Origin of the sequence: Rhizobium vallis (assembly GCF_003985155.1) — a bacterium.
GTDB classification, from domain to species: Bacteria; Pseudomonadota; Alphaproteobacteria; order Rhizobiales; family Rhizobiaceae; genus Rhizobium; species Rhizobium vallis.
Window position 1 is genome coordinate 566227 of sequence record NZ_ML133687.1, and the last position, 53932, is coordinate 620158.

Consider the following 53932-nt stretch of genomic DNA (forward strand, 5'->3'; position numbering starts at 1 on the left):
CCCGCGGTCTGTCCTGCCCCCTGCCGCTGCCACGCCGGGATGGTGCGCTGCTCGGGTCGCTGTCCGGCCGTCCGGCCGCATTGATCTCCTTCCTGGAAGGCATGTGGCTGAGAAAGCCTGAGGCCAAGCATTGCCGCGAAGTCGGCCGGGCGCTGGCCGAGATGCACGTGGCCGGCGAAGGCTTCGAGCTGAAGCGTCCGAATGCGCTTTCGATCGACGGCTGGCGGGCGCTCTGGGAGAAATCCGAGGCGCGCGCCGGCGAGGTCGAGCCCGGCCTGCAGGACGAGATCCGAAGCGAACTCGACTTCCTCTCGGCCGCCTGGCCGGCAAGCCTGCCTGCCGGCGTCATCCATGCCGACCTCTTTCCCGACAACGTCTTCTTCCTCGGCGATGATCTCTCGGGCCTGATCGATTTCTATTTCGCCTGCAACGACCTGCTCGCTTATGACGTCTCGATCTGCCTGAATGCCTGGTGCTTCGAAAAGGATGGAGCCTACAACATCACCAAGGGCACGGCGATGCTCGCGGGTTACCAGAGTGTCCGGCCACTGAGCGATGCCGAGATCGCTGCCCTGCCGGTGCTGTCTCGCGGCTCAGCCCTGCGTTTCTTCCTGACCAGGCTCTATGACTGGCTGACGACGCCGGAAGGCGCCATGGTCACCAAGAAGGACCCGCTCGAATATCTTCGCAAGCTGCGTTTCCACCGCCAGATCAACTCGCCGGCTGAATACGGATTGAGCCTATGAAACACGTCGATATCTTCACCGACGGCGCATGCTCCGGCAATCCCGGCCCCGGCGGCTGGGGGGCGGTGCTGCGCTATGGCGACGTCGAAAAAGAGCTTTGCGGCGGCGAGGCGGATACGACAAACAATCGCATGGAGCTGCTGGCGGCGATATCAGCCCTGTCGGCCTTGAAGACCCCCTGCGAGGTCGATCTCTACACCGACAGCGCCTACGTCAAGGACGGCATCTCCAAGTGGATTTTCGGCTGGAAGAAAAACGGCTGGAAGACCGCTGACAAGAAACCGGTGAAGAATGCCGAGCTTTGGCAGGCGCTGGAGGCCGCCCGCGACCGCCATAAGGTGACGCTGCACTGGGTCAAGGGCCACGCCGGCCACCCGGAAAACGAACGCGCCGACGAACTCGCCCGCAAGGGGATGGAGCCGTTCAAGAAGGGCAAGGCGGTTTCGTTTTAGAATGCGTAGTGCCTATCATTGCCGCGCCGCCCCCTGGACCAGCCGGTGCATATATTCGAGCTTTGCCACGACAGGCGAGGACAGCACGAAGGGGTAGGAGTCCGGCTGTCCCATACTGCGCTGGATGGCGTTGATCGCGAGGCTGAGCGGCACCCAGGCGCTGACCAGTTGTTCGGCGCTTCTTGCCCTGTAAGGAATGAAATCCACCTCGCCTGATATTTCCTCATGGCCGCGCGGATCGATCGCGATACCGAAGGCGCGCGCCGTTTCGAGCGTATCGACGATATGGAGGTAATGCGCGAAGCACTCGGCGAAATCTTCCCACGGGTGCGATGCGGCATAGGCGCTGATGAAATTGTCTTGCCATCCCAATGGCGCGCCGGCGGCATAGTGTTTTTCCAGAGCTGCCGCATAATCCTGCCGCTCGTCTCCGAAGACGGCGCGGAAATCGGCGAGGCCGTCGCGATCGCGCACCAGCTTGTTCCAGATGAAGTGGCCGGTCTCATGGCGGAAATGGCCGAGCAGCGTGCGATAGGGTTCGTTCATCGAGCTGCGGGCCTGTTCGCGCGTCGCATCGTCGGCCTCGGCGGCGCGGATGGTGATCAGGCCTTCTTCGTGGCCGGTCATGGCAGGCACGATATAGCCGTTGCTCTCGACCGAATCCTCGAGGAAATCGAAGACCAAGCCGCCCTGGGGATCTTGCACCCGATCCGGATGCGGCAGCCTCCAGCGCAAGAGCGAATAAAACAGATGACGTTGCGCCTGGCTGATACGCCGCCAGCGATCGATGCCGTTTTGAGTATCGGTATTTGGAACCAGCCGGTTGTGGCGGCAGGCAACGCAGAATTCGCTGTTGTCGTCGCCGTCGACCAGCCAGTTGCAGATATCGAGGCCGGCATTGGCGCAGAAGCGGACTTCGCGGCCGGGATCGGAAACCAGCTGCCAGAGTGTCTCATCGCGCGGCTCCAGCGCGTGCATGGCGAGATCGCCGGGCAGGAAGCCGAGGCGATGGTTGCAGCGCACGCATTGCCGGTTGTCGAAGTGAACGACCTGATCGCAATTGTCGCAGGCGAAAAGCTTCATCGTATATCTCTGCAAAGCACGGGGATGGTGGATTAAAAATGCCTGCCGCGCAGGGGGCGCAGCAGGCATGGTTCATGACGGATGAGCGTCTGCCTCAGAGCCGGTCGACGGCGCCCTTGAGCTTGTCCTTGACCTTGCCGGTTGCGACCTGTCCCTTGCCCTTGGCTTCCTGGATGGCGCCCTTGGCTTGCATTTCGCGATTGTCCGTGGCCTTGCCGACGGCCTGCCTGGTCTTGCCGGCAATTTCGTTTGCCTTGCCGGAAATCTTGTCGCTGGTGCTACCCATAGGTGATGTCTCCTTCGTCAGCATGGGCTTCTTGTCCATACTTGCCGAAATGAAACGTCAGCCGGAGCAATTCGTTCCAGCCATCTCGGGCCAGCCGCGCTTGAGGCCAACTGCTTCAGGCATGCCCGGCTTCGGCCGAAAGCATGGCGGCGGTAACGCCCATGCTGGCGAGCGCGCGCTCGTATTTGTCGTCGAGGCTGCGGTCGAAGATCAGTTCCTCATTGGCCGGGCAGGTGAGCCAGCCATTGTTGACCACCTCGTTTTCCAGCTGGCCGGCCGACCAGGAGGAATAGCCAAGCAGCATCGTCGCCCGCGTCGGGCCATCGCCCTTGGAAATGGCGCGCACGATGTCGAGCGTCGCCGTCAGGCAGATGTCGTCGCTGACGGGAATGCTGGAGTCGCTGGAATAATCGTCCGAATGCAGCACGAAGCCGCGGCCGCTTTCCACCGGGCCGCCGGTCTGGATCGGGAAATCGCGCGCACGCTTGGGCAGCACGATGGAATCTTCCTGTTTGATCATGTCGAGATGCAGCAGCACGTCGGTGAAGGTAAGGCTCTGCGGGCGGTTGATGACGAAGCCCATGGCACCGGCATCCGAATGCGCGCAGATATAAATCACCGTGCGCGAAAAGTTGCGGTCTTCGATGCCCGGCATGGCGATTAGGAACTGGCCATCGAAGAAGCCACGTTCCCGTCTGTTCTTCAGCGTCGATAAGGACATCGTTCCTCCTGCTGCCAACCGCACCGAGGCCTTGACGAGAGAAGCATGGGCCAATGTCACACATCAATCAACCGAAAATGAAGAATTAAATCGCCGCAGCTTCTGGCGGCCAAACACCACTTTCGGTAAACCGTTGTTCCATGATGATTATTTCCTCAGTCTCGCGTAGGCTTTTCATCGCGGTCTTTTCGGTGGCTGCAGCCTTTGTCCCCCTTTGTTCCGCCCATGCGGAAATGAGCGCGTGGGCGGAGAATGAGGGCGGCCGTATGCGCCTTGTGGCCCTGCCGGCCGATGCCGGCGGCAAAATCCGCGCCGCTCTGCAGATTGAGCAGAAACCCGGCTGGATCACCTATTGGCGAGAGCCCGGCAACAGCGGGATTCCGCCTGAGGTCATGATCGCGCCGGAGAGCGGGGTCACGCTGGAGGCTATGGCCTATCCCGTTCCGAAGCACTTTTTCAACGGCTCGATCGAGGATATCGCCTACGACGCGCCGGTGACGTTGCCGCTTTCGCTGAGGGCGGCGGGCAAAGGCCCGGTCGAGATCGACGCAACCGCCTTCATCGGTATCTGCAGGGATATCTGCATTCCCTTCCAGGCAAATTTCTCTCTGAAGCTTGGCCCTGCCATACAGTCGCGCCCGGAGGAGGAGGCGATCCTTCAGGCGGCCGATGCGACGTTGCCGAAACCGCCGTCGGCGGATTTCGGCGTCACGGCGCATGCGATGTCGCCTGACATGAAGATGCTATCGCTGACGCTGGTTTTGCCGGGCGAGGGGACTGATGCTCCCGATATCATTGTCACCGGCCCGAGCGGCCATGCCTTCACCAAGCAGATCGGCGGCAAACGCGACGGCACCACCTTGAAGGTGGATGTTGCCATCGGCAAGCTGCCGGAGAATTACAATATATCAGGCAAGCGCTGGGGCGTGCTGGTGATCGACGGCGCGCGGGCGATGGAGACCACTCTTGTCTTTGAATGACCGGCTCTTATAGTCGCCTTCGATCCTTTGCGGCGCCTGCCGCCAAGCCAGAACCCCAAAAGCCAGAACTCAAGGAGAAGACCATGACTATCGCGATCGGCGACAAGCTTCCTGCCGCCACCTTCAAGGAAAAGACGGCTGACGGCCCGGTTGAAATCACCACCGATCAACTCTTCGCCGGCAAGCGCGTCGTGCTCTTTGCCGTGCCGGGCGCGTTTACGCCCACCTGCTCGCTGAACCACCTGCCGGGTTATCTCGAAAACCGCGACACCATCCTCGGCAAGGGCGTCGACGACATCGCCGTTATCGCGGTCAACGACTGGCACGTCATGGGCGCCTGGGCACAATCGTCAGGCGGGCTCGGCAAGATCCATTTCCTCGCCGATTGGGATGCCGGCTTCACCAAGGCGGTTGGCCTCGATGCCGACCTCTCCGCCGGCGGCCTTGGCCTCCGCTCCAAGCGCTATTCGATGCTGGTAGAAGACGGCGTCGTGAAGTCCCTCAACGTCGAGGAAAGCCCTGGCCAGGCAACGGTCTCGGGTGCTGCCGCGATGCTGGAACAGCTCTGATCTTCAGCTTCCCCCGGACGAAGGGCGGCCGTTGGGCCGCCCTTTCATTTGTGTGAGCACCATGCCGAACCGATGGGGTTGAACACCATCATCGGTTTCCGCCAACCGTTAGAAACCGGAATGCACCGACGGCGGTCATCACGAGATGCCGGGCGCGTTCAGGCAGTACCCGCCGAGGCAAATGCAAACCCCGACTGAACTGCACCGCAGAAGACTATACCAATGATCGCGCCCTGCAGGCCAAACGCGCCACCGATGCCTGCTCCAGCGGATGCACCAGCGAAGTCCTCGAGGATGACTGTTCGAACTGTAGGCCAATCGACGTTGGCAAGAAGCTCAGCCGCAGTTCTGATGCTGCTACGGTAGATTTCGACGATATAGGCGGTCACTTCCGTCAACAGCCCTTGAGCCGCACCGATCGCCTCTTCGACACGCTTCTGCAACTCTGCTGTCGATTCCGCGGAGAATGCCAAATCAATGAGCTGAACAAGAAGTTTGCGCTGGTCTTGATTGATCACGCCTCTTTCCACCAGCTGATCTACGAGGCGGGTGAGATTGTCCTTGTTGAAAGGCTGCCGATCGGGCGTGGCTTGCCGCCGCTCCGCGACATATCGGCTATGTAAGACGCCAGCTTGTTCCGGCGTCAGCTGGATCGCCGCTTGTATTTGCCCCTCCTGTGCCTGCGTCTGACGAGCAAGAAGCAGCATTGCCGCGCTGATGCCGCCCACCTGCAGCATCTCTCTCTTGGTGATCACTCCGTCCATCGCGTCCCCCTCAGTGACGGTTGTAAAAAATAACGAAGAAAATCATAACGGGCATCTGTATATTAGCAATAGCTAGTATTGGCTAAGCGGGGCTGCATCCTTTCAGGTGATTACGCATCAGCTGCGAAGCAAGGGTCACCTTCGGCCTCGGCGCGCCATGCCTTGCTGCGGGCGACAAGTTTGACCGTGACGAATTCCAGCCTCCGTCATCTCATGACGTGACGAGCTTGAGATGCTGGACCCGCCGCCGATGGCGGACGGCGTAGATGCTGGTGCCACTATTCTGTTGCCATTCAATTATCTGATCGCGCCCCAATCTTGCCGCATTTGTTATAACATAACCGTAATGTTATTACATTGTAGGATCAGCTATGCCCCAGGACCCCGACCGCCCCTCCGTCAGCCTGCTGGGACAGTCGGCTTTATCTAGGGTCATCGGCATCACACTGATCCTTGCCGTCCTCTGGCTGGCGATCCATTGGGCGGTCCTGTTGCCATGACGCCATTGATCCGTCTCGTTAATCTGACGGTCGCCTATCAGAGGCACCCCGCCATCCATCATGTCTCCGGCGTCTTTGCCAAAGGTAGCCTAACAGCGATCGCGGGACCGAACGGAGCGGGCAAGTCGACGCTGCTGAAGGCGATCATGGGCGAGCTTCGTCCTGCTGACGGCAGGGTCGCGCACCGGCTTGAGCGGGCGGAATTCGGTTATCTCCCGCAGGCGGCCGAGATCGACCGCCGCTTTCCGATCTCGGTCATCGACACAGTCATGCTCGGCGCCTGGAAGAAAACAGGCGCCTTCGGCCGTATCCCGCGGGCCGAGGTGAGAAGGGCGGGCGAGGCGCTCGCCGCTGTCGGCCTCGAAGGTTTCGGCCGGCGCCATGTCGGGTCGCTCTCCGCCGGCCAGTTTCAGCGCGTGCTTTTTGCCCGCCTGCTGTTGCAGGATGCCGGCATCATCCTGCTCGACGAGCCGTTTACGGCAATCGATGCCCGCACGACCAAGGATCTCATCGATATCGTCATCCGCTGGCATGGCGAGGGGCGCACGGTAATCGCCGTGCTGCACGATTTCGAGCTCGTCCGTGCGCACTTCCCGCAAACCTTGCTGCTTGCCCGCGAGCTTATCGGCTGGGGTCCGACCGCCGAGGTCATGTCCTCGGCCAATCTCCTGAAGGCCCGCGCCATGGCCGAGCGCTGGGATGAGGATGCCGTTGCCTGCGCGCCTGAACAGGTGCCGGCGGCATGACGGCCTACGATCTCTTCCTCGCGCCCTTTGCCGATTTCGGTTTCATGCGCCGCGCCCTTGTCGCCTGCCTTTGCCTCGGGCTCGGCTCGGGACCGATCGGCGTCTTCCTGATGCTGCGGCGCATGAGCCTGATGGGCGACGCCATGAGCCATGCCGTGCTGCCGGGCGCTGCCATCGGTTATCTCGTCGCCGGCTCGCTGTCGCTGACGGCGATGGGCCTCGGCGGTCTGATCGCCGGCCTGTCGGTGGCGCTGCTTTCCGGCGCCGTCAGCCGGATGACCGTGCTGCAGGAGGATGCGAGCTTTGCCAGCTTCTATCTCGCGTCACTGGCGCTCGGCGTCCTGATCGTCTCGCTGCGCGGCTCGAATATCGACCTGCTGCATGTGCTCTTCGGCACCATCCTGGCGATCGATGCGCCTGCCCTTTACCTGATCGGCGCGATCACTTCGCTGACGCTCGTCATCCTCGCCTTCATCTACCGGCCGCTGGTGGCGGAATGTTTCGATCCGGGGTTTCTGCGCGCCGTCGGCGGGCGCGGACCGGTCTATCATGTGCTCTTCCTGCTGCTCGTGGTGTTGAACCTCGTCGCCAGCTTCCAGGCGCTCGGCACGCTGATGGCGGTCGGCCTGATGATGCTGCCGGCGGCCGTCGCCCAGCTCTGGTCGCGCAGCTTGGCCGCGATGATGGCGATATCAGCCGCAAGTGCTGCCACATCCGGCTATCTCGGCCTGATCGCCTCCTACCATCTCGAACTCGCATCCGGCCCGACGATCATCATGACGGCGGCTGTGATTTACGCCTTTTCTATTCTTTTCGCGCCCTCCGGCCTAGCCCGGCGCTTCTTTCCCCGCCCGCATTTGAAGGGCTGATCCCAAGGAGACTTCGATGACTTCGCGCACACTGCTTATCTCCGCAGCTATCCCCGCTTTGATGGCGTTCTCCACTATACCCGCCTCGGCCGAAACGCTGAAGGTTGTGGCGTCCTTCACAGTGCTTGCCGATGTCGTCAGGGAGGTCGGCGGCGATCATGTCAAGGTGACGAGCCTCGTTGGGCCGAACGGCGACCCCCACGAATTTGAACCGTCCCCGGCCGACGCCAAGAATTTGAACGCGGCCCAAGTCACCTTCGTCAGCGGCGAGGGGCTCGAAGGCTGGATGGACCGGCTGATCACTGCCTCGGGTTACAAGGGCAAGCCGGTCACCGTCTCCGAAGGTATCAACACCCGCACTATGGAAGAGGACGGCGAGACGATTACCGATCCGCATGTCTGGAACAGCCCCGTCAACGTCAAGGTCTGGGTCGCCAATATCGAAAAGGCGCTTTCCCTAGCCGATCCCGCCGATGCAGCCGCCTTCAAGACCAATGCCGAGAACTACACCAAGAAGCTTGACGAACTGAACGCCTACGCCCATGCGAAATTCGACAAGGTTGCCGACGACCGCCGCAAGGTGCTGACCAGCCATGATGCCTTCGGTTATTTTGGTCGCGAATATAATGTCAGCTTTCTCGCGCCTCTTGGCCTGTCGACCGAAACGGAAGCATCGGCAGCCGATGTCGCCAAGCTGATCAAGCAGATCAAGAGCGAGCACGTGAAGGCCTATTTCTTCGAAAATTCCAACGATCCGCGCCTCGTCAAACAGGTCGCCAAGGCAACCGGTGCAGAGCCCGGCGGCGAGCTCTATGTCGAATCCCTTTCCGATGCCAAGGGCCCGGCGCCGACCTATGAGAAGATGTTCCGGTACAATGTCGACCAACTCGCCGCCGCCATGGCCAAATCGAGCTGACGATCGAGGGCTGCGGGGTTTGCCCCGCGGCCCTTACAGATGGAGGTCGAAGACCAGGATGCCGGCCAGGCCTCCGTCCGTCGACGAGACGATGCGCTCGCCAACGCTCACATGCTCGGGATGGATGAGATAAGCGTCGCGGGCCTCGGGGCTTTCAAAGGTCACGGCAAAACCGTCGACGAAGCCGCCGTGCAGGCCCTCGGGCGAAACGTTCGGCCCATGTTTGATATCCAATATGCCGGGAATGACCTGCTTCAGGGCGGCAATCGCATCGAACAGCGACTGCTTGTCGTCGATCGTCATCGCGGTCTTCAACCGCAGGAACACGCAGTGCAGGATCATCATGGTCCTCCCGATTTCTTTGGGAGGAGAATAGCGACGAAAGCCGCAAGGGCAATGAGATTGTTTCTCGCAAACGTTGCGTCGCGCCGGGAGCCGGCGGGATCGCCAGATTACATCTGGTCGGTTTTGACCAGCGGGCGCTTATAGATCTTCTGGACGAGATCGCTCGCTAGCGCGCGAGCTTCGTCCTTCTGGCTTGCCGTCATCGGCCGGCAGGTGTTCCTGGTGTTGGAGCGGTCGAGCACTGTCGTAGAACCGGAATTGGCGATGACGAGATGCCAGCTGCATGATGCGACCCGGTCAATAGTCACAGCCCCATGGCAGCCTGTGGACAGGCAGAAAGCGACGGTCGTCTGCGCACCGTGGTCGCCTTTATGCGCCAGCTCAACAGCAGCCTTGAAATCCTTGACCCAACGCTCGCAATTCGCCTGCTTTTCCCCCGACGGGCAGCTTTTGGTGACGGAACGGATGTCACCGGCCTGAAGCGGCGCCACGCAGAAAACGCCGATCGCGACGGCGAGCAGAAACTTGAGCATCAAATTCTCCTTATGCAATGGAGAACAGGCGCACATCGCGGACCATCGGTCAATGGCCTTCGACAGAAAGGAGGTGGCGCGCCGCCGCGGCGCGCTGAAAGCGACAGGATCGGCCGCGTCCCTCAGGCTCGTTTGGTCAGCGGAAACCGGTCCCGAAGCAGGCGCAGGATCGATTCGGAGGGCATTGGCGGCCCGAAGTGATAGCTCTGCCCGTAGTTGCAGCCCATCTTGGCGAGTTCGATCGCATCCTCGTTGGATTCGATCCCTTCTGCCACCACCTTCATCTCTAGCTCGCGCGCCATTGATATCACCGATTTCAATACGGTGGCCTTCTTGTCGCTGCTGCCGCGCACCAGCGCCTTATCGAGTTTGATCGTATCGAAGGGGAAGCGCGTGAGATAGGCAAGCGACGAATATCCGGTGCCGAAATCGTCGAGCGCGAGCCCGATGCCGGCTTCCTTCAATTTCTGCAGCACGAGGCGGGCCTGTTCCGGATTTTCCATCACCATGGATTCCGTCAGTTCGAGCTTGAGGCGCGAGGGCTCGCAATGCGTCTTGGCGAGAACCGAACGCACGTCGTCATAGAGTTCGTTGTTGAGCAGTTGCACGCTCGACAGATTGATCGAGACGAAGATCGGCAATTCGCCCGTCTGGTTCTGCCAGCCCATCAAATCGTTGGTCGCCTGTTCCAGCGCGAACATGCCGAGCGGGCCGATGAGATCGGAGGCTTCGGCAATCGGAATGAATTCGGAGGGCGGGATATTGCCGCGTTTGGGATGTTCCCAGCGCATCAGCGCCTCGAAACCGGCGATCTCGACATCCTCCAGCCGCGCGATCGGCTGATAGACCATCGACAGTTCCTTGCGCTCGATGGCGCGGCGCAGATCGGTTTCGAGTTGCAGCCGGTCGGTGCCGAAATCGCGGAAGGCCGGTTGGAATGGCTCGACGCGGTTGCCGCCGGCTCGTTTTGCCCGGTACATCGCAAGCTCGGCGTCGCTGAGCAGGCCGCTGGCGCTCTCCTGCCGGTCCACCCAGGAAGCGAGGCCGACCGAGGCCGTCAGAATGATCTCGCGATTGGCGAAGTTGATCGGCACCATGATCGCCTTGCTGATCGCATCGGCAAAATCGGCGACCTTGGTCGGATTGTGCTCGGAAACGAGGATGAGGCCGAACTGGTCGCCGGAAAGCCGCGCCAGCGTATCCTGCGGCTTCAAGAGCCGGCGCAGACGTCGCGTCAGGGCGATGAGAATATTGTCGCCGGCAGCGACCCCGAGTGAATCGTTGACCAGCTTGTAGCGGTCGATATCGATCACCATCACGGTCGGCCTGAGTGTTTCTCCCCCCGGCGCCAGCGCCAGCACCGCCTGCAGGCGGTCGAGGAAGACCTGCCGGTTCGGAAGCCCCGTCAGATTGTCATGCAGCGCATCGTGCAGCAGCCGCTCGACGGAATTCTTCTGCTCGGTCACATCGACGATCGTGCCGACGCAGCGGATGATCTCGCCGTTCGAGCCGAGCACCGGCCGGGCGCGGATCAAGAGCCAGTGGAAATGCCCGTCCTCGGCGCGGATGCGGAACTCGTGGTTCAGCCGCCCGCGCCTGTGTTCGAGCAGCACGTCGAGGGTGGCGCGGAAGCGGTCGCGGTCGTCGGGATGCAGCCGCGGCAGCCAGTTGCGCGCCGCCCCATGCATGGTGCCCGGCGATAGGCCGAGTTTGGTCGAGACGTCGGGAATGGTGACCACGCGGTCACGCGCCACGTCCCAGTCCCACACCATGTCGCCGGAGCCGGTGAGTGCCAGCGACTGTCGTTCGAGATCGGAAAACAGTCCCTGCTGGAAGGCGCCGCCGGCAAAAGCGTGCTGCATGACGGTAAACCCGATCAAAAGCACGATGAGCACGAGACCGCCGCCGAGCGCAGGCTGGATGATGTCGTTGTCGAGCCGGCCGGTGACCGTCAGCCACGCGCCGAACAGCCAGACGAGCGTCAGCGCCCATGCGGGCACGAGCAGAATGGCGCGGTCATAGCGGTTGAAGCCGAGATATATGATCAGCAGCAGGCCGGTCGCCGCCGTCAGCGCGAAGGAAAGCCTGGCGATGCCGGCTGCGATTGAGGGGTCGTAGATCGCCACGCCGAAGAGCAGGGCAAGGCCGAGCACCCAGGCAAGCGTGGCGTAACCGAGATGCGCATGCCAGCGGTTGAGGTTGAGATAGGTGAAGAGGAAAATGACGAAACTGGAGGCGAGCGCTACCTCCGCGCAGGCGCGCCATATTCGCTGGTCCGCCGAAGCGACGCTGATGAGCTTGCCGAGAAAGCCGAAGTCGACGCAGATATAGCCGAGCACTGCCCAGGCAAGCGCTGCGGTCGCCGGCAGCATCGAGGTGCCCTTGACGACGAAAAGAATGGTGAGGAACACGGCGAGCAGGCCGGCAATGCCGAGCACGATGCCGCGATAGAGCGTGAAGGCGTTGATCGTGTCCTTGTAGGCGTCCGGCTCCCAGAGATAGATCTGCGGCAGCTCCGGCGTCGACAGTTCGGCGACGAAGGTGATGACGGCGCCGGGGTTCAGCGTGATGCGGAAGACGTCGGCCTCGTCGCTCGGCTGCCGATCGAGCGCGAAGCCTTCGCTCGGCGTAATCGCGCTGATGCGCTGCGAGCCGAGATCCGGCCAGAAGAGCTTGGAATTGACCAGACGGAAATGCGGCGCGACGATCACGCGCTCGAGCTGTTCTTCCGAGACGTTGGCGAGCGCGAAGACCGCCCAGTCGCCCTGATGGTTTTCCGAGCTTGCCCTGACTTCGATGCGGCGGCGGATGCCGTCGGCGCCGGCCGCCGTCGAAACCTGGAAGGCCTCGCCCTGGTTGGCATAGATTTCGGTCGTCGCAGTCAGGTCGAGCGCGGTATCGTCACGGGAAATCTTCACCGGTTCGGCCGCCTGGGCAACGCCCGCCACGAAGGCGAAGGCTGCCAGGAAAAAGGCTGCGATCACCGCGATCACTCGTCCGGACGGTGACTTGGGCAGCATGCGGTCTCTGGTCATCGGCTGTCGGTTTTCCTGCCTTTATCCGTATCGGTGGCGAGACGTGAAAACATCACATGGTCGTGCCACTGACCGTTGATCTTTAAATATCCGCGCAGATAGCCTTCCCGCTGAAACCCGGCTTTTTCAAGCAGACGGATGCTGCGCGCGTTATCTGGAATACAGGCTGCTTCGATACGGTGCAACTCAAGCCCGGAGAAGATGTAAGGAATAACCATTTGCAGGGCTGCGAACATATGCCCCTGACCGGCATGGCGTTCGCCCATCCAGTAGCCGATCATGCAGCTTTGCGCCGCACCCCTTCTGATGTAGCCGATTGTGATGCCGCCGACGAGCGTCATGTCGTCCTTGAGGAAAATGAACAGGGGAACCGCCTGGCCCGAGGCATATTCCTGCTTTCCGCGGATCACGCGGGCACGATAAGCGCCTTCCGTCAGCTCGTCGCGCCGCCAGGTCGGCTCCCAGGGTTCCAGGAACTTGCGGCTTTCGGCGCGCAGCCGGTGCCACTGGTTGAAGTCCTGGTAGCGCGGCAGGCGCAGCAGATACCGGTCATTCTCCAGCTCCACCGCTTCCGGCTGCCGCGACAGGAACCGAAAAACCGATTTTGGCATCGATCACTCCCGGCAGAACGGACGGCGGCTCAGAGGCTTGCCTGCATCGTTTTCGGCGCCGGGGCCGAAAGCGAGGCTTTGATGTCTTCCATCGGCGCAAGCTGCTCAAGCGGCCCGATCGCTGAAAGCGTCGGCACCGTGTCGTAGAACAACCGGCCGGCGAGATCGGTCAGCCGTTCGATGGTGATGCCTTCCAGCCGTTCCATCATTTCGGGATTAGAGATCGGGCGGCCGTAAAGCATCATCTGCCGGGCGATCTGGCCGGCGCGGGCCGCCGGGCTTTCCTGGCCCATTAGCAGCTGGGCGCGGATCTGGGCGCGGGCGCGCTCGATTTCCTTCTGGTGGATCGCATCGGCGGATTTGTGCAGTTCGTCGATGATGACAGGCACCAGCTCCGGCAGATTTTCGCCGCCGGTCGCGGCATGGATGCCGAAGATGCCGGTGTCGGAAAAGCCCCAATGGAAGGCATAAACGGAATAACAGAGGCCGCGGAACTCGCGCACTTCCTGGAAGAGCCGCGAGGACATGCCGCCACCGAGGATATTGGCCAGAATCTGGGAGCAGTAAAAATCGCGGGCATGGTAAGGCTTGCCCTCGAAGCCGAGCAGGATCTGCGCGTCCATCAGGTCGCGCGGTTCGCGCACGCTGCCGCCGATGTAACGGGCCGCTTCCATGACCGGCGTGGCGGAAGGCTGGGTCGGCAGGCTCGCGAAGCGATCCTCGACCATGCGGACGAATTCCTCGTGCTCGACGGCGCCGGTCGCCACCACGAACATGCGGTCGGTCGTGTAGTTGCGGCCGAGATAGCCCCGGATCTGCTGCGGCGTGAAGGAGACGACGGTTTCCGGCGTGCCGAGGATCGGCCGTCCGAGCGTCTGGTCGCGATAGGCAGCCTCCGAGAATCGGTCGAACACCACGTCGTCGGGCGTATCGTTGGCGGCGTTGATCTCCTGCAGGATCACCTGCTTCTCGCGCTCCAGCTCCTCCTCCTCGAAGGCCGATTCCGTCAGGATATCGGCGAGGATGTCGACGGCGAGCGGTACGTGATCCTTGAGGACACGGGCATAATAGGACGTCGTCTCGGTCGAGGTCGCGGCATTGACCTCGCCGCCCACATCCTCGATCTCCTCGGCGATCTGGCGGGCCGTGCGGCGCGCCGTGCCCTTGAAGGCCATGTGTTCGAGCAGGTGGGCGATGCCGTGCTCGTCTTCCGTCTCGTTACGCGATCCTGATTTGATCCAGACTCCAAGCGCGACGCTTTCAAGGTGCGGCATGGTCTCGGTGACTACTGTCAGCCCGGATTTGAGCCGGGTGCACTCAACTGTCATTGGCTATCTTTCTGCGCCTGCCGTCGTCTCGCCGCGGGCGTGTTTGCCGATAAAGGTTTCCACGGCCTTAAGCTCCGGTTTGATGATCTGGAAGCGCTCCTCCCTGTGCATCAGATCAGCAAGCCACGTCGGAAGCGCCGGGTCAATACCGGAGGCGGATTTTACGGCGGCGGGGAATTTCGCCGGATGTGCGGTCGAAAGCGTCACCATCGGCGTATTCGGCTTCTCCTTCTTGGCGGCGACGAAGACGCCGATCGCCGAGTGCGGATCAAGGAGATAGCCGGTCTCGGCATGGGTCTTGCGGATCGTTTCGGCCACCTGCTTTTCGCTGGCGCGCCCGGCGCGGAAGTCGCGGCGGATCGCCTTCAGCGCTGCCGGCGCGATCTCGAAACCGCCCGATTGCTTGAGGCTGTCCATCGCAGCGCGCACCTTGGAGGCGTCGCGATCATAGGCTTCGAAAAGCAGCCGTTCGAAATTCGACGAGATCTGAATGTCCATCGAAGGTGAAGTCGTCGCCTTCACCGCCTTCATGTCGTAGCGCCCGGTCTTCAGCGTCCGCGTCAGGATGTCGTTCTCGTTGGTGGCGATCACCAGCCGGTCGATCGGCAAGCCCATCCGCTTGGCGCAGTAGCCGGCGAAGATGTCACCGAAGTTGCCCGTGGGCACGGTGAACGAGATTTTCCGGTCCGGTCCGCCGAGCGCGACCGACGCCGTGAAATAGTAGACGATCTGGGCCATGATGCGCGCCCAGTTGATCGAGTTGACGCCGGATAGGCGAACCTTGTCGCGAAACGCAACGTCGTTGAACATCGCCTTCACCAAGTTCTGGCAATCGTCGAAATTGCCCTCGACGGCAAGCGCATGCACATTCGACGAAGACGAGGTGGTCATCTGCCGCTGCTGCACCGGCGAGACCTTGCCATGCGGGAAAAGGATGAAGATGTCGGTGCGCTCGCGCCCGGCGAATGCGTCGATCGCCGCCCCGCCGGTGTCGCCCGAAGTGGCGCCGACGATCGTCGCCCGCTCGCCGCGTTTTTCCAGCGCATAATCCATCAGCCGTGCGAGCAGTTGCATCGCCACATCCTTGAAGGCGAGCGTCGTGCCGTGGAAAAGTTCCATGACGAAGCTGTTCGGCCCGGTCTGGACGAGCGGCGCGATCGCCGGGTGGCGGAACGTGCCGTAGGCCTCGTCGATCATCGCCCGGAAAGTGTCCTCGGGGATCTCGCCGTTGGTAAAGGGCGACAGGATGATGAAGGCAATCTCCTGATAGGTCTTGCCCCGCAGGCTGCGGATCTCCTTCTTGGAAAAGCTCGGCCATTTCCTCGGAACGTAGAGCCCGCCGTCGCGTGCAAGCCCCGTCAGCAGGGCGTCGCAAAAGCCGAGGGAAGGGGCCTCGCCGCGGGTCGAGATGTAGTCCACGTTGGTCATCCTTGATCTATCGCTGAAGGAAATTCGGGTCGGCGTGAGCGCAACAGCGGTCTGCCGGAAATCGGAAAGGGGTCGGCTTGGAGGCGAGCATCGCAGGTATCCTGTTGAAGTTGCCTGCGTCCGGCTTCGAAAAGTGCATCAAAACGGTGCTTACCCAATCGATTTTTCTTTGCGCCGCTGATATAGACCATCGCAAACCGTCATGAAAGGCCCTGCGAAAAAGACATGGGGCCTCCAAGAAACGCTTGTACAAGGGATGGAATATGGTGCTCGGCAAGGTCTCGCGTCTCATCGTCTCCGCATCTTTTCTTGCCCTGCTCTCTAGTTGCAATTCACTCGGTATCGGCGGCGACAGCAAGTCGGCGGCGCCGGCGCAGCCGAACGGCACGGCCCAGATCATGCCGCTCGCACCCGCCAACCCGTCCTCGAACAATCCTTCGATCGGCACGGCCACGACCGCGCAGGGCACCGTTGCCCCCGTCGTCCAGGGCGCTTGCCCGCAAATCTTCATGCGCGACCAGGATGCGATCTTCCGCACCTACGCCAAGGGCAAGAAGGACGATCCCCAGCAGATCGTCTTCCAGGCCTCCTTCGGCGATTACACCCGCCAGTGCACGCTGAATGACACGAACCTGACGATGACGGTCGTTGCCCAGTTGCGTCTCGTCGCCGGCCCGGCCGGGGCGCCAGGTTCTGTCACCCTGCCGATCCGCATCTCCGTCGTCGACGGCGACACCGTGCTTTATTCCGAAGTCACCAAATTCCCGACCGAGATCCCGCCGGGTGCGCCGGGCACGCAAGTCATCTTCCGTAAGGACGGCATTAAGATGCCCGTCGGCTCCGGCTCATTGGTGCGCGTCAATATTGGCTTCGACACCCAGCCGGCAAAATCCAAGAAAAGCAGCTAGAGCAAAGCCGACAATCACAGCGGTTCGATCGCATCGGGCAAGTTCATGACCGGGGCCGCAGCTATGTGATGTTGAAGGCCCCCGACGATCTTTCAAGACAGTTGCCGCAGGAGAATGTAACGGTGAAGCTCCAGTTGATCCGAAATGCGACCTTGAAGCTCGACTACGCCGGTCGCACGGTGCTGGTCGATCCTTATTTCGCTCCGAAGCACAGCCAGCCTTCTTTTGCCGGCCGCTCGCCGAACCCATTGGTCGAGCTTCCGCTTGGCGTCGATGAAATCCTCGCCGGCGTCGAACTGGTGATCGTTTCGCACCTGCACGAGGATCATTTCGACGAGGTGGCGATGGAGCTTGTGCCGAAGCACCTGCCGATTATCTGCCAGCCCGGCGACGAAGCGGAAATTCGCAAGGCAGGGTTCACCCAGGTCTCGCCATTGACCGACATCATCAGATGGCAAGGTCTAACGTTCACGCGCCGCGAAGGCAGCCATGGGCTTGGTCCTGTTCTCGAAGACATGGGCGCGGTCATGGGTTTCAGCCTCGAGGCAGCGGGCGAACCTTCGATCTACTGGGCTGGCGACACCGTGCTCTATCCGCCGGTCGCCGATCTCATCCGCGCGACGAGTCCTGATATCATCGTCACCCATTCCTGCGCCGCGTTTTGGAATGGCGACCTCATTGTCATGGATGCCGAGGAAACGATCGCGGTTTGCGAAATCGCCGCATCGAGCCTCGTCATTGCCACCCACATGGAGGCGCTCGATCACGCAACGATTGGCCGTGAGGATTTGCGCCGCGCGGCAGAGTCGCGCGGCATTCCTGCTTCCAGGTTGCTGATACCCGCCGACGGGGAAGTGCTGGCGCTGGGTGCGGCTGATTTCCGCGGACCAAGCGCATAACTTAAGGGGTCAAGACAGGCTCAGCGCTCTTCAGAGAACGTTGTCCCATGCCGCCAGTGCAGCGACCACGCCCGGCAGATCGTTCATGCGAGAGATCGCCGTTTCGGCGCCGGCATCGGTCAATTTGTCGGCATGGGCGGGATAGCTGTGCGAGGCACCGGTAAAGCCGATGACGCGCATGCCGGCGGCGCGCGCCGCATGCACCCCGTGCACGGAATCCTCGACCACGACAACCTTATCAGGCGAAACACCCATCTGGCTTGCGCCGTGCAGGAAGATGTCGGGCTTCGGTTTGGCGCGGTCGGCGCCGAGATCCTTGGCGGAGAAGATGTTTGGCGCAAACAGCGGCTTCAGGCCCACTTTGCCCAGCATCATGTCGAGCCGCTTGGTGCTCGAATTCGAGCAAATGCAGCGCTTCATCGGCAGTCGGGAGACTGCGAATTCGACGCCGGGAATGGCCTTGACGTCGCTTGCCAACCTGGCGTCGAGCAGCGTTTCCGACTTATCCAGCAACGAGGCCGAAAACGGGATGCTTGCCTCGCGCTCGATCTGCAACAGGATGTTGCGCCATGTCATGCCGGCGAAACGCTCGCCCATTTCCTCGACGCCGATCGGATATCCGGCCTCTGTCAGCAGCGCGGATTCGACTTCCGCCGCGATGATTTCCGAATCGACCAGAACGCCGTCGCAGTCGAAGATGATGAGGTCGAAGCCGTCCATATGTTCACGCCTTGCTGAAAGTTCGGGCTGGGAGTCTGGGTCTTGTCCGGGAATGCAGCGGCTTTACACGATGCCCGGCCAAAGCTCAACCTGATCTCAAGCATGGCTGCGATGCGGCATGCGACGGGCTCCGCGACCCCCTGCTTCACCCGGGCGACCCGACGTTCGTTCAGGCCGTTCCGAGCTGCCCCGCCACCTCGTAGCGAGCCCGGTTCAGGCTGACCATGCTTGCGATAGCCGCGCAGCCGCCTGATACGACGACCGCAAAGTTGAGTGCTGTCGACAACGGCAATGTTGCGAAAATGATCGACATCGAGATCCCACCTAGCGTTTGGCCGAGAAGCCGCGCGGTGCCTTGCATGGCGCCAGCCGCACCGCTTCTGGCCTTCGGTGCCGAGAGAAGGAGAATGCGGTTGTTCGGCGTCTGGAACAGCCCGAAACCGAGGCCGGCGATCACCGTGCCGACGAGAAATGCGATACCGCTCGGGTCGGGTGGGGTGAGGCCGGCCACCAGAAGGCCAAACGCCATCAGCGCTCCGCCGATGGCGCAAAGCCATGCCGTCTTGATGCGGTTTGCCAGACGTCCTGAAACCGGCGCAATGATCGCGGTCGCAGCCGGCCAGGCCATCATGTAGAGCCCGGCCAGAACCGGCGTCATGTGCAATGTATGTTGCAGGTAGAAGGGAAGCGCGATGGTGCTCAGCGTCTGGCCGCAGAAGCAGGCGATCGAGGCGATCACCGCCACGCGGAATGCCGGTGTCGCCAGCAGGTCCGTCGGGACGAGCGGGACGTCACTCTTCCGTTCGAGGCGCAACAGGCCGAAAAGGCAGGCGAGCGACGCCGCGATGAGGGCCGCGCCGCTGACCGGCGCGGTCGCTATCCGGTCGGCGCCTGAGAAGAACAGGATGAACATCGCCGTATTGGCCAGCAGCGACTTCGCATTCAGCTTCCGCTTCGCGCCCTCGACATGCCCGAGCAGGCCGCCGCCGAAGAGAACGACGATGCCAAGCGGTATATTGACCGCAAACAGCCAGGGCCAGCTCGTGACCGAAAGGATGGCGCCGGCAATGCCAGGGCCGGCAGCCGAAGAAATGGCAATGACCATGGCATTGATGCCGATGATCGGCCCCAGCATGTGCTGCGGCAAGGCCTGGCGCAGGTTCATCATCGCCAGCGCCATGATCGCGCCGGCGCCGAGGCCCTGGGCGAAACGAGCAAGGATCAGCAAGGGCAGATCACCCGCCAGAGCGCAGGCCGCGGAAGCCGCGGTGAACAGTGCGACGCCGATCAGGAAGACCCGCCGCGCGCCGTAGATTTCACCGAGCGCCCCACAGGGAAGAATGGCGACGAGCACGGCCAGCTGATAGGCCGAGACGACCCAGACGGTATTATCGGCTTGCGCGTGCAGCGAAAGCGCGATCGAGGGCAAGGCGACGTTGGCGATTGCGCCGTCGAGAACGACGAGAACAATGGCCAGAAGTAAGAGAGCAACAGCCAGATAGCGTCGAGGCGACGCCAGGCCGTCTTGAGCGATCGATGCGTTGTAGGTGAGGGACATGGGAACTCCTCGGTGCTTGTGCGATGACCGATCAATTAGGCTTTGTTGATCTCCTGCGCCAGACGCAACGAAATCAACAGACAGTTGCGCATGGCGCCATGCCTGATTAGACTTGCGCCATGTCCGATCTCGATTTCAATCTCCTGGTGGCGCTGGATGCGTTGCTGCGCGAGCAGAGCGTATCGGCCGCCGGCCGCCGGCTTGGCCTCAGCACATCAGCCATGAGCCGGACGCTGTCCCGCTTGAGGACGGCGCTCGGCGATCCGATCCTCGTGCCGGCCGGGCGCGGCATGGTTGCGACGCCCCATGCCCTGGCGATTGCCGAAGATGTGCATGTGTTGAAAGACGCTGTGAAAACGGTGCTGAGCCCGCCATCGACCGTGGAAATCCGGGAGATGCGGCGCCACTTCACGATCCGCGCCAACGAGGCCTTCGTGCTTCTCTACGCAGCCGACCTTAGCGCCGCCGTGACCAACGCTGCGCCGGGAATAAGGCTTCGCTTTGCGCCGAGAGCGGACAAGGATGTTCAGGCTTTGCGGGACGCGGCGGTCGATCTCGATATCGGCGTCCTGCCGCGCGACAGCGACGAGCTGCGTTGCCAGAGCCTTTTCGAGGATCGGTTCGTCGGTGTCGCCCGGGTAGGGCATCCGATCTTCGATGCAGGGATAACGGCTGAACGTTACGCCGCATTGGGCCATGTGGTCTTCTCGCCGCAAACAGACTACGTCGGTCCCGTCGACCGGGCGCTCGCCGAACTCGGCCATGAGCGGGATGTCAGACTGATCGTGCCGAGCTTTCCGGCGGTGATCGCCGTTGCGGCGGCATCCGATCTGATCGGCTCAATTCCAAAATCCTATTGCAAGTCAGCGGCGACAAGAGAGATCAGGATCTTTGACCTGCCGGTCGCTGTGCCGGGTTTCAACATCGTCCAGGCCTGGCACCCCCGCATGGATGCAGATCGCGCCCATCGCTGGCTGAGGGCGCTGATTTTCGAGACGTTCCACGCGATGAGCTGAGCGAGCGCCCGGCCAATATAAGCGCTTGCGCCCGTTTTGCCGGAATGCCCGTTTCGCTGGAGTGAGTGACCGATCGTCTTCAGGGCACAGCGTGTTTTTCAGTGAAGCCGTCAGGCCGCGAGCTGGCCACTTCGTCTGCCGTGTGCAGTTTGCGTCGAAGCTGTCGCACGAAGCTTGAACCGGGAAACGAGTTCACGCAGCTTGGCAGCTTCCTGCGCCAGCTGACCGGATGCGGCAGTCGATTGTTCGACCATCGCGGCGTTCTGCTGGGTCACCTGATCCATCGAATTGACGGCGGTATTGACTTCGGCAAGGCCGGTCGACTGCTCCCTCGCCGAGACGGCGATGGCATCCATATGCTGGTTGATGCGGGCAATCTGTTCGCTGATCGCGCTCAGAACCTGGCTGGTGTCGAGAACGAGTTTGACGCCGCTTTCCACCTCCACCGACGATTTCTGGATGTGGCCTTTGATTTCCTTTGCCGCCTGAGCCGATCTCTGGGCGAGCTCGCGGACTTCCTGGGCCACCACCGCAAAACCCTTGCCCGCCTCTCCGGCGCGGGCAGCTTCGACGCCGGCATTCAGCGCCAGCAGATTGGTCTGGAAGGCGATCTCGTCGATCACGCCGATAATGCTGGTGATCTGCTGGGATGAAGTCTCGATGCGGCGCATGGCTTCCTCGGCGTGAGACACGACCTCGGAAGATTTGGCGGCATTGCGGTTTGCATCGGTCGCTTCAGTGCGCGCCTCGTCGGTGCGCTTGCTCGAGTTCGAGACATTGGCGGTAATCTGATCGAGCGCTGCAGCGGTTTCTTCGAGGGATGCCGCCTGCTGTTCGGTTCGTTTCGACAGATCGCCGGCCCCGGATGCGATTTCCCTGGTGCCTTCGTCGATCGCGGCAATGGCCGTGGCGATGGCGCTAAGCGTCTGATCGAGCTGCCTGATCGACATGTTGAAATCATGCCGGAGGCCCTCGAAATCGGGCGCGAAGGGTTCTTCGATCTGGAATGCGAGATCGCCCGATGCAAGCCGCTTGAGGCCCGCCGCGAGGCCTGATGTCGCCGCCCGCAACCGTTCGGCGGCATCGTCGTCGGCTTGCTTGCGGGCCGTGACCCGCTCGGTTTCGCCCTGCAATCGGGCTGCCTCGGCGTCCTGCTCAAGCTGTTTGTTGGCAATCGCCGCCTGGCGAAAGACTTCGACGGCCGATGCCATCGTTCCGATTTCATCGGTGCGGCCAATGCCGGTGCAGGCAATCGCTGTGTCACCGCCGGCAAGCCGCTGCATGTCGTTGGAAAGCACGAGAATTGGCTTGGTCACCGTCTTGCGGGTCAGGAAATAAAGGCCGATGGCGAAGATCGCGGCCAAGGCCAGAAGTGCTTTCAGAGTGATATCGACCGAAGCTTTGATTTCGGCGCTATGTTTGGAAATATCGTCCGACGCAGCTGTGATCTGATCCCCGGCCTGTTCCATAGCCGTTTCCAAGACGGAGAACTGATGCATGAATTCGGGCAACGCCTTCAACGCCGCCGACGGGTCCTTGCTGGCGAGATCGACAATCTTCGTGGCGCTTTCAATATAGACAATGAGCGGACGTTCGACGTTGGCAAGGATCGCCTTGGTCTTTTCGTCTGTGGCCAGGGCCTTGTTGGCGTCGATCATCTCCCGGAACGATGCCTCGTGCTCCACCAGATCTGCCTTCACCGTTGCAGCTTCTATACCTGCGGCCGGATTGGATGACAGCATTGAAGCGAGCACGTCGGCGCGCAGCGCGTCATGCATCATGTCTGCCTGCATATGGTTGCGCAGAATTTGCGCTGACTGGGCGACGTCGGCGCTGTTTGCGGAGAGGGCGGACGCGGACCAGATGCCGACGCCCGTGGCGCCGCCGGCCAAGCCGAAAATCGCGATGCTTGCAAAGATGATTTTATGCTGGATCGACGCCATAGCGGGACTCTCACGTTAATTTAGAACTTGAGAGTATCGAAACATGCTTAATTATTTCTCAGCGCCATGTCGCTTAGTGACGCAAAAACAAAAGGTTGCAGAGGATGTTTCATTTTCGATGAAAGGTTGAGCTCTTTGTGGCCCGCGCGGATGCCGGTGCGACGATTTAGTCCCTGACATCGATGCCGATAGAGTGATCGACTTGCGCGACGAGTGCCGCGTCGTCGAGGCCAATTGCTGCTTCGCGGTCTCGGGCGTAGCATTCATGTGCACAAGGAGAGGGACCATGGGGCTTTCAGCTTTTGTCCGGCCGGCGGCAGCCGTAGTGCTTTTGTTTGCCTTCACATCCACCGACGTCATCGCCAAGGGCAACCACCGAAGCTGTGCGCAGCTGCAGGCGATGATGGATCATGGGCTGACCGGCGGAAAGCATGCCGGGGATGGGCCCGACAAGAGAGCCAAGATCGAAAAGAAGATGAGGAAGAAAGGCTGCGAGAGCCGACAGCTCGCGAGCGCCGATGGAACGTGGTCTGGCAGCAGGTGAGCCTGTTGCCGAGACGGAGAAATGCGCCTTCGTCCCACGACGACGCGACATCCCCGCAATAACCTACGCGTCGATCGGAAAAAGCCTCAAAAACTGCCGATCGCCTTCCGGAGAGAAGAGGATGGAGCGGCTTTCCGCCGTTCGCCGCGCCCAGCCTTTGTCGAGGAAGCTTAAGAGCAGGGCCTTGCCGAGGCTGCCGGCAAGATGCGCCCGTCTTTCGCTCCAGTCGAGACAGGAGCGGCAGAGTGGGCGGCGTGAGGATCCGAGGTCGCCGACATCGATGCCGATGCATTTGAGGTCGCTTTCGCCCTTTTCCGTCAGCGCCAGGCCTTCGCCGACCGCCTCGATCGAGCCGGAGGCAATCAGGCTGTCGAGCATGCGCACACCGTAATCGCCGGCAAGGTGATCGTAGCAGATGCGCGCCTTGCGCAGCGCCGGCTCCTTTGGCCCCGGCCGGTGGCGCAGATGCCCGCGTCCAGCGGCAAAGCCCATCATGCTTTCGATCAGCCGGGCGACGGCCTCGTCGGCGAGTGTGAAATAGCGGTGGCGCCCTTGCTTGCGCTGGGTCAACAGCCCGCCGACTTCGAGCTTGGCCAGATGGGTGCTCGCCGTCTGCACGGTGATACCGCCGACGCCGGCAAGCTCGGTCGCCGTCAGCGCCCTGCCGCCGGTCAGCGCCGCCAGCATGTTGGCCCGCGCCGGATCGCCGATGAGCGCGCCGATCTGCGCAATGTCGGGTCCTTCCTTCATAGTTCGATCGTAACCGAAGCATCGCCGTCGGGCAATGTGCGAAAACGGAGGGCAAGCAAAGGAGAAAACCAATGATCACCTGCTTCATCCGTTATGAGATCGACCCTTTCAAGAAGGAGGCGTTTGCCGAATATGCCCGCAACTGGGGTCAGGCGATCCCGCAGAACGGAGCCGACCTGATCGGCTATTACGGCCCGCATGAGGGATCGGCAACGACGGCTTACGGCGTCTACAACATCGAGAGCCTCGCCGCCTACGAGACCTATCGCGCCAGGCTTGCGGCCGATCCGCTCGGCCGGGAGAATTACGAATTCGCCAGACGCGAGCGTTTCATCCTGAAGGAGGACCGCATCTTTCTCAAAAATGTCTCCGCCCCTCATGCAAAGCTGGTGCTGCCATGATCGCCGTCATCTTCGAAGTTGTTCCCTATATGGGCGAACGTCACAAATATCTGGATCTCGCCGGCGAATTGCGCACCGAGCTCGAAAAGATCGACGGCTTCATCTCGATCGAGCGTTTCGAGAGCCTGACGAACCGCGGCAAGCTGCTGTCGCTTTCCTTCTTCCGCGACGAGGCGGCGGTGAAGCAATGGCGCAATGTGGAGGCGCACCGGGAAGCGCAGCAGGCCGGACGCGGCGGCATCTTTGCCGATTACCGCCTTCGGATTGCCAGCGTCGTCCGCGATTACGGTATGTTCGAACGCGACGAGGCGCCATCGGACAGCCGCAGAGTGCACGACGCCGCCTGAGCATGGACGATGTGCCGTTCTGGCAGCGGTGGCCGAATAAATTCCCGAAATCGGCCGCCGCTTCAGGCTTTGGTAACTAAGTTGCGTAACCATAACGGAGAGTTAAGCGTAGAGCGTATGAGTGAGTATCAGAATGGCATCAGTTTTTCCGCTTGCCGACCTCAAGGCTTCCGTCAAGTCGGATTCCCGGCAGGATTCCAAGCCAGGGTCTTGGGTTGACACGATCATCAAGGGCGATTGCGTCAGCGCCCTTGAAGCTTTGCCCAGCCACTCCGTCGATGTCATCTTTGCCGATCCGCCGTATAATCTCCAGCTCGGCGGAACGCTGCATCGTCCCGACCAGTCGCTGGTCGATGCCGTCGACGACGAATGGGACCAGTTCGCCTCCTTCGAGGCCTATGACGCCTTCACCCGCGCATGGTTGCTCGCCTGCCGGCGTGTGTTGAAGCCGACCGGTTCGATCTGGGTGATCGGCTCCTACCACAATATCTTCCGCGTCGGCGCCACGCTGCAGGATCTGAATTTCTGGATCCTCAACGACATCATCTGGCGCAAGACCAATCCGATGCCGAACTTCAAGGGCCGCCGCTTCCAGAACGCCCACGAGACGATGATCTGGGCAAGCCCCAACGCCAAGGCCAAGGGCTATACGTTCAACTACGATGCGATGAAGGCCGCCAATGACGACGTGCAGATGCGCTCAGACTGGCTGTTCCCGATCTGCAACGGCGGCGAGCGGCTGAAGGGCGACGACGGCAAGAAGGTGCATCCGACGCAGAAGCCGGAAGCGCTGCTGGCCCGCGTCATCATGGCGTCGACGAAGCCTGGCGATATCGTGCTCGATCCCTTCTTCGGCTCGGGAACGACGGGTGCGGTCGCCAAGCGTCTCGGCCGTCACTTCGTCGGCATCGAGCGCGAGCAGGATTACATCGATGCGGCCTCGGCCCGCATCGCCGCCGTCGAGCCGCTCGGCAAGGCGGAACTGACCGTCATGACCGGCAAGAAGGCCGAAGTCCGTGTCGCCTTCAACGTGCTTGTCGAAAGCGGCCTCATCAAGCCGGGTCAGGTTCTGACCGACGCCAAGCGCCGCTACAGCGCGATCGTGCGCGCCGACGGCACCGTGGCCTCCGGCGGCGAGGCCGGCTCCATTCATCGTCTCGGCGCCAAGGTGCAAGGTCTCGATGCATGCAACGGATGGACCTTCTGGCACTTCGAAGACGGGCAGTCCCTGCGCCCGATCGACGATCTCAGGTCCGTCATCCGCAGTGATCTGGCAAAGGTGGAGTGAGCAGCACCTCTGGCGGATCGAAATACCTTCTTCCGGTTTCCCTCCAGTTACGGAAGAAGGCCAAGGCGCCCGGAGTTCAAGCTCCGGGCGTCTTCTATTTATAAGTCGTGATAACCGGTGGCGTCTCAGAAGGCCTGATAGTCGGTGACGTCGACCCGCGTGATCTGCCCTTCCGCGTTGAAGGTGATCGTCTCCTCGCCCGTGCGGACCAGCGGCTTGCCGGTCTGGCTGTGGGTGGCGCGAAGCGACCAGACCGCACGGCCGGAGAGGGCCGTCAGCCTTTCCACCAGCGAATTTTCCGCCGTCTGATCGGGATAATCGTCGAAGTAGCGACGGAAGGCGGCCATGATCTCCGTGCGGCCGGCAAGGCTGCCGACGCCATTCGAGACATAGGTCGCGTCCTCGGCGAAATAGCCCTCGATCGTAGGAAAATCGAGGGCGTTGATCGCCGCGTGAAAGCGTTCGATTTCCTCTGCCGGGTCGAAAGCCATGGGTCTCAGACCTTCAATCCGTAACTGGCGAGATCGCTGCGCAGCTTCTCCGCACCGGTAAAGAGCACCGCATTCCAGCCGAAAGCCCTGGCGCCTTCGACATTGGCCGGCGCGTCGTCGATGAAGATCGTTGCTGCGGGATCGAGGCCGAAGCTTTTCGTATGCGTCTCGTAGATGGCGATATCCGGTTTGATCAGACCGACATCGCCGGAAACGGTAACGCCGCGCGGCTTGGTGAGGAAGGGAAAACGCTGCTGTGCCTCGCGGAAAGTATCGGAGGCGAAGTTGGTGAGCATCGTCACGTCGCGCCCTTCGGCGATCAATCCTTCCATGATCGCGACGCTGTCCTCATAGGCGTGCGGCACCATCTCGTGCCAATATTTGCGGAAGGCGCGGATATGCTCCTCACGGGCTGGGTGCGCTTCGATCAATAGCGTTTCGGCCTCCGCCCAGGTGCGGCCGCGATCCTGCTCGATGTTCCAGTCGTGGGTGCAGATATTGGCGAAAAACCAGTTGCGCTCCGTCTCGTCGGGAATGAGGCGGCTGAAGGGAAGATGCGGATCGTAGTGAACGAGGACTTTGCCGATATCGAAAACAATATGCTTTATGCCGGTGGTCATGGTCATCCTTTGGATGTTTTGAACGCGAGAGGGATAGCTGTTGCGATCGCTTTTTTCATGACGGTCGGCAAGGCCTGCGCTTCAAGATTTGTAACCGGCTCCCACCATCCGTCATTCGTGCTGATCTTGGCGGCGATCGCCGCACGCCAGATCGAAAGCCGGAGCTCGAAATGAGTGAAGACGTGGATGACGGTGCCGCAGGCCTGCCATGCCGCATCGAAGGGCGCGGCCGCAGTCGAGACCTCGCCGTCAATGCGCGCCGTCCAGGCGCTCGTCGGCACCTCGGTCATGCCGCCGAGCAGGCCGCTGTCGATGCGCCGCCGCAACAGGATTTCGCCATCGCCGGTCACGGCGATGAAGGCCGCGCCATATCGCACCGGCTTCTCCTTCTTTGCCGCCTTGACGGGAAACAGCTCGGGCTCAGAGAGCTTGAGCGCCTGACAGGCATCATCCCGGAACGGACAGAGCGAACAGGCCGGCCGTTTCGGCGTGCAGATCGTGGCACCCAGATCCATCATCGCCTGGGCGAAATCCCCGGGCCGGGCGGCGGGCGTCAGCAGTGCCACCTTTTCCTTCATCAGCGGCTTTGCGGCCGGAAGCGGCGTTGCGATCGCATAAAGCCTGGAAATTACCCGCTCGACATTGCCGTCCATGACAGCCGCCTGCCGGTTGAAGGCGATGGCGGCGACGGCCGCTGCAGTATAATCGCCGATGCCGGGCAGGGATTTGAGACCTTCTTCGGTGTTGGGAAAGACGCCGCCATGCTCTCTCGCCACCGCCTCGGCGCATTTCTTCAGGTTGCGGGCTCGCGCATAATAGCCGAGCCCCGCCCAGGCGGCCATGACCGCGTCGTTGTCAGCATCCGCAAGATCGGTGACGTGAGGCCAGCGCTCAAGAAAACGCGCGAAATAGGGTTTGACCGCCTGGACCGTCGTCTGCTGCAACATCACTTCAGAAAGCCAGACGTGATAGGGATCGGCCTTGACGCCGCGGGCCGCCATGTCGGGCGAGACCCGCCACGGCAGGTCGCGGTGGTGGCGGTCGTACCAGTCGAGGAGGGGCTTTGCCGAGGGTTTGTCGAGTGTCGTGATCGTCATGATTTGCCGCGATGCGGGGAAGTGCCTATACTTGGCGAAGCAATGCCGCGCGATCAAGTCGGCCCCGCCAATTCCCTGTGCGATTGGCAGGGGCACCCAAGGTTTTCGATGAGTTATCCACGCAAAGGTGCAAAGCAGATTTCCGAGCTGGCGAACGGGCTGATCGATCCCGTTCTTGCGCGCCGCGCCGGCATCAATACGGCTTTGCTCGGCTCGTGGAGCGAAATCGCCGGCGAGGATTTCGCCGATTGTACCCGGCCGGAAAAGATCGCCTGGGCCCGCGGCGGCAATGAGGCCGGCGGCTTCCGTCCCGGTGTGCTGACGATCGCCTGCGAAGGCGCGCGCGCGCTGTTCCTCACCCATGCCCAGGGCGAACTCATCCAGCGCATCAACAGCTTCTTCGGCTTTGCCGCCGTCCACCAGATCCGCATCGTCCAGAAGCCGGTCTATCAAGCTTCCCGCCGCTCCCGTACCCCGGCGCCGCTAAAAGGCGAAGCCGCCCGCAAGCTCGAAGGCATGATGGAAGGGATAGAGGGCGACAAGCTGCGCCAGGCGATCCAGCGTTTAGGGACCGCGGTGATGGGCAAGCGGGGGAAGCAACGCTGATGAGCAAAACGCCCAACTTGAGCGGCAACACGCTGGGGTGCCACGGCCCCACCATCTCCATATGCTTAGTTTTTTGATCCCGCTTCAACAAGCTCGCGGGTGACAGCGAATTCCGTCCTGCCGGAGATCGAGCTATAAGGTTCACACTGGGTGATCGCGTCAGCGATCAGCGGGGCTGCAGTTTTTTCCCATTCGGATGGCGGTGTGCGGAAGTTGATAGATAAAAAATCGGCAGATCCATCCTTGATTACTGCCACAACCATGAAGCTATACGCGCTCGGCGCGTCCGCAGGTAGCTTTAAACATTTAAGCATCTGATTGAAAATAATATTCCCGCTGTCTTCTGAGGCGAGCGCGGTCGTGACATTCATGGCCAAAACGACAGAGGCAATAAACACACTATAGTGAAAAGTCTTCGTCAAAGAATGCATGCAAATTACCCCTCTGAATAGGCGCAAAAAAATGGAAAACTCCATCCTTACTGCGTGAAGCCAAATGGATCACAGGAAAAAGCGTATAGCAATTCAAGGTGTGCAGTGTTCCACATATCTGAAAAAATCGCGGCTGAAGGGTAATTCCAGGGCCGTCGCTAAACGACGCCCTTCTTCAAGATGAAGTTGCCATAGGGCCGTATTTCCCCCGTCTGAACCACCGCAAAACAGGCTTCTGCAATCGGATAGTAGGCGAAACGCTCGACGGGCTTGCTCCTGATGCTGCGCTTTTCGGCCGTCGAGCAAAGCAATTCCACGTCCGCATGCACCGGCAGCAATATCCCGGCCTGATCCGGATCCTCCATGTGCATGAGCGGCTGCTCGACGAAGTGATCGAGCGGCATGACTGCCAGGATCGCTTCTATGGTCTCTGTGGCGCTGGCCGCGTTCATCGATACGAGTTTGCCGCTGACGGTCTTTTTCGACACGCGGCAGGCCGAGAAATTCTTGTCGACGATGGCGATCTCGTCGCCATGCCCCATCGCGCTCAATATCCACAAAAGATCCGGGCAAAGAATCCCGGGAATATTTTTCAATGCCATGTTCGTTCCTCCCTTTGGACTCGTATATCACCATAAATCGATGAAGAAAACGCTTGCGCAAACGTTTCGATGGCCATACGCTGATTATCACTGTTTCATTGGAGGATGAAATGGACGGCAAGCGACCCACGGGCAGCGGCTTGTTTGGGATCGGTTGAATATTCCGATTTTGTTTGGGGAGGACGCCGGGGCGACAGTCTGAGGCTGTGTGTCAGGCGTGATGGGGAGGTCTGCAATCATGGCGACAATCACGGACGTCGCACGCGCCGCGGGCGTGTCGGTCTCTACCGTTTCGCACGTCGTCAACGGCACGCGGCATGTGAACGAGGCGACGGCGGCGCTCGTCAAAGAGGCGATCAAAAATCTTGGATTCGTGCCGAACGCTGTGGCCCGGTCACTGGTGCGATCCTCGACCGATGCCGTGGGTATCGCGATTTCGATCAGCACCAACTACTATTTCAACGATATCGTCTCCTCTATCGAACGAGCTTGCGCCGCCATCGGGCAGCTCGTCTTTCTCTGCGACACGCAGAACGATCCGGCGACCGAGCTGAAGCTGGTCCGCGAACTGGTCCAGCGGCGGGTGGATGGGGTGATTCTAGCTCCATCAAGTGATCCGGAAAACCGCGCTATCAACTATCTCAAATCGTCTCGCATGCCCTTCGTGCTCGTCGATCGTCTGACGGTCGAGGATGCGGACGGGGTCTGCCTGGACAACGAGGCAGCGATGGAAACGCTGATCGACCACCTTGCGAGCCACGGTCATCGCCGCATCGGCCTCATCGCCGGTGAGCCGGGGCTGCGTTCCACGATCGAACGCGTGCGCGGATATGTCGGCGCCATGCGCAAGCACGGGCTCGAGATCGATCGCAGTTTGATGAGCGAAGGCAATGCGAACAGCGCGGATGCCCGCCAATCGGCGCTTGAGATCCTAAGCAGGGCGGACCGGCCGACGGCGATCGCCTCGGGCAACAACCTGGCCACAATCGGCGTCATGCGCGCGGTGCGCGACCTTGGATTGCGCATCTCCGAGGATCTGGCGCTGATCGGCTTTGACGACTTTGACTGGGCCGACTGTTTCGAGCCGCGGCTGACCGTCATGGCGCAGCCAAGCGAGATGATCGGCATGCAGGCTGCGGAAATGCTGTCCAGGCGGATCAAATCGAGCACGGAGAATGTGCGGCAGGTCCGCCTGCCGGCAAAATTGGTAATTCGCCGCTCCTGCGGCTGCGGAGGACATTGAAATGACGTCGGCACTGGCTCTCGCTGGGATCACCAAATCCTTTCCGGGCGTGCGCGCGCTGAAGGGCGTGTCGTTTTCTCTGCAGCCCGGAGAAATCAGGGCGTTGGTGGGGGAGAACGGAGCCGGAAAATCGACGCTGATGAAGATCCTTTCAGGCGCCTATTCGGCCGACGAGGGGCGCATCGAGCTTTTTGGCGAACAGGTTCTCGATCCGACGCCGGCCGGGATGATCGCGCGCGGCGTCGCGGTCATCTATCAGGAACTTGCGCAGGCGCCGCACCTGACGGTCGCTGAAAACGTTCTGATGGGGCGATTGCCACGCAAGGGTGCCCTGATCGACTGGGGCGAAGCAAAGCGTCGGACCATCGAGGTTGTCGACCGGCTCGGTTTCGATGTCGATCCAACCGCTCGGATCGGAACGCTCTCGGTTGCCAAGCGCCAGATGGTGGAGATTGCCAAGGCGCTGGCGCGCGATGCGAAAATCATCGTTCTCGACGAGCCGTCGGCCGTGTTGGCGCAGGCGGAGATCGACCAGCTGTTCCGGGTCGTCCGGCAGCTGGCTCGTGATAGCGGCGTTGCCTTCGTCTATATCTCGCATCGCCTGCGTGAAGTTTTCGAACTGAGCGACACGGTCACCATTCTGCGCGACGGCACGGTCATCCACAACGGACCCTCCAATGGCCTGACGACGAACGACCTGATTCGCAGCATGGTGGGAAGGGAAGTGGGCGACGTCTTTCCCAAGCGCGCACCCCGGATCGGCGAGGAAGCCCTGTCCGCCAAGGGCATCTCGACGCCAGCGCTGCTCAAAAACGTCAGCATTCATGTTCGAAAAGGCGAGATCGTCGGTCTTTTCGGGCTGGCGGGCGCCGGCCGCACGGAGCTTCTGCGCGCCATTTACGGCGCTGACCCGCGTGGTGCCGGCGAGGTCAGCATCAACGGCGCGATGGCGAGCATCGGTTCGCCGCGCGCCGGTATCTCCAAGGGGCTCGGTCTCGTGCCGGAAGACCGCAAGACAGAGGGCCTCTTCCTGATTCAGAGCGTCGGCTTCAACATCATGTCGGCCAGCCTCGCGCAGATCGTCCGTTTCGGGCTTCTGTCTCTTCGCCGCGAACGCAAGATAGTGAGCGGTCTGATCGAGCGCCTGCGGATCAGGACGCCGAACGCCGCAGCGGCGACGCAGAACCTTTCGGGCGGCAATCAGCAGAAATGTGTGCTGGCGAGGCTCGTCAGCGCCGGGTGCGAGATCCTGCTGGCCGACGAGCCCACACGCGGTGTCGATGTGGGGGCCAAGCGCGAGATTTACGACCTGCTGGTCGAACTGGCGGAAGCCCGCGGACTGGCGATCGTCATCGCCTCTTCCGAATTGCCGGAAATCCTCGGCCTGTGCGACCGGCTCTACGTTTTGAGAGAGGGCGAAGTTACGGCTGAACTCGACGCGCGCACTGCAACCGAAGAACAAGTCATGCACTTCGCGGCACTACATTAATGAGGGGACTACCATGAAAAATCTTCCGCGAGGAACGGGTCTTGCCGGTGCACTGATCGTACTGATCATCGCCGCCTCGCTGATCTCTCCTCATTTTCTCAATCCCATCAATGTCCTGAACGTCCTGAGGCAGGTCGCGCTCTATGGGATCCTCGGCATCGGCATGACATTCGTGATCCTGACCAAAGGGATCGATCTTTCGGTGGGCTCGATCGTCGCGCTGGTCGGCGTCACCGGCGCGGTCCTGATGGAACAGGGCGTGCCCATCCCCCTGATGGTGTTGATCTGTCTCTCCATTGGCGCCCTCGTCGGCTGCGTCAACGGCTTCGGCGTTTCCTATTTTCGTATTCCGGCCTTCATCATGACGCTCGGCTGCATGGTGATGGTGCGCGGCTTCGCGCTGATGATCGCCGATGGTGGGACCGTCAATCCCGGCAAGCTCGCCGAAAGCTTCTTCTTGCTCGGCGGCGGTTACATGCTGGGTGTGCCGACACCGATCTACGTCTTCGCGATCGTCTGCATCATCGCGGCCGTCGTGCTCAGCTTTACGCCGTTCGGCCGCGCCATCTATGCGGTCGGCAGCAATGAGGAGGCGGCGAGGCTATCCGGTATCAATGTGCCGCTCGTCATCTTCAGCGTCTACATCATTTGTGGCGTGCTGGCAGCACTTTCCGGCCTGATTTTCCTGTCGCGCCTTTCCGTCGGCGACCCGAATTCCGGCCTCGGGCTCGAACTGGAAGCGATCACGATCGCGGTCATCGGCGGCACGTCGCTGTTCGGCGGCGAAGGCACGGTTCTCGGCACGATGGGGGGTGCCATGGTCCTGGCCATCATCGCAAACATTCTCAATCTCGCAGGCGTTTCACCATTCTCTCAACAGGTGGTGAAGGGTGGGATCATCGTTCTTGCCGTGCTGCTCGAAGCCGGAAGAAAACCACGCAAATAGCGTGTTCAACAGAGGGAGGACTTAAAATGCTCAACATGACCAGACGCATGCTCATTATCTCCGCCGGGCTCGCCACCGTCCTGACGGCGGCTCCCGCCTTCAGCGCGGACAAGATCGTCATCGGCTTCTCGCAGGCGAGTTCGAACTCGGCCCATCGCAACACGATGACCAAACGCAACCAGGCCTATGCCGCGGAGCACTTCAAGGATGTCGATCTGATCGTCACCAACGCGGAAGGCAAGTCAGCAAAGCAGATTTCGGATGTCGAAAGCCTGATGGTACAAGGCATGAAAGTTCTGATGATCTCGGCTCAGGATGGCGCCGCGATCGCACCGACCGTCAAGCAGGTGCTGGCCGCCGGCATTCCGGTCATCACGCTCGAGCGCAGTCTCGATATTCCCGTTACGCTGCATGTCGGCCCGCACAACAAGCCCATCGGCACGCTGGCCGGCAAGTACATTGCTGAAGCGCTGAAAGGCAAGGGCAATGTCGTGGAGATCAAGGGCGACCCGGCTGTCGCGCCCGCGGTCGAGCGCCACGAAGGTTTTGCCGAAGCCATCGCCGGCACCGATATCAAGGTGATCGCCGAAACCCACGCCGACTGGGATCAGGAAAAGGCGCTGAAGTTCATGGAAGACACGCTCCAGCGTTTCCCGGCCGGGCAAATCCAGGCCGTTTACGCCCATAACGACAATATGGCGTTTGGTGCGCTGCGGGCGATTCAGGCTGCCGGCCGTGACAAGGAAGGCATCCTCATCATCGGCATCGACGGCGAGAATGCCGCCATCCGCGCCGTTGCCAAGGGCGACCTGACCGCGACCTTCACCTATTCCACCGTCGCGCCTGAAGGCGTCATCGCCGCGCACGCGCTTGCCACCAACGACACGGCAGCGCTTGAAAAGCTTGGAACCTTGACGAAGAAGGACGACGGCTCGATGGAAATCGAGATCGCATCGAAAATGATCACCAAGGAAAATGCCGCCGAGTTCTTCTGCAAGGGGTTCGGCGACGACCCTGAATGCAAGTGATCCGATAGACGTCGACGTCCGGCGCGACGAATGCGCGCCGGACTTTCGTTTGAGATCCGAGAAACAAGCCGCCCGGTCGGCGGCTGGTCGAGCAGCCCAACGTCAGCTACTTGGACATGAAGCCTGTCTTGAACTCCATCGCAAGTGTATTACACTGTAATCACCGGATAGGAGTTAACAGGAATGCGCAGCAGCAAACCCATTACGGTGACGCTCGGCAGCCAGCAGAAAAGCTTGGAAGCGCGACTGGAATCTGGCGCCTATAATTCGGCGAGCGAGGTTATCCGCGCCGCGTTGCGCGCGCTCGACCGGGAAGAGGATGCGATCGACGAAATCATGCGTCGGAAAATCCGCGAGGCGATTGAAGATCCGGGTCCGGATATCGACGCCGATGTGGTCTTCGAGCGACTCGAACGTCTGCACACCGATCGAATGAAGACCCAGGGCGGTGATGCCTAAGGTGGTATTTCGCCCTAGGGCGGAGAAGGATCTGTTCGCTATTTACGAATTCATCGCTGCAGACAATTCAATGGCGGCAATAGAGCTCATCCGCCGGCTGAGACAGTTTTGTCATGGCTTGGAAGACATGCCGGAAAGGGGGCTCCGCGAGAGGATTTTGCCCCAGGTGTTCGCATTCTGGTTTTCGAGCGGCGCGTGACCATTGCTTATCGGGTCATGAAGGAACAGGTGCAGATACTGAGGCTGTTTTATGCTGGCCGGAATACGCCTTCGGCCTTCCGTGGAAACTGAGAATCATTGATTTCGGACGCAACGTCTGCTTTCGGTCCCATCACGGTCACAATTCTTTGAAGAAAGTTGGCGAACCGTGCCTTGTGAGCGACCTCAAGCCGTTATATCGCACAGTCATGCCGTCAATCTCAGTAGTTATGGGGAACCCATGCAGATGTCCGAAATGCAACTGACGAAACGCCGCCTTCTCGGTGGTATCGCCATCGCCGCAGCTGCCGCAGCGCTTGTCGCCTGCAACGACAGCAAGGACGCTGCCGATGCTTCGTCCTCCGGCAAGACCATGGCTGACGGCACCAATGTCGACACCATCCAGACGGCTGCCACATCGGCGACCGAAATGCCGCAGTCGGACGGCGATGTCGACATGGCGAAGGTGCTGACACCTGGCGCGCTGCCGGAAATGGCGCTCGGCAAGGCCGACGCCCCGGTCAAGATCGTCGAATATATGTCGATGACCTGCCCGCATTGCGCCCATTTCCACAACACCACCTTCGACGCCATCAAGCAGAAATACGTCGACAGCGGCAAGGTGCAGTTCATCATCCGCGAATTCCCCTTCGACCCGCGCGCCGCCGCAGCCTTCATGCTTGCCCGCTGCAGCGCCTCCAATCCGGAGCAGCTGAGCACGCCGGAACAGTATTTCCCGATGGTCTCGATGCTCTTCAAACAGCAGCAGGTCTGGGCCGCCGCCGATGATGGCCGCGCCGCGCTGCTACAGATGTCGAAGCTTGCCGGATTTACTGAGGATAGCTTCACGAAATGCTTGACGAACCAGAAGCTTCTGGATGAAGTGAACGCCACGCGGGAAAGAGGTTCCAAGGATTTCGGCGTCAACGCCACGCCGACTTTCCTTATCAATGGCAAGCGCTATTCTGGAGACATGCCGGTTGAAACCATGTCGGCGCTCATCGACAGCCTGCTCTGAACCGGACCGTTTTGAAATGACGGGCGACGGTGAGAGCCGTGCGCCCGTTTTTTTGTGGCTGCGTGGGGGTGCCCGGCTCACCCTGCGCTGCGGACGTGTTTCCCGCTCTGAACTACGCCCCGGAGCGGCTGCATGAAGTTCAACAAGCTGCGCCTGGTCGGCTTCAAATCCTTCGTCGAGCCGACGGAATTCATCATTGAGCGGGGGCTGACCGGCGTCGTCGGGCCGAATGGATGCGGCAAGTCGAACCTCGTCGAGGCCCTGCGCTGGGTGATGGGCGAGAATTCCTACAAGAACATGCGCGCCTCCGGCATGGACGACGTGATCTTTTCCGGTTCGGGAAACCGCCCGGCGCGCAATACCGCCGAAGTCGCGCTCTATCTCGACAATGGCGAGCGCACCGCGCCTGCCGCCTTCAACGACAGCGACGAGATCCAGGTCACCCGCCGCATCGAGCGCGAACAGGGCTCACTTTATCGCATCAACGGCAAGGAAAGCCGCGCCAAGGACGTGCAACTGCTGTTTGCCGACGCCTCCACCGGCGCGCGTTCGCCCTCGATGGTCGGCCAAGGCCGCATCGGCGAGCTGATCCAGGCAAAGCCGCAGGCCCGCCGCCAGCTGCTCGAAGAGGCGGCCGGCATTTCAGGCCTGCATTCCCGCCGCCACGAGGCAGAACTGCGGCTGCGAGCCGCCGAGGGCAATCTCGAGCGTCTCGACGACGTTACCTCGCAGCTCGAAAGCCAGATCGAGAGCCTCAAGCGCCAGGCCCGCCAGGCCAACCGCTTCAAGACGCTGTCTGCCGATATCCGCGCCCGCGAGGCGATGCTGCTGCATATCCGCTGGGTGCAGGCTAAGGAGGCCGAAGCCGAGGCCGACAGTGCGCTGAACCAGGCGACATCAGTCGTCGCCGAAAAAGCGCAGCTGCAGATGGAGGCGGCGAAGAACCAGGGCATCGCCAGCCTAAAGCTGCCGGAACTGCGCGATGGCGAGGCCCGCGCGGCGGCCGCCCTGCAGCGCCTGCAGATCGCCAGGAGCCAGCTGGAGGAGGATGCCGGCCGCATCCTGCGCCGCCGCGACGAACTCACCCGCCGCCTCGCCCAGCTTGCCGAGGATATCCGCCGCGAGGAGCGGCTGGTGGCCGACAACGCCGTCATTCTTGCTAAGCTCGATGCCGAAGAGGCGGAGATTGCAGAAATCCTCGCCAATTCCGGCCGTTATGCCGAGGAAACCCGCGAGGCCTTCGAGGGGGCGGCGGCCAAACTTGCCGACAGCGAGCGGATTTTCACCGTGCTGACGGCCGAGCGTGCGGAGGCTGCTGCCGGCCGCAACCAGCTGGAACGCGCCATACGCGATCTCACTGACCGCCGGATGCGGCTCGAACGCCAGATGGACGAGGCAAACCACGAACTCTCAGCCATCGGCGAGAAGATATCAGGCCTGCCTGATCCAGACGAAAAACGCGCCATTGTTGAGGCTGGCGAGATCGCCCTTGCCGATGCCGAAGCCGCCGTCCAGGCGGTCGAGCAGGCGCTGACATCAGCCCGCCAGACCGAGGCGCTGTCGCGTGCGCCGGTCGATCAGGCCCGTTCGGCGCTGAATGCGCTGGAAACCGAGGCCCGGACCATTTCCCGCATGCTTGCCGCTGGCGCTGCGGCCGGCAAATTTCCGCCTGTTGCCGATGAGCTGAAGGTCGATCGCGGCTTTGAAACGGCGCTGGGTGCTGCGCTCGGCGACGATCTGGAATCGCCGCTCGATGCCGAGGCGCCGGCCCATTGGTCGGACAATGGCGATGGCGCCACCGATCCGGCATTGCCATCAGGTGTTGCACCGCTACTCCAAAATGTCCGCGCGCCCGCCGCACTGACCCGCCGCCTGCGCCAGATCGGTCTGGTTGCGGAAGGGGAGGCGCAGTCTCTGATGGCGGCACTGAAGCCAGGCCAGCGGCTGGTGACGAAAGCGGGCGCCGTTTATCGTTGGGATGGCCATGTCACTGGCGCGGACGCCCCCAGTGCTGCGGCACTCCGCCTTGCCCAGAAGAACCGCTTGACCGAGCTCGAAGGCGAAGCCGCCCTTGCCCGCGACGTGCTTGCCGAAGCCGAGGAGCGGCAGGCGGCTGCCGCCGAAGCGATCCGTGCCGAGGAGCGCCGGCTGGCCGAGGCGCGTGACATGAGCCGCCTGTCGGCGCGCCATCTCACTGAGGCCCGCGATGCGCTTGCGGCCGCCGAGCGTGCCTCCGGCGACCTCATCCGCCGCCGCGATGTCGTCAGCGAGGCCGCCAGCCAGCTGCGCGCGCAGCTGGAGGAGATCGCCATCCAGGAAGAAAACGCTCGCATCGAGCTGGAAGACGCGCCGGATCTCACCGCGATCGACGAGCGCCTTCGGTTCCAGCAGGCGGATGTGGCGACCGATCGCGGCGCGCTCGCCGAAAGCCGCGCCCGCCATGAAAGCCTCGCCCGGGAAAACGAAGCCCGACAGCGCCGCATCGTGGCGATCGGCCAGGAGCGCGACACCTGGCGCCAGCGCGCGGCAAGTGCGGAAGACCATGTCGCGACGTTGCGCGAACGTGAGGAAGAGGCGCGTGAAGAGGCAGCCGAGCTCGAACTGGCACCGGATGAGTTCGACGACAAGCGCCGCGCCCTGCTCAGCGAATTGCAGAAGGCGGAAGAGGCGCGCCGACAGGCCAGCGATCTTCTGGCCGAAGCCGAACGCATCCAGCGCGAAGCCGACCACAAGGCGACGACGGCACTGTCCGAACTTGCCGAATGCCGTGAACGCCGTGGCCGCGCCGAGGAGCGCCTGGTCTCCGCCCGCGAGAAGCGGCAGGAAAGCGAAAGCCGCATCCGCGAGGTCCTGAACGTCGCCCCGCACGAGGCGCTGCAGCTGACCGGGCGCCCGTCCATGCAGGCTCTACCCGATCCGCGCGAAGTCGAGCGTGAGCTGGAGCGACTGAGGATCGAGCGTGAGCGGCTCGGCGCCGTCAACCTGCGCGCCGATGAGGAGCAGAAGGAGCTGAGCGAGAAGCTCGAAGCGCTGATCAAGGAGCGCGACGACGTCATCGACGCGATCCGCAAGCTGCGCGGCGCCATCCAGAGCCTGAACCGCGAGGGCCGCGAACGGCTGATCGCCGCCTTCGACATCGTCAACGCTCAGTTCCAGCGGCTGTTCACCCATCTTTTTGGCGGCGGCACCGCCGAGCTGCAACTGATCGAATCCGACGATCCGCTCGAAGCCGGCCTCGAAATCCTCGCCCGCCCGCCCGGCAAGAAGCCGCAGACCATGACGCTGCTGTCAGGCGGAGAACAGGCGCTGACGGCGATGGCGCTGATCTTCGCCGTCTTCCTCACCAATCCGGCGCCGATCTGCGTGCTCGACGAAGTGGACGCGCCGCTCGATGACCACAATGTCGAGCGCTATTGCAATCTGATGGACGAAATGGCGGCCTCCACCGAAACCCGTTTCGTCATCATCACCCACAATCCGATCACCATGGCCCGCATGAACCGCCTCTTCGGCGTCACCATGGCCGAGCAGGGCGTCTCCCAACTCGTCTCCGTCGACCTGCAAACAGCTGAGCGCCTGCGCGAGATTGCTTAAGGCATTCCCGAAAAAGTGCGCAGCAGTCTGCGCCCAAGGATTGCGCAAGCGCTGGAGTGCAATCCTGCCGCGGCTTTACGGGAATTGCGTGCGATCAAAGGATGGCGCAATTCCAGCAAAGCTACTGGACGGTTTTGCGTCCTGAAATTGCGGAAAGCCAAAAGACCGGCAATAAACACCAAAAAAGGTCGGCTCTCTCGCGCCCTGTACCCCATTTGGGTGATGCTCTTTGCGATGACTTGCATTAGAAGTTGTTTCAACGCAACCTGATTTTTTTGCTGAAAAGCGGCTGACCAAGTTGCGCATATAGAATTCGCGATGCGGTGTTCCGGTAGAGGGCAAGCGCTGGAATGCTGAGGTGTTGAGGGACCCCCCGTCCGGTTTTCCTGGCCGGACGGAAACAAGGCTTTGCGGGACATTGTTGCAGTCCCGCAAAGCTTTTTTTATGCTTACTCATCTCTCCCAATGTTTCAATCGTTTCGACCGGCGGCCATGCCGAGATTTATTGTGCGGCGCAACATTTTGCCGCATTTGTCGATTTTCATTTCAACACCAAGGGATTAAGCTGATCCCCGATTTGGTGTTGGGGGGAAGATGACCAAGTGGGTCTATACGTTCGGCGACGGGCAGGCTGAGGGCCGGGCGCGTGACCAGGAGATTCTCGGCGGCAAGGGCGCCAATCTCGCGGAAATGTGCAGCCTGGGACTTCCCGTTCCGCCGGGGCTGACGATCGTCAGCGATGCCTGCAACACCTATTACAAGAACGGCGGCCATATTGAGGACGGACTGAAGGCGCAGGTGCGCGCAGGTATCACTGATATAGAGGCGATCACCGGCCGCCACTTCGGTTCCGTCAGCCAGCCGCTGCTGCTCTCGGTGCGCTCCGGCGCCCGCGTTTCCATGCCCGGGATGATGGATACGGTGCTCAATCTCGGCCTCAACGACGAGACCGTGCAGGCGCTGGGCCATGATGCGGGTGATGCGCGTTTTGCCTGGGACAGCTACCGCCGCTTCATCCAGATGTATGCCGATGTCGTCATGGGTCTCGGCAACGACGCCTTCGAGGAGATACTGGAAGACGAGAAGGCCAAGCTCGGCCACGAATTCGATACCGAACTCAGCGCCTCGGAATGGCAGCATATCGTCTTCCTCTACAAGAAGCTGATCGAGGAAGAGCTGGGGCAGGAATTTCCGCAGGACCCCGAAGTCCAGCTCTGGGGCGCAGTCGGCGCTGTCTTTTCCAGCTGGATGAGCGCGCGCGCCGTCACTTACCGCCAGCTCCACAATATTCCGGAAGGCTGGGGCACGGCGGTCAACATCCAGGCGATGGTCTTCGGCAATCTCGGCAATAGCTCCGCCACTGGCGTCGCCTTCACCCGCAATCCCTCGACCGGCGAGAGGGCGCTCTACGGCGAATTCCTCGTCAATGCCCAGGGCGAGGATGTCGTGGCCGGCATCCGCACGCCGCAAAGCATTACGGAGGAGGGGCGGATTTCCTCCGGTTCCGAGAAGCCTTCGATGGAAAAGCTGATGCCGGAGGCCTTCCGCGAACTTCTCCGCATCTGCACCGAGCTCGAAATCCATTACCGCGACATGCAGGATATCGAATTCACCATCGAGCGCGGCAAGCTGTGGATGCTGCAGACCCGCTCGGGCAAGCGTTCGACCCGGGCAGCGATGAAGATCGCCGTCGATATGGTCGATGAGAAAGTGATCACCGAGGAGGAGGCGGTGCTGCGCATCGAACCATCAAGCCTCGATCAGCTGCTGCATCCCACAATCGATCCGCGCGTCACCCGCCAGGTGATCGGCACCGGACTGCCGGCTTCGCCCGGCGCCGCCACTGGCGCCATCGTCTTCACTGCCGAGGAGGCCGTCGAGGCGGAGGCCGAAGGCCGCAAGGTCATCCTGCTCAGGGTCGAGACCAGCCCCGAGGATATTCACGGCATGCATGCCGCTGAAGGCATCCTGACCACCCGCGGCGGCATGACCAGCCATGCCGCGGTCGTTGCCCGCGGCATGGGCATCCCCTGCGTCGTCGGCGCCGGCACCATGCGCATCGATCAACGCAACGAGCGGCTGCTCGGCGTCGGCGTGACGCTGAAGAAGGGCGATATCATCACCATCGACGGTTCGGCCGGCCAGGTGCTGAAGGGCGAGGTGCCTATGATCCAGCCGGAGCTGTCGGGCGATTTCGGCCGTATCATGGGTTGGGCCGACCGCGCCCGGCGCATGACGGTGCGCACCAATGCCGATACGCCGGCCGATGCGCGCGCCGCCCGCTCCTTCGGTGCCGAAGGCATCGGCCTTTGCCGCACCGAACACATGTTCTTCGAAGGCGAGCGCATTCATGTCATGCGTGAGATGATCCTGGCCGAGGATGAGAAGGGCAGGCGGCTGGCGCTCGACAAGCTGCTGCCGATGCAGCGTTCCGATTTCACCGGCCTCTTCACCGTCATGCACGGCCTGCCGGTGACGATCCGCCTGCTCGATCCGCCGCTGCACGAATTCCTGCCGAAGACCGACGACGAGGTCGCCGAAGTCGCCTTCGCCATGGGCATGGAACCATCAGCCCTTCGCCAGCGCGTGGATGCGCTGCACGAGTTCAATCCGATGCTCGGCCATCGCGGTTGCCGGCTGGCGATCTCCTATCCCGAGATCGTCGAGATGCAGGCCCGCGCCATCTTTGAGGCAGCAGTTGCCGCAGCGCAGGAGACCGGGGCCGCCGTCGTGCCGGAGATCATGGTGCCGCTCGTCGGCCTGCGTTCCGAACTCGACTACGTCAAGGCGCGCATCGATGCCGTTGCCGGCGAGGTGACGACAGAGACAGGCATGAAGATCGATTATCTCGTCGGCACGATGATCGAGTTGCCGCGCGCGGCCTTGCGCGCCCATGTCATCGCCGAGGCCGCCGAGTTCTTCTCCTTCGGCACCAACGACCTGACGCAGACCACCTTTGGCATTTCGCGCGACGATGCGTCGGCCTTCATCCCCACCTATCAGCGCAAGGGCATCATCGAACACGATCCCTTCATCTCGCTCGATTTCGATGGCGTCGGCGAATTGATCAGCATCGCCGCCGAACGCGGCCGCCGCACCCGCAACGACATGAAACTCGGCATCTGCGGCGAACATGGCGGTGACCCTGCCTCGATCCGCTTCTGCGAAACGATCGGCCTCGATTACGTCTCCTGCTCGCCGTTCCGCGTGCCGATCGCCAGGCTGGCGGCGGCGCAGGCGGTTATCTCAGGCGACCTTTAGACGCCGGGTGAGGTCTGCGACCGGGGCTAAGACGCCTGCGTTATTCAGTGATGATATCGCCAGTGATCGCGGTAGATATACGGCCCGTTCAGATCCCAGGCCATGCTGTTCATCAGCTCGGCACTCTGCGCCCGCGATTCGGCGCGCCGGTCGAGATCGATGCGCTGCAGGCAGGTGGCAAAACCATCCGTGCCGCGCCGGAAACCATAGCTGAGACACCGCTGCTCATCCGCCGCCCGCCGCTCCTCTGGCGTCATCGTCTGACAGGCGGAAAGCCCGGCGATGATGATAGTAATGACGGTGAGGAGAAGGGGATAGCGCATTGGTTTATTCCTTGAGCATGCTCGCTGAGGAAAGGCTATTCGGCTGACGCCGTCAAGCCGCCGTCGACTTGGGAGATTGCCGTCAACAGTCCGTCATCCGGCTGCCGCCACCTTCTTCCCGCTCGCGGGGCGAAGGGACCATGCCACGACCTTCGGTTCCTCGCCGACCTCTCGCAGGGAGGTTGAGGATGATGCTCTGACCAGACTCACGCCGCCCCGGCTGGATCCCCAATCGGCAGCAGCGCCGGATCGAGCGGCGGATCCTGCGGGTTCTTCGTATCGGCCGGGTCCTGCACCGGCGTCAGCGGCGGCTTTTGCTGGATAGGGTCCGGAATACCGGGTGTCGGCGTCGGGCCACGCGGTGTATCGGCATTGGGTGTCGGCAATGGGTCTCTGTTCGGCATGATCGCCTCCTTTGAAAATGGAACGGCATCACCAGCATATGGTTCCACTTTCGCCGGCCAACCTTCCTATGCATGAGGGGCATTCGTCTGTATGAGGAAAGCTTGCAAAAACTGGAACGAGCATGGCCATCCGCGATCGATTTTCGAAAAAACTGAGCTGTCCGCAATGCGGCAATGAGGGCTTTGCCGAGGCCTCTGAGATCGATGATCCCAAGCGCAAGCACCCGGATTTCAACGTCGATCATCTGCCGCGCGGTTTTGGCGTGCAGCGGCCTTCGAACCACCAGGAAAATTTCATGATCAAGTGCGAATGCGGGCGCAAGTTTCCCTTCCGCAGTGTCGCGGAAGCTGCGGCGGAGCGCCGCTGACATAAGGTTCTGATCTCAGATCCGCTCCAGCAGTTCGATAAAGGCATCGGCGAAGCGCACCAGCGGCGCGGTTTCTTCATCGGGCGCCTGCATGCGGATCTCCGTGCCGGCATAATCGAGCAGCGCCAGCACGACGCGCATTTCCTGGCCGTCACCTGGAATGCGCAGCACGGCGATGCGGCGGCAATCCTGGACGAGGCCGGCGGCCGGCAGATCGAACAGCAGTTCGCCGCCGGAGCGTTCCGCCGCGCGGCGCACCGCCTCGCAGAAACCGGCATCGCCGCCGGCATAGCCTTCGAGCGAAAGTTCGAGCTCAAGCAGCTCCAGCGGCAGCATCGGCTCGGACTGGTCGATCCCGCCAAGCGCAGACGCCTGCGGCCTTGCTGCTATCTCAGGTGAAATCATCCGTCTCTCCTGTGCTCACCATAAGCAGATGAAACCGCGCCAGAATGGCCCTTTTTTGGCATATCAGCAAGGGCTCATGAAGTGGCGCTCCTCTTCGTCGTGGATTCCAACGCATTGCTTCAGACAAGAGTTTCAATTTAGCCGAATCTTGCACTAAACAGAGTGATGGCGATTTGCGTGGTTGAGGACGCGGGCGCTGATGAGCAACCGGTAAGTTTGATGGCCATCCGCTTCGACCGTCCCGTTTCCAGCGCCGCCCGCTTTTCGCGGCTGCTCGGGGCGTTTTCCCTGGTATTGGCGCTGGCGGTGATGATCGCCCATCGCTTCGGCGGGCTGGCCACACCCTATCTGGTGCTGCTTCTGATCGTCGCTGCCGGCTGCGCGCTTCTGGCCGCCATGCTCGCCGCAGTCGGGCTGCGCAGCCTCTGGATGACGGGGGCCGAAGGCGGGCTGGCGGCGCTGGCGGCGCTGATTTATGCCGCGTTTCCGCTTGCTATCGGCGCTTTTGCCGCCGAGCAATATCTGACCCTGCCTGATATCTACGACGTTTCCACCGATCCGATCTCCGCCCCGGACTGGCTTTCGCCGCCGAAATCCGACCAGATCTGGCTGAAGCGCAACCCTGATGTGACGCCGGAGGATCGCGAAAAGCAGCTCACCGCCTATCCTGAACTCACAGGCCGGCGTTATGAGGGCGCACTCGACCGCGTGCTGGAAGCGGTGCGCAAGGTTGCCAAGCAGAGCGGCATTACCATCACCAGGAGCAGCGGCGACACCGAGCCCGGCCGCGACCCCGAGGACAAGCCGGTCAAGCCGCCGCAGGCGAGCGACGATGCGGTGGCCGACGCGCCCGATATCATCCCGGTGCCGACGCCGCGCCCCTATGACGACGATGTCGCCAAGCTGATCCGCGGCGCCAACGGCGTGACGCTGCAGGGCACCACCCGCACGCTGATCCTCGGCCTGCGCTTCGATATCATCATCCGGTTGCGCGAAGAGGCCGAAACCACTTTCGTCGACATCCGCGTCGCCTCCCGCTACGGCCAACACGACCTCGGCTTCAGCGCCGCAATCGCCGGCGATTATCTGAAGGCGCTGGATGCCGAGCTGCTTGGGATTGCGGGTGGGTGAGCAACGGCGGCGCAAAGCGCCAGCAATCGATCCGGCGAATCGATTGCAGTTGCGAACGCCCTGAGCCAAAAGCGAAGGGCCGGGATAGGGTGCGGCAACTCAACGACCTTATACCGAAACAAAAGAGCAGAGGGCTGTTATGGGAAGCAGGTCCCCGGCTGCGGTCTCGACCCCGGTAAGGTTAGGACGAGGGGCAGCTATCCGCGCGAATCGACAGGCATCACCGCGGCCACCACTCAATCTTCCACCACCAACCACCCCGTATACCGCACCACCAACCCCGTCAGCCGCCCGCCGATCTCCACGTGGAAGCAGAACCGCCCATCGCGCTCCTCCTCATAGGTATCGCCACCCGGCGCCAGAAACAGCGGCATTGGAATCCCGCAAAACCGCCAGCCCCGCACCACAAGCCGTAGCCTCTGCCCATCCGGCACCAACGCAATCAGCACCCGGAACGGCCCGAAGACCTCGGCGAGCAGATGCCGGTCGCGGCCCTTGCCTTCGACCTGCCAGCTGTGGAAGCTTTTCCCGCCGAAATCCCGCGTCCAGATCTCCTTGTCTCCATCGCTCACGAAACGCACCGTGACCGGCACATCCTCTGCCGCTGCGGGAAAACCGATCACCCCAGCGACGATCCTGGCCAGCAGCCCACCGCCGCGCTCGATCCGCGCCCGGCCGGAGGCGACGCGGGCGCCGCCCGCATGCCCACCCGCATGTATTGCGGCGAGGGCGGGCGGCAGCCGCTCCCAGGCGCTGCCGAGAATCTCACGGTAGAGCGGCAGCCGGGCCTCCTCGCATTCCATCCTGATCCCCGTCGTGATCTGAAAACGCCGGAAGGCCGCTTCGAAATCCGCAAGCCGCAATTCCCCCGCCGCCGGCCGGGCACCATTTTCCGGCCGCATACCGGTCAGCAGCCGGCGCACCAGCGCTTCCACGCCGATGATGGGGATGAGCGGCCCGTCATCACCTTCGGCAATCAGATGCCAGCCAGCTATCCGCCTCTTTCCCGCGCGATCGATGCCGCCCACGCGGACGAACATGCCGCCGCGATGTTCGCCGATCGCGAAGTTATGGCTGGCGCGCTGCAGTAGCCGTGAGAATGGCAGCAGCGACGGCAAAAGCCGGAAGCGGACGAGCCTTGCCGCAAGGCTGAGCAGTCGCTGCAGCGGCTGCGGTTCCGTGCCGACGCCGGTGAAGGTGGATCGCAGGCCGGCAAGGTGCTGCGGTAGCAGCGCCAGGTCAGGCGCATCCACCAGCAGGAACTTCCGGCTGCGCAGCGGCGCGACACCCGGCGGCGTGATCGTCACCCGCATCGCATCGATCAGCCCGCCCCCGGAGGCCTGCCGCCCATCGCGCAGCACCGTCACAGGCTTACCGGCATAGGTGGCGATTGCTCTCACGACATTGAGCCCGATCCGTACATGCGGCGAGGGGGCAATGCCCGCCGCGACACTGTCGATCCGGGAGAAATGCGGCGCCATCGCATCAAGCGCGGCAAAGGAGAGGGCGGGCAGGCTGCTGAGCCCGGAGAGCGCGAAGGTGCCCTTGGCCTTGGCCGCCGCATCGAGACCACTGACGCCGGCGACGAAACCGGTGCTGTCGGCGATATCGGCATAATCGATGCCGAGGCCGATACACGCATCGACCACCTGGTAGGCATCCTCTCCGAAGGTCTGGAACGGCCCTGAGGCATCGACGACGAGATTCGGCCTCAGCCGCGTCAGCTGTTCCTCAAGATCGCCATCGCGATCGAAGGCCACCGCCTGCAGCATCGCCCCGAGAGCGTTGCTTCCCAGACCGTCAGATCCATCTTTCGGCGTTCTGAGATCCGCAACGAAATCGTCAGCCTTCTCAAGTGACCGCCCCGCGATCAGCATCCTGAGCCTGGGTTGATCGCCAAGCAGCCGGGCAAGCCGCCCGCCAAAAGTGCCGTAGCCGCCGATGATGAGCAGCGAAAACCTGTCGCCGCTCATGTGACGAAGCGGCTCCGCTGCTCCGGCGTCGGCACCATGCAGCTTTGCCGTCCGGCAATTTTCAGCCGGTTGCGGGCGATGAATTCATAGAGCGCATCGGCCACCTGCCGCGGCAGAAGCCGGAAGAGCTTGACCAGCGAATAGGGAAAGCCGAGACCCGCCAGCATGCGGATCGAGCCGTCGGATTTGAAGAAGGCGCGGCCGTTTTCGATCAGGATATTGGTCTCATAGTCGCGCGCATGCAGCCCGTAATGCCGGTAGAGCGCCTCGCCGAGCGGCGTCTGCGCCGCGAGGAAGCGGTACCGCTGCCGTTTGTCATGTTTCAGCGCGAATTTCACCCAGCCGGAGCAGAACACACATTCGCCGTCGAAAACGATCAACGGCCTGTCATCGGCAAAGGCGGGCACATCGGCATCGCCGCGATAGCTGTAATCGGCTCGGGCGCCCATCGTCATCTCCCCGTCCTCATTTTGGTGTCGCCCGCCGGTAGGTGGCGGCAAGCGAAGGCGGCCCGTCGGCGGCAATCTCGCCGCGCTCCAAAAGGTCCTCGATATGGGCGAGCACGGAAAGAGCGGCCGCCCCGTGCAGCTTCGGATCGGTATCGCGATAGATCACCTTCACCATGTCGGATATCCGCCCATCGCCCGCCCGCACACGCTCCAGCACCGCCCGCTCGCGCCTGAGGCGATGCGCCTTCAGCGCTCGCAGGAATCCGGCAGGCTCCGTCACCGGCCCGCCATGGCCGGGCAGCAACAGCCGGTCGTCGCGCGCGATCAGCTTATCGAGCGATTCCATATAATCCGCCATCGAACCATCCGGCGGCGCGACGATCGAAGTCGACCAGGCCATGACATGATCGCCGGAGAAGAGGATGTCGCGGCCCTCAAGCGCGAAGGCGGCATGATTGGCCGTATGCCCCGGCGTCAGCACGCCGGTCAGCGCCCAGCCGTCGCCCGAAATGGTCTCACCGTCGCCGATCGCAATATCGGGCACGAACTCCATATCAGAGCTTTCGGAAAAGGGATTGATCTCGCCATCGCGCAACGGCCGCGCCGGCCGGTGCGGCCCTTGGCCCACCGTCACCGCCCGCGTCGCCGCCCGCAGCCGCCGCGAAAGCGGCGAGTGGTCGCGATGCGTGTGGCTGACGAAGATATGCGTCACCTCGCGCCCGCTAAGGGCGGCCATCAGCGCCGCAAAATGCGCCTCGTCCTCCGGCCCGGGATCGATGACCGCGACGGAGGAAGAGCCGACGATATAGCTATTGGTGCCGAAAAAGGTGAAAGGCCCCGGATTGTTCGCTGTAACCCGCTCGACTCCTGAAACAACCGGCACGGCCTGCCCATAGGCCGGCTCGAAAGCGAGGTCGAATGCGGGACTGTCCATGAAGGAATGATCTCAGGCCGATGACGTCGCCCATTCCTAGCACGGCATCCGGCACCGCGCAGCGCATAAATCTGCGCCGAGATAAACTTAGTCATTGTGACAGACGGAGAGCTTTGCTAATCAGGCGTCGATTTGAGCAAGCGGTTTCCGCTCAAGCTCTGGTGGGGCGTCGCCAAGCGGTAAGGCAACGGTTTTTGGTACCGTCATCCCTGGTTCGAATCCAGGCGCCCCAGCCAAATTCCAGCAAATACAAGCTTGCGCCTTACCGGCCGTCTTCGAACAGGCGAATGCCAGTCAGTTCGGCAAGCCTCCCCACCAGCGCATCCTGAAATCCACTATCAGCAATCTCCTCCGCCGCCTCCCGCTGCTGGCGATGATACCAATATCCACCGCTCACCTTCGCGGCTCCTTCATCGCTGGTCGCAAGCCATGTCTGAGTGAGATGCCCCATTTCAAGGTCGTCGGGGGCGCCGGCGCCGCCCATTTTGGTTGGCACCCAGCCGGGGTCCACCGCATTGCAAAGAATATCCGGCCAATGGCGGGCCACGGCGGCGGCGAGGGTGGCGATGTAGAGCTTGCTTTCCGAGTAGGCCTGGCTTGCGTTCCACGGTCGCTTCTTCCAGTCGATATCGTCCAGCGCGCTGCTGCCGCTGCGATGCATGCCGCTGCTGAGATAGACCAGGCGATCGGGGCGGGCGATCCAGGCGGTGAGCAGATAGGGGGCAAGCACATTCACCGCCAGCGTCTTTGCGTGACCATCAGGCGTTTCGCCCCGGCTTCGCTCGAGGTAGATGCCGGCATTGTGGATGACGGCGTCCATGCGGCCGATGGCGTTGACCTGCTCGGCAATCGATCGCGTTTCCTTGGCGCTGGCGAGATCGCCGATGACGGTGCCGAGTGCCGTGGACGAAATCTCGGCGACGGCTGAGGCGCGCTCTCGGGAGCGGGCGTGCAGCACGACGTCGTGGCCCTCTTTCATCAGGGTGCGGGCGGCGGCGAGGCCGAGGCCATCGGTGGAACCGGTGATGAAAATACGGCTCATGGGGGTTCCTTTAGCGTGGTTGCCACAGAGTGCTCGGCCATGGGTCCTCGGGTCAAGCCCGAGGACGACGGAGGGTGGGGGGATCTCCGGCGAAAACGCCAGCGCCACTCCGCCCAACGCCATTCTCACATACTCTCCCGCCGCCGCTCCGCCCCCGCCGCAATCGTCTGCACCAGTTCATCCACCTCCCTTGCCAACCTCTCCAGCGGCAACCCCACAAAACGCCCCTCCAAACTAATACTCACCACCCCATGCACCGCGCCGAACAGCGTGCGGGCGCGGATGGCCCTGTCCTCCGCAGCCATATCCGGCTGCAACTCCGCCAGCGGTTCGGCGATCACGTCCATCAGGAAGAGGTGCTCGTCGAGATGCCATTGCGGCGTCGGGCTGGTTTCCGGCGGAGCGTGGTCGAAGAGGGCCTTCCAGAGGTTTCGGTGTTCGACGGCGAAGCTTAGGTATCCCTGCGCGAGGTTGCGCAGCCGGTCGGTTGGCGGTCTGTCTTTGGTTTCGGGCAGCGTCAGCTTTGCTTCCAGTGCCTTCAGCGTTGCCGAATTGACGTGGATGACGAGCTCGGTGAGGTCTGTGAAAACAGTGTAGAGGCCGCCCAGCGCGCAGCCGGCGTCCTGGGTGATGTCGCGTGCCCTGAGGTTCGCGAGTCCGTCCTTGGCGATCCGCTCGCGGGCGGCCTCGATCAGCCGGGCCTTCAGGTCTTCGCGTTTTTCTTCTCGTCTGCCGGCCATTAACCATTCCACTTCGATTTTATGAACGTCGTTCAAAAATATCTTGAACGACGTTCATGATTCTGGCATAAGTCATCTCGTGAACAATGTTCATAAACCGGAGGAAGGAAATGTTCAAACTGATTTCCATTTTGTTGCGGGGCAGGGCGCATGATGCCGAACAGGCCTTCGCCGACCGAAACGCCGTGCCGCTGCTGGCCCAGCAGATCCGCGATGCCGCCCAGTCGATCCAGTCGGCCCGCCGCAGCGTGGCGGTCGCCATCGCCCAGAACGAGCAGGAGAAGGTGCAGCACGGGGCGATCATTGCCCGCATCGCCGATCTCGAAGTTCGCGCCACCGCAGCCCTTGCCAAGAGCAATGACGGCTTGGCGCGCGAGGCGGCCGAGGCGATCGCCTTTCTCGAAGCCGAGCGCGATGTATCTGAGAAGGCGCAGGCCCAGTTCACCCAGGCAATCGACAAGCTGAAGGGCATCGTCCGTGCCTCCGAGGCGCGGCTGCAGGAGCTGCAGCGCGGCGAGCGGCTGGCCCGGGCGACGCAAGAGGCGCAGAAGCTTGATGTCGCCGTCGCCGGTCCGGGCTTTGCCACGCTCGACGATGCCGAGGAGACCCTGGCGCGCCTTCGCCTGCGCCAGAGCCAGAATGAACTGACGGCCGTGGCCCTCAAGGACATGGAAGGCGCCATCCGCCCGGCCGGCATCATCGAGAAGCTTGCCAATGCCGGCTTCGGCGCGCCGCTGCGCTCATCCGCTGATGATGTGCTGGCGCGGCTGAAGAGCCGCATCACGCCCGCCGCCTGAAATTGCATCCATCGAACCATTCATCCATCAAACCATAGGGATTAAGACAATGAACGACAGTTTCCAGAAACATTCCGCCAGCTGGGTCAGCTTCTCCTACATCTCCTTCGGCTCGGCCGCCTTCATGCTGGCGCTTGGCCTCTACATGATGCCGCTCGATCTCTGGGGCAAAGGCTATCTCGCCATGGGCATTCTGATGCTGGTGCAGACCACGGTGAATATCACCAAGACGCTGCGCGACAATGCCGAGTCCGAGAAGCTGATCCGCAAGGTCGAGGATGCCCGCACCGAGAAACTCCTGGTCAAGTTCAATCGTAACGATGAAGATTGATCTTCCTTAACCACAGCGCAGAGTTGTTACCGCATTCAACTTTTGCGTAACAACTCTGTGGCCTTCTCTGCCAGTCGAAAGAGGGACCCTGCCGTGCAACACAAACTGATGACCTCAAGGAAATTCGCGCCGCTGTTCTGGACCCAGTTCCTGACCGCCTTCAACGACAATTTCCTCAAGAACACCCTGGTGTTCCTCATTCTCTTCAAGATGTCGGCGAGCGAAGGTGCTGCGCTGGTGACGCTTGCCGGCGTCATCCTCATCGTGCCCTTCCTGCTGCTCTCGGCGCTGGGCGGCGAACTCGCCGACAAGCATGACAAGGCTAAGATCGCTGAGCTGCTGAAGCGGTGCGAGATCGCCATCGCCGGGCTTGCCGTCGTCGGCCTGGCCTTCTCCTCGATTTTCGTGTTGATGGCGGCTCTGTTCGGCTTCGGCACCATCTCGGCGCTGTTCGGGCCGATCAAATACGGCATCCTGCCCGATCATCTCGAACGCCGCGACCTGCCGAAGGCCAATGCCTGGATCGAGGGCGGCACCTTCATCGCCATCCTCGCCGGCACGATCATCGCAGCCCTTGCCTTTTCCGGCGGCGAAAATGTGCTGATCTTCGGCTCGATGATGATGGGGCTTTCGGTGCTCTGCTGGCTTTCGGCCCGCATGATCCCGCCGACCGGTTCCAAGGCGCCGGATCTCGAAATCGACCGCAACGTGGTCCGCTCCAGCTACACCCTCGTCATGGAAATCCGTGAGGATAAACGGCTGTGGCGTTCGGCGCTGATGAATTGCTGGTTCTGGCTGGTCGGCGCCTTCGTCCTCTCCATCCTGCCGACCATGGTGACCGAGCTGCTCGGCGGCTCCGAGCTCGTCGTGCCCGCCTATCTCACCGTTTTCGCCATCGCCGTCGCCGTCGGTTCGGCCATTGCCGCCTGGATGTCATCCGGCCGCATCGTGCTGCTGCCGGCCCCTGTCGGCACGGCGCTGCTCGGCCTTTTCAGCCTCGATCTCGCCTGGAACCTCTGGGGCCTGGCTTCGACAAGCCATGCGACGACGATCGCCGGTTTCTTTGCCGGTCAGAATACCATCCGCGTCGCCATCGATCTCGCCGGCATGGCAATCTCCGGCGCCTTCATCGCCGTGCCGACTTTCGCCGCGCTGCAGACCTGGGCGCATGAGGATCGCCGCGCCCGCGTCATCGGCGCCGCCAATGTGCTCTCTGCGCTGTTCATCACCGTCGGCCTCGGCCTCGTCGCCGCCATCCAGGCTCTCGGCGCTTCCATTCCGCAGATCCTGATCGGCCTCGGCGTCCTCAATTTTGCCGTCGCCTGGCTGATGCTGAAGACGCTGCCGACCAATCCCTTCCGCGACTTCATCTCGATCCTGTTCCGCGCCTTCATGCGGCTGGAGGTCGAGGGGCTGGAGAATATCAAGAAGGCCGGCCGCGCGCCGATCATTGCGCTGAACCATGTCAGCCTTCTCGATGGCGCCTTGGCGCTTGCCATCACCGAGGAAGAGCCGGTCTTTGCCGTCGATTACAAGATTGCCCAGGCATGGTGGGTGCGCCCCTTCCTGAAAATGTGCAAATTCCTGCCGCTTGATCCGACAAAGCCGATGGCGACGCGGTCGCTGATCAAGGTGGTGCAGGATGGCAGCCCGATCGGCATCTTCC

58 protein-coding genes and 1 tRNA gene (2 of these 59 running past the window's edge) are annotated in these 53932 nt (G+C 62.0%); 31 read left to right on the forward strand and 28 right to left on the reverse strand.

Annotation, left to right across the window (positions count from 1 at the left end; translation table 11 throughout):
- A protein-coding gene (locus tag EFQ99_RS07860) for a homoserine kinase (protein ID WP_126920438.1) crosses the window boundary here: on the forward strand, nucleotides 1–746 show its 3' portion. It extends 220 nt beyond the left edge of the window; the window shows 746 of its 966 coding nt (coding positions 221–966); its start codon lies off the left edge, out of view; its stop codon occupies nucleotides 744–746.
- On the forward strand, nucleotides 743–1198 hold the full coding sequence (gene rnhA, locus EFQ99_RS07865) for a ribonuclease HI (protein ID WP_126920440.1): 456 nt from the start codon (nucleotides 743–745) through the stop codon (nucleotides 1196–1198). Before EFQ99_RS07860 ends, rnhA begins: the two co-directional genes overlap by 4 nt.
- Nucleotides 1199–1213: 15 nt before the next feature.
- Here the strand turns inward: rnhA and EFQ99_RS07870 are convergent, their stop codons facing one another.
- From EFQ99_RS07870 to EFQ99_RS07880, 3 genes are all read right to left on the reverse strand, one after another.
- Entirely contained in the window at nucleotides 1214–2281 is a 1068-nt protein-coding gene (locus tag EFQ99_RS07870) for a zinc-binding metallopeptidase family protein (protein ID WP_126920442.1), read from the reverse strand.
- 94 nt (nucleotides 2282–2375) lie between these two features.
- Nucleotides 2376–2567 carry a CsbD family protein gene (locus tag EFQ99_RS07875; RefSeq protein ID WP_126920443.1) on the reverse strand — a complete coding sequence of 64 codons (192 nt, stop codon included), beginning with the start codon at nucleotides 2565–2567 and terminating at the stop codon, nucleotides 2376–2378.
- 115 nt (nucleotides 2568–2682) lie between these two features.
- Nucleotides 2683–3288 (reverse strand): YqgE/AlgH family protein, encoded by a 606-nt coding sequence (locus tag EFQ99_RS07880; RefSeq protein WP_126920445.1) that lies wholly within the window; start codon nucleotides 3286–3288, stop codon nucleotides 2683–2685.
- A gap of 140 nt (nucleotides 3289–3428) precedes the next feature.
- Between EFQ99_RS07880 and EFQ99_RS07885 the strand changes: the two genes are divergently transcribed.
- Together EFQ99_RS07885 and EFQ99_RS07890 are read left to right on the forward strand one after the other, a co-directional pair.
- Nucleotides 3429–4268, forward strand: a complete 840-nt coding sequence (locus tag EFQ99_RS07885) for a protein-disulfide reductase DsbD domain-containing protein (RefSeq protein ID WP_126920447.1) — start codon at nucleotides 3429–3431, stop codon at nucleotides 4266–4268.
- 83 nt (nucleotides 4269–4351) lie between these two features.
- Nucleotides 4352–4837, forward strand: a complete 486-nt coding sequence (locus tag EFQ99_RS07890; protein WP_126920449.1) for a peroxiredoxin — start codon at nucleotides 4352–4354, stop codon at nucleotides 4835–4837.
- A 158-nt stretch (nucleotides 4838–4995) separates the two neighbouring features.
- Here EFQ99_RS07890 and EFQ99_RS07895 read toward each other — a convergent pair whose 3' ends face one another.
- Nucleotides 4996–5601, reverse strand: coding sequence for a hypothetical protein (locus EFQ99_RS07895; protein ID WP_126920451.1), 606 nt, complete (start codon nucleotides 5599–5601; stop codon nucleotides 4996–4998).
- A 371-nt stretch (nucleotides 5602–5972) separates the two neighbouring features.
- Here EFQ99_RS07895 and EFQ99_RS35975 point away from each other — a divergent pair, with 371 nt between their 5' ends.
- The 4 genes from EFQ99_RS35975 to EFQ99_RS07910 are packed head-to-tail and all read left to right on the forward strand — an operon-like array spanning nucleotide 5973 to nucleotide 8632.
- Complete coding sequence (locus tag EFQ99_RS35975; protein ID WP_281024222.1) at nucleotides 5973–6101, forward strand: hypothetical protein; 129 nt, start codon at nucleotides 5973–5975, stop codon at nucleotides 6099–6101.
- A complete protein-coding gene (locus EFQ99_RS07900) occupies nucleotides 6098–6847 on the forward strand; it encodes a metal ABC transporter ATP-binding protein (RefSeq protein ID WP_126920454.1) in 750 nt (249 codons plus the stop codon). Before EFQ99_RS35975 ends, EFQ99_RS07900 begins: the two co-directional genes overlap by 4 nt.
- Nucleotides 6844–7716 (forward strand): metal ABC transporter permease, encoded by an 873-nt coding sequence (locus tag EFQ99_RS07905; RefSeq protein ID WP_126920456.1) that lies wholly within the window; start codon nucleotides 6844–6846, stop codon nucleotides 7714–7716. Before EFQ99_RS07900 ends, EFQ99_RS07905 begins: the two co-directional genes overlap by 4 nt.
- A gap of 16 nt (nucleotides 7717–7732) precedes the next feature.
- Nucleotides 7733–8632: a metal ABC transporter substrate-binding protein gene (locus EFQ99_RS07910; protein WP_126920458.1), complete on the forward strand. Its 900-nt coding sequence runs from the start codon at nucleotides 7733–7735 to the stop codon at nucleotides 8630–8632.
- Between the two features lie 33 nt (nucleotides 8633–8665).
- Here the strand turns inward: EFQ99_RS07910 and EFQ99_RS07915 are convergent, their stop codons facing one another.
- The 6 genes from EFQ99_RS07915 to thrC form a co-directional block, all read right to left on the reverse strand.
- Nucleotides 8666–8974: a Dabb family protein gene (locus EFQ99_RS07915; RefSeq protein ID WP_126920863.1), complete on the reverse strand. Its 309-nt coding sequence runs from the start codon at nucleotides 8972–8974 to the stop codon at nucleotides 8666–8668.
- A 110-nt stretch (nucleotides 8975–9084) separates the two neighbouring features.
- Nucleotides 9085–9510 carry a hypothetical protein gene (locus EFQ99_RS07920; protein ID WP_126920460.1) on the reverse strand — a complete coding sequence of 142 codons (426 nt, stop codon included), beginning with the start codon at nucleotides 9508–9510 and terminating at the stop codon, nucleotides 9085–9087.
- A gap of 122 nt (nucleotides 9511–9632) precedes the next feature.
- Complete coding sequence (locus EFQ99_RS07925; protein ID WP_126920462.1) at nucleotides 9633–12545, reverse strand: sensor domain-containing phosphodiesterase; 2913 nt, start codon at nucleotides 12543–12545, stop codon at nucleotides 9633–9635.
- Nucleotides 12542–13156, reverse strand: a complete 615-nt coding sequence (locus tag EFQ99_RS07930) for a GNAT family N-acetyltransferase (RefSeq protein WP_126920464.1) — start codon at nucleotides 13154–13156, stop codon at nucleotides 12542–12544. Before EFQ99_RS07930 ends, EFQ99_RS07925 begins: the two co-directional genes overlap by 4 nt.
- A gap of 29 nt (nucleotides 13157–13185) precedes the next feature.
- Nucleotides 13186–14484, reverse strand: a complete 1299-nt coding sequence (locus tag EFQ99_RS07935) for a M16 family metallopeptidase (protein WP_126920466.1) — start codon at nucleotides 14482–14484, stop codon at nucleotides 13186–13188.
- Nucleotides 14485–14487: 3 nt separating this feature from the next.
- The gene (thrC, locus tag EFQ99_RS07940) at nucleotides 14488–15912 is read right to left on the reverse strand and encodes a threonine synthase (RefSeq protein WP_126920468.1); all 1425 of its coding nucleotides are present in this window, start codon (nucleotides 15910–15912) and stop codon (nucleotides 14488–14490) included.
- 263 nt (nucleotides 15913–16175) lie between these two features.
- Between thrC and EFQ99_RS07945 the strand changes: the two genes are divergently transcribed.
- Nucleotides 16176–16820 carry a hypothetical protein gene (locus EFQ99_RS07945; protein WP_126920470.1) on the forward strand — a complete coding sequence of 215 codons (645 nt, stop codon included), beginning with the start codon at nucleotides 16176–16178 and terminating at the stop codon, nucleotides 16818–16820.
- Between the two features lie 122 nt (nucleotides 16821–16942).
- Nucleotides 16943–17719, forward strand: coding sequence for an MBL fold metallo-hydrolase (locus EFQ99_RS07950; protein ID WP_126920864.1), 777 nt, complete (start codon nucleotides 16943–16945; stop codon nucleotides 17717–17719).
- 30 nt (nucleotides 17720–17749) lie between these two features.
- Here the strand turns inward: EFQ99_RS07950 and EFQ99_RS07955 are convergent, their stop codons facing one another.
- Both EFQ99_RS07955 and EFQ99_RS07960 read right to left on the reverse strand, forming a co-directional pair.
- Nucleotides 17750–18439: an HAD family hydrolase gene (locus tag EFQ99_RS07955; RefSeq protein ID WP_126920472.1), complete on the reverse strand. Its 690-nt coding sequence runs from the start codon at nucleotides 18437–18439 to the stop codon at nucleotides 17750–17752.
- A gap of 169 nt (nucleotides 18440–18608) precedes the next feature.
- Nucleotides 18609–19997 (reverse strand): MFS transporter, encoded by a 1389-nt coding sequence (locus EFQ99_RS07960; RefSeq protein ID WP_208722730.1) that lies wholly within the window; start codon nucleotides 19995–19997, stop codon nucleotides 18609–18611.
- 119 nt (nucleotides 19998–20116) lie between these two features.
- On the opposite strand from EFQ99_RS07960, the gene EFQ99_RS07965 reads away from it, so the two are divergent.
- Complete coding sequence (locus EFQ99_RS07965; protein ID WP_126920474.1) at nucleotides 20117–21013, forward strand: LysR family transcriptional regulator; 897 nt, start codon at nucleotides 20117–20119, stop codon at nucleotides 21011–21013.
- A gap of 110 nt (nucleotides 21014–21123) precedes the next feature.
- Here EFQ99_RS07965 and EFQ99_RS07970 read toward each other — a convergent pair whose 3' ends face one another.
- Nucleotides 21124–22956, reverse strand: a complete 1833-nt coding sequence (locus tag EFQ99_RS07970) for a methyl-accepting chemotaxis protein (RefSeq protein WP_126920476.1) — start codon at nucleotides 22954–22956, stop codon at nucleotides 21124–21126.
- A gap of 286 nt (nucleotides 22957–23242) precedes the next feature.
- On the opposite strand from EFQ99_RS07970, the gene EFQ99_RS07975 reads away from it, so the two are divergent.
- The gene (locus EFQ99_RS07975; protein ID WP_126920479.1) at nucleotides 23243–23500 is read left to right on the forward strand and encodes a hypothetical protein; all 258 of its coding nucleotides are present in this window, start codon (nucleotides 23243–23245) and stop codon (nucleotides 23498–23500) included.
- 63 nt (nucleotides 23501–23563) lie between these two features.
- Here the strand turns inward: EFQ99_RS07975 and EFQ99_RS07980 are convergent, their stop codons facing one another.
- Complete coding sequence (locus EFQ99_RS07980) at nucleotides 23564–24250, reverse strand: ArsR/SmtB family transcription factor (protein WP_126920481.1); 687 nt, start codon at nucleotides 24248–24250, stop codon at nucleotides 23564–23566.
- A gap of 71 nt (nucleotides 24251–24321) precedes the next feature.
- On the opposite strand from EFQ99_RS07980, the gene EFQ99_RS07985 reads away from it, so the two are divergent.
- The 3 genes from EFQ99_RS07985 (at nucleotide 24322) to EFQ99_RS07995 (ending at nucleotide 26286) form a co-directional block, all read left to right on the forward strand.
- Nucleotides 24322–24651, forward strand: a complete 330-nt coding sequence (locus tag EFQ99_RS07985) for an NIPSNAP family protein (protein ID WP_126920483.1) — start codon at nucleotides 24322–24324, stop codon at nucleotides 24649–24651.
- Entirely contained in the window at nucleotides 24648–24998 is a 351-nt protein-coding gene (locus EFQ99_RS07990; RefSeq protein WP_126920485.1) for an antibiotic biosynthesis monooxygenase family protein, read from the forward strand. Before EFQ99_RS07985 ends, EFQ99_RS07990 begins: the two co-directional genes overlap by 4 nt.
- A 133-nt stretch (nucleotides 24999–25131) precedes the next feature.
- On the forward strand, nucleotides 25132–26286 hold the full coding sequence (locus EFQ99_RS07995) for a site-specific DNA-methyltransferase (protein WP_126920487.1): 1155 nt from the start codon (nucleotides 25132–25134) through the stop codon (nucleotides 26284–26286).
- Nucleotides 26287–26411: 125 nt separating this feature from the next.
- Here EFQ99_RS07995 and EFQ99_RS08000 read toward each other — a convergent pair whose 3' ends face one another.
- From EFQ99_RS08000 to mutY, 3 genes are read right to left on the reverse strand one after another with little or no spacing between them, the layout of a single operon-like run.
- Nucleotides 26412–26777: a nuclear transport factor 2 family protein gene (locus tag EFQ99_RS08000; RefSeq protein WP_126920489.1), complete on the reverse strand. Its 366-nt coding sequence runs from the start codon at nucleotides 26775–26777 to the stop codon at nucleotides 26412–26414.
- A gap of 5 nt (nucleotides 26778–26782) precedes the next feature.
- Nucleotides 26783–27397 carry an HAD family hydrolase gene (locus EFQ99_RS08005; protein WP_126920491.1) on the reverse strand — a complete coding sequence of 205 codons (615 nt, stop codon included), beginning with the start codon at nucleotides 27395–27397 and terminating at the stop codon, nucleotides 26783–26785.
- A gap of 2 nt (nucleotides 27398–27399) precedes the next feature.
- Complete coding sequence (mutY, locus tag EFQ99_RS08010; protein WP_126920493.1) at nucleotides 27400–28494, reverse strand: A/G-specific adenine glycosylase; 1095 nt, start codon at nucleotides 28492–28494, stop codon at nucleotides 27400–27402.
- A gap of 108 nt (nucleotides 28495–28602) precedes the next feature.
- Between mutY and EFQ99_RS08015 the strand changes: the two genes are divergently transcribed.
- Nucleotides 28603–29100 carry a DUF721 domain-containing protein gene (locus tag EFQ99_RS08015; protein WP_126920495.1) on the forward strand — a complete coding sequence of 166 codons (498 nt, stop codon included), beginning with the start codon at nucleotides 28603–28605 and terminating at the stop codon, nucleotides 29098–29100.
- A gap of 65 nt (nucleotides 29101–29165) precedes the next feature.
- Here the strand turns inward: EFQ99_RS08015 and EFQ99_RS08020 are convergent, their stop codons facing one another.
- Complete coding sequence (locus EFQ99_RS08020) at nucleotides 29166–29531, reverse strand: hypothetical protein (protein WP_126920496.1); 366 nt, start codon at nucleotides 29529–29531, stop codon at nucleotides 29166–29168.
- Nucleotides 29532–29689: 158 nt separating this feature from the next.
- Nucleotides 29690–30133, reverse strand: a complete 444-nt coding sequence (locus tag EFQ99_RS08025; protein WP_126920498.1) for an RbsD/FucU family protein — start codon at nucleotides 30131–30133, stop codon at nucleotides 29690–29692.
- A 238-nt stretch (nucleotides 30134–30371) separates the two neighbouring features.
- Between EFQ99_RS08025 and EFQ99_RS08030 the strand changes: the two genes are divergently transcribed.
- The 8 genes from EFQ99_RS08030 to EFQ99_RS08065 all read left to right on the forward strand — a co-directional run bounded on the left by EFQ99_RS08030 (nucleotide 30372) and on the right by EFQ99_RS08065 (nucleotide 40108).
- Complete coding sequence (locus EFQ99_RS08030; RefSeq protein ID WP_126920500.1) at nucleotides 30372–31376, forward strand: LacI family DNA-binding transcriptional regulator; 1005 nt, start codon at nucleotides 30372–30374, stop codon at nucleotides 31374–31376.
- A gap of 1 nt (nucleotide 31377) precedes the next feature.
- The gene (locus EFQ99_RS08035; protein ID WP_126920502.1) at nucleotides 31378–32865 is read left to right on the forward strand and encodes a sugar ABC transporter ATP-binding protein; all 1488 of its coding nucleotides are present in this window, start codon (nucleotides 31378–31380) and stop codon (nucleotides 32863–32865) included.
- A gap of 13 nt (nucleotides 32866–32878) precedes the next feature.
- The gene (locus tag EFQ99_RS08040; RefSeq protein ID WP_125844021.1) at nucleotides 32879–33811 is read left to right on the forward strand and encodes an ABC transporter permease; all 933 of its coding nucleotides are present in this window, start codon (nucleotides 32879–32881) and stop codon (nucleotides 33809–33811) included.
- Nucleotides 33812–33837: 26 nt separating this feature from the next.
- A complete protein-coding gene (locus EFQ99_RS08045) occupies nucleotides 33838–34839 on the forward strand; it encodes a substrate-binding domain-containing protein (protein WP_126920503.1) in 1002 nt (333 codons plus the stop codon).
- Between the two features lie 183 nt (nucleotides 34840–35022).
- Entirely contained in the window at nucleotides 35023–35298 is a 276-nt protein-coding gene (locus EFQ99_RS08050; RefSeq protein ID WP_126920504.1) for a type II toxin-antitoxin system ParD family antitoxin, read from the forward strand.
- Nucleotides 35291–35497, forward strand: coding sequence for a type II toxin-antitoxin system RelE/ParE family toxin (locus EFQ99_RS08055; RefSeq protein WP_245441460.1), 207 nt, complete (start codon nucleotides 35291–35293; stop codon nucleotides 35495–35497). Before EFQ99_RS08050 ends, EFQ99_RS08055 begins: the two co-directional genes overlap by 8 nt.
- A gap of 246 nt (nucleotides 35498–35743) precedes the next feature.
- Nucleotides 35744–36514: a DsbA family protein gene (locus EFQ99_RS08060; RefSeq protein ID WP_425376265.1), complete on the forward strand. Its 771-nt coding sequence runs from the start codon at nucleotides 35744–35746 to the stop codon at nucleotides 36512–36514.
- Between the two features lie 132 nt (nucleotides 36515–36646).
- Nucleotides 36647–40108 (forward strand): chromosome segregation SMC family protein, encoded by a 3462-nt coding sequence (locus tag EFQ99_RS08065; RefSeq protein WP_126920506.1) that lies wholly within the window; start codon nucleotides 36647–36649, stop codon nucleotides 40106–40108.
- 75 nt (nucleotides 40109–40183) lie between these two features.
- On the opposite strand, the gene EFQ99_RS08070 is transcribed toward EFQ99_RS08065, so the two are convergent.
- Nucleotides 40184–40414, reverse strand: a complete 231-nt coding sequence (locus EFQ99_RS08070) for a hypothetical protein (protein ID WP_126920507.1) — start codon at nucleotides 40412–40414, stop codon at nucleotides 40184–40186.
- A 288-nt stretch (nucleotides 40415–40702) separates the two neighbouring features.
- Here EFQ99_RS08070 and ppdK point away from each other — a divergent pair, with 288 nt between their 5' ends.
- A complete protein-coding gene (ppdK, locus tag EFQ99_RS08075) occupies nucleotides 40703–43369 on the forward strand; it encodes a pyruvate, phosphate dikinase (protein WP_126920508.1) in 2667 nt (888 codons plus the stop codon).
- A 44-nt stretch (nucleotides 43370–43413) separates the two neighbouring features.
- Here the strand turns inward: ppdK and EFQ99_RS08080 are convergent, their stop codons facing one another.
- Nucleotides 43414–43692 (reverse strand): hypothetical protein, encoded by a 279-nt coding sequence (locus EFQ99_RS08080; protein WP_126920509.1) that lies wholly within the window; start codon nucleotides 43690–43692, stop codon nucleotides 43414–43416.
- A 206-nt stretch (nucleotides 43693–43898) separates the two neighbouring features.
- On the reverse strand, nucleotides 43899–44096 hold the full coding sequence (locus tag EFQ99_RS08085) for a hypothetical protein (RefSeq protein WP_126920510.1): 198 nt from the start codon (nucleotides 44094–44096) through the stop codon (nucleotides 43899–43901).
- Between the two features lie 122 nt (nucleotides 44097–44218).
- On the opposite strand from EFQ99_RS08085, the gene EFQ99_RS08090 reads away from it, so the two are divergent.
- Nucleotides 44219–44464 (forward strand): hypothetical protein, encoded by a 246-nt coding sequence (locus EFQ99_RS08090; protein ID WP_126920511.1) that lies wholly within the window; start codon nucleotides 44219–44221, stop codon nucleotides 44462–44464.
- A gap of 15 nt (nucleotides 44465–44479) precedes the next feature.
- Here EFQ99_RS08090 and EFQ99_RS08095 read toward each other — a convergent pair whose 3' ends face one another.
- Nucleotides 44480–44869, reverse strand: coding sequence for a hypothetical protein (locus EFQ99_RS08095; protein WP_126920512.1), 390 nt, complete (start codon nucleotides 44867–44869; stop codon nucleotides 44480–44482).
- 219 nt (nucleotides 44870–45088) lie between these two features.
- Between EFQ99_RS08095 and EFQ99_RS08100 the strand changes: the two genes are divergently transcribed.
- The gene (locus tag EFQ99_RS08100) at nucleotides 45089–46000 is read left to right on the forward strand and encodes a DUF1499 domain-containing protein (protein ID WP_126920513.1); all 912 of its coding nucleotides are present in this window, start codon (nucleotides 45089–45091) and stop codon (nucleotides 45998–46000) included.
- Between the two features lie 236 nt (nucleotides 46001–46236).
- Here the strand turns inward: EFQ99_RS08100 and EFQ99_RS08105 are convergent, their stop codons facing one another.
- From EFQ99_RS08105 to EFQ99_RS08115, 3 genes are read right to left on the reverse strand one after another with little or no spacing between them, the layout of a single operon-like run.
- Entirely contained in the window at nucleotides 46237–47973 is a 1737-nt protein-coding gene (locus EFQ99_RS08105) for a saccharopine dehydrogenase family protein (RefSeq protein ID WP_126920514.1), read from the reverse strand.
- On the reverse strand, nucleotides 47970–48428 hold the full coding sequence (locus EFQ99_RS08110; protein ID WP_126920515.1) for a thiol-disulfide oxidoreductase DCC family protein: 459 nt from the start codon (nucleotides 48426–48428) through the stop codon (nucleotides 47970–47972). The genes EFQ99_RS08105 and EFQ99_RS08110 overlap by 4 nt, the downstream gene beginning before the upstream one ends.
- 10 nt (nucleotides 48429–48438) lie before the next feature.
- Nucleotides 48439–49356, reverse strand: a complete 918-nt coding sequence (locus EFQ99_RS08115) for an MBL fold metallo-hydrolase (protein ID WP_126920516.1) — start codon at nucleotides 49354–49356, stop codon at nucleotides 48439–48441.
- A gap of 162 nt (nucleotides 49357–49518) precedes the next feature.
- Between EFQ99_RS08115 and EFQ99_RS08120 the strand changes: the two genes are divergently transcribed.
- Nucleotides 49519–49592, forward strand: a tRNA-Gln gene (locus tag EFQ99_RS08120).
- 26 nt (nucleotides 49593–49618) lie between these two features.
- On the opposite strand, the gene EFQ99_RS08125 is transcribed toward EFQ99_RS08120, so the two are convergent.
- Both EFQ99_RS08125 and EFQ99_RS08130 read right to left on the reverse strand, forming a co-directional pair.
- A complete protein-coding gene (locus EFQ99_RS08125; protein WP_126920517.1) occupies nucleotides 49619–50398 on the reverse strand; it encodes an SDR family NAD(P)-dependent oxidoreductase in 780 nt (259 codons plus the stop codon).
- A 125-nt stretch (nucleotides 50399–50523) separates the two neighbouring features.
- Complete coding sequence (locus tag EFQ99_RS08130) at nucleotides 50524–51138, reverse strand: TetR/AcrR family transcriptional regulator (RefSeq protein WP_126920866.1); 615 nt, start codon at nucleotides 51136–51138, stop codon at nucleotides 50524–50526.
- 110 nt (nucleotides 51139–51248) lie between these two features.
- Between EFQ99_RS08130 and EFQ99_RS08135 the strand changes: the two genes are divergently transcribed.
- From EFQ99_RS08135 to EFQ99_RS08145, 3 genes are all read left to right on the forward strand, one after another.
- Nucleotides 51249–51935, forward strand: a complete 687-nt coding sequence (locus tag EFQ99_RS08135) for a PspA/IM30 family protein (protein ID WP_126920518.1) — start codon at nucleotides 51249–51251, stop codon at nucleotides 51933–51935.
- 49 nt (nucleotides 51936–51984) lie between these two features.
- A complete protein-coding gene (locus tag EFQ99_RS08140) occupies nucleotides 51985–52266 on the forward strand; it encodes a YiaA/YiaB family inner membrane protein (RefSeq protein WP_003546080.1) in 282 nt (93 codons plus the stop codon).
- Nucleotides 52267–52359: 93 nt separating this feature from the next.
- On the forward strand, nucleotides 52360–53932 hold the 5' end (the start) of the coding sequence (locus EFQ99_RS08145) for an acyl-[ACP]--phospholipid O-acyltransferase (RefSeq protein WP_126920519.1). Its footprint extends 1823 nt past the window's final position; 1573 of the gene's 3396 nt are visible here — the first part of the coding sequence; its start codon is at nucleotides 52360–52362; its stop codon lies off the right edge, out of view.

Excerpts from the sequence above, each read along its gene's own strand:
- rnhA (WP_126920440.1), top strand. The coding sequence starts at position 743 with ATGAAACACGTCGATATCTTCACCGACGGCGCATGCTCCGGCAATCCC.
- EFQ99_RS07870 (WP_126920442.1), bottom strand. The coding sequence starts at position 2,281 with ATGAAGCTTTTCGCCTGCGACAATTGCGATCAGGTCGTTCACTTCGAC.
- EFQ99_RS07875 (WP_126920443.1), bottom strand. The coding sequence starts at position 2,567 with ATGGGTAGCACCAGCGACAAGATTTCCGGCAAGGCAAACGAAATTGCC.
- EFQ99_RS07880 (WP_126920445.1), bottom strand. The coding sequence starts at position 3,288 with ATGTCCTTATCGACGCTGAAGAACAGACGGGAACGTGGCTTCTTCGAT.
- EFQ99_RS07885 (WP_126920447.1), top strand. The coding sequence starts at position 3,429 with ATGATGATTATTTCCTCAGTCTCGCGTAGGCTTTTCATCGCGGTCTTT.
- EFQ99_RS07890 (WP_126920449.1), top strand. The coding sequence starts at position 4,352 with ATGACTATCGCGATCGGCGACAAGCTTCCTGCCGCCACCTTCAAGGAA.
- EFQ99_RS07895 (WP_126920451.1), bottom strand. The coding sequence starts at position 5,601 with ATGGACGGAGTGATCACCAAGAGAGAGATGCTGCAGGTGGGCGGCATC.
- EFQ99_RS35975 (WP_281024222.1), top strand. The coding sequence starts at position 5,973 with ATGCCCCAGGACCCCGACCGCCCCTCCGTCAGCCTGCTGGGACAGTCG.
- EFQ99_RS07900 (WP_126920454.1), top strand. The coding sequence starts at position 6,098 with ATGACGCCATTGATCCGTCTCGTTAATCTGACGGTCGCCTATCAGAGG.
- EFQ99_RS07905 (WP_126920456.1), top strand. The coding sequence starts at position 6,844 with ATGACGGCCTACGATCTCTTCCTCGCGCCCTTTGCCGATTTCGGTTTC.
- EFQ99_RS07910 (WP_126920458.1), top strand. The coding sequence starts at position 7,733 with ATGACTTCGCGCACACTGCTTATCTCCGCAGCTATCCCCGCTTTGATG.
- EFQ99_RS07915 (WP_126920863.1), bottom strand. The coding sequence starts at position 8,974 with ATGATCCTGCACTGCGTGTTCCTGCGGTTGAAGACCGCGATGACGATC.
- EFQ99_RS07920 (WP_126920460.1), bottom strand. The coding sequence starts at position 9,510 with ATGCTCAAGTTTCTGCTCGCCGTCGCGATCGGCGTTTTCTGCGTGGCG.
- EFQ99_RS07925 (WP_126920462.1), bottom strand. The coding sequence starts at position 12,545 with ATGACCAGAGACCGCATGCTGCCCAAGTCACCGTCCGGACGAGTGATC.
- EFQ99_RS07930 (WP_126920464.1), bottom strand. The coding sequence starts at position 13,156 with ATGCCAAAATCGGTTTTTCGGTTCCTGTCGCGGCAGCCGGAAGCGGTG.
- EFQ99_RS07935 (WP_126920466.1), bottom strand. The coding sequence starts at position 14,484 with ATGACAGTTGAGTGCACCCGGCTCAAATCCGGGCTGACAGTAGTCACC.
- thrC (WP_126920468.1), bottom strand. The coding sequence starts at position 15,912 with ATGACCAACGTGGACTACATCTCGACCCGCGGCGAGGCCCCTTCCCTC.
- EFQ99_RS07945 (WP_126920470.1), top strand. The coding sequence starts at position 16,176 with ATGGTGCTCGGCAAGGTCTCGCGTCTCATCGTCTCCGCATCTTTTCTT.
- EFQ99_RS07955 (WP_126920472.1), bottom strand. The coding sequence starts at position 18,439 with ATGGACGGCTTCGACCTCATCATCTTCGACTGCGACGGCGTTCTGGTC.
- EFQ99_RS07960 (WP_208722730.1), bottom strand. The coding sequence starts at position 19,997 with ATGTCCCTCACCTACAACGCATCGATCGCTCAAGACGGCCTGGCGTCG.
- EFQ99_RS07965 (WP_126920474.1), top strand. The coding sequence starts at position 20,117 with ATGTCCGATCTCGATTTCAATCTCCTGGTGGCGCTGGATGCGTTGCTG.
- EFQ99_RS07970 (WP_126920476.1), bottom strand. The coding sequence starts at position 22,956 with ATGGCGTCGATCCAGCATAAAATCATCTTTGCAAGCATCGCGATTTTC.
- EFQ99_RS07975 (WP_126920479.1), top strand. The coding sequence starts at position 23,243 with ATGGGGCTTTCAGCTTTTGTCCGGCCGGCGGCAGCCGTAGTGCTTTTG.
- EFQ99_RS07980 (WP_126920481.1), bottom strand. The coding sequence starts at position 24,250 with ATGAAGGAAGGACCCGACATTGCGCAGATCGGCGCGCTCATCGGCGAT.
- EFQ99_RS07985 (WP_126920483.1), top strand. The coding sequence starts at position 24,322 with ATGATCACCTGCTTCATCCGTTATGAGATCGACCCTTTCAAGAAGGAG.
- EFQ99_RS07990 (WP_126920485.1), top strand. The coding sequence starts at position 24,648 with ATGATCGCCGTCATCTTCGAAGTTGTTCCCTATATGGGCGAACGTCAC.
- EFQ99_RS07995 (WP_126920487.1), top strand. The coding sequence starts at position 25,132 with ATGGCATCAGTTTTTCCGCTTGCCGACCTCAAGGCTTCCGTCAAGTCG.
- EFQ99_RS08000 (WP_126920489.1), bottom strand. The coding sequence starts at position 26,777 with ATGGCTTTCGACCCGGCAGAGGAAATCGAACGCTTTCACGCGGCGATC.
- EFQ99_RS08005 (WP_126920491.1), bottom strand. The coding sequence starts at position 27,397 with ATGACCACCGGCATAAAGCATATTGTTTTCGATATCGGCAAAGTCCTC.
- mutY (WP_126920493.1), bottom strand. The coding sequence starts at position 28,494 with ATGACGATCACGACACTCGACAAACCCTCGGCAAAGCCCCTCCTCGAC.
- EFQ99_RS08015 (WP_126920495.1), top strand. The coding sequence starts at position 28,603 with ATGAGTTATCCACGCAAAGGTGCAAAGCAGATTTCCGAGCTGGCGAAC.
- EFQ99_RS08020 (WP_126920496.1), bottom strand. The coding sequence starts at position 29,531 with ATGCATTCTTTGACGAAGACTTTTCACTATAGTGTGTTTATTGCCTCT.
- EFQ99_RS08025 (WP_126920498.1), bottom strand. The coding sequence starts at position 30,133 with ATGGCATTGAAAAATATTCCCGGGATTCTTTGCCCGGATCTTTTGTGG.
- EFQ99_RS08030 (WP_126920500.1), top strand. The coding sequence starts at position 30,372 with ATGGCGACAATCACGGACGTCGCACGCGCCGCGGGCGTGTCGGTCTCT.
- EFQ99_RS08035 (WP_126920502.1), top strand. The coding sequence starts at position 31,378 with ATGACGTCGGCACTGGCTCTCGCTGGGATCACCAAATCCTTTCCGGGC.
- EFQ99_RS08040 (WP_125844021.1), top strand. The coding sequence starts at position 32,879 with ATGAAAAATCTTCCGCGAGGAACGGGTCTTGCCGGTGCACTGATCGTA.
- EFQ99_RS08045 (WP_126920503.1), top strand. The coding sequence starts at position 33,838 with ATGCTCAACATGACCAGACGCATGCTCATTATCTCCGCCGGGCTCGCC.
- EFQ99_RS08050 (WP_126920504.1), top strand. The coding sequence starts at position 35,023 with ATGCGCAGCAGCAAACCCATTACGGTGACGCTCGGCAGCCAGCAGAAA.
- EFQ99_RS08055 (WP_245441460.1), top strand. The coding sequence starts at position 35,291 with ATGCCTAAGGTGGTATTTCGCCCTAGGGCGGAGAAGGATCTGTTCGCT.
- EFQ99_RS08060 (WP_425376265.1), top strand. The coding sequence starts at position 35,744 with ATGTCCGAAATGCAACTGACGAAACGCCGCCTTCTCGGTGGTATCGCC.
- EFQ99_RS08065 (WP_126920506.1), top strand. The coding sequence starts at position 36,647 with ATGAAGTTCAACAAGCTGCGCCTGGTCGGCTTCAAATCCTTCGTCGAG.
- EFQ99_RS08070 (WP_126920507.1), bottom strand. The coding sequence starts at position 40,414 with ATGCGCAACTTGGTCAGCCGCTTTTCAGCAAAAAAATCAGGTTGCGTT.
- ppdK (WP_126920508.1), top strand. The coding sequence starts at position 40,703 with ATGACCAAGTGGGTCTATACGTTCGGCGACGGGCAGGCTGAGGGCCGG.
- EFQ99_RS08080 (WP_126920509.1), bottom strand. The coding sequence starts at position 43,692 with ATGCGCTATCCCCTTCTCCTCACCGTCATTACTATCATCATCGCCGGG.
- EFQ99_RS08085 (WP_126920510.1), bottom strand. The coding sequence starts at position 44,096 with ATGCCGAACAGAGACCCATTGCCGACACCCAATGCCGATACACCGCGT.
- EFQ99_RS08090 (WP_126920511.1), top strand. The coding sequence starts at position 44,219 with ATGGCCATCCGCGATCGATTTTCGAAAAAACTGAGCTGTCCGCAATGC.
- EFQ99_RS08095 (WP_126920512.1), bottom strand. The coding sequence starts at position 44,869 with ATGATTTCACCTGAGATAGCAGCAAGGCCGCAGGCGTCTGCGCTTGGC.
- EFQ99_RS08100 (WP_126920513.1), top strand. The coding sequence starts at position 45,089 with ATGGCCATCCGCTTCGACCGTCCCGTTTCCAGCGCCGCCCGCTTTTCG.
- EFQ99_RS08105 (WP_126920514.1), bottom strand. The coding sequence starts at position 47,973 with ATGAGCGGCGACAGGTTTTCGCTGCTCATCATCGGCGGCTACGGCACT.
- EFQ99_RS08110 (WP_126920515.1), bottom strand. The coding sequence starts at position 48,428 with ATGACGATGGGCGCCCGAGCCGATTACAGCTATCGCGGCGATGCCGAT.
- EFQ99_RS08115 (WP_126920516.1), bottom strand. The coding sequence starts at position 49,356 with ATGGACAGTCCCGCATTCGACCTCGCTTTCGAGCCGGCCTATGGGCAG.
- EFQ99_RS08125 (WP_126920517.1), bottom strand. The coding sequence starts at position 50,398 with ATGAGCCGTATTTTCATCACCGGTTCCACCGATGGCCTCGGCCTCGCC.
- EFQ99_RS08130 (WP_126920866.1), bottom strand. The coding sequence starts at position 51,138 with ATGGCCGGCAGACGAGAAGAAAAACGCGAAGACCTGAAGGCCCGGCTG.
- EFQ99_RS08135 (WP_126920518.1), top strand. The coding sequence starts at position 51,249 with ATGTTCAAACTGATTTCCATTTTGTTGCGGGGCAGGGCGCATGATGCC.
- EFQ99_RS08140 (WP_003546080.1), top strand. The coding sequence starts at position 51,985 with ATGAACGACAGTTTCCAGAAACATTCCGCCAGCTGGGTCAGCTTCTCC.